Source organism: Ferrimonas sp., assembly GCF_048263965.1.
Classification (GTDB): Bacteria; Pseudomonadota; Gammaproteobacteria; order Enterobacterales; family Shewanellaceae; genus Ferrimonas.
Genome location: NZ_JBLXDO010000001.1, coordinates 113,940 through 171,180, shown reverse-complemented (window position 1 = coordinate 171,180; position 57,241 = coordinate 113,940). Strand labels below are relative to the sequence as shown.

The window sequence follows — 57,241 nt, the reverse complement described above, 5'->3', positions numbered from 1 at the left end:
TGACCCACGCATCCTGCCTCTGCGCAGTGACATCCTGGCCCCGGGCCTGATGCTGGCACTGTTTGGCATGATTGGCGTGTTCATCCTGTTCATCATGGTCAACGGCATCTCCAAGCTGCACCACGGTTATTCCGGCAAGATGGTGTTTCGCTGGTCCAGGCGTGACGTGGCGATCCACTGGCTGGGCGCGGTTCCCTGCCTGCTGCTGATCCTCACCGGACTGATGCTGCTGGCAGGCCGCTTCTTCGTGGAGCCGGTACTGGGCCAGGGCGCCTTCGCCTCCATGATGGCGCTGGTCAAGCCGGTGCATGACGTCATGGCCTTCCCCTTTATGGCGGGCTGGCTGCTGATGACCCTGCTGTGGGCCAAGAACCAGATCCCCGCCAAGTACGACCTGGACTGGTTCCTGGTGGTGGGCGGCTACATCAACTTCGGCCCCTTCAAGGGCAAGCACCCGGACGCTGGCTTCGCCAACGCCGGTGAGAAGCTGTGGTTCTGGACTTTCGCCGCCTTCGGTCTGGTGATCTCCCTGTCCGGCATCGTGCTGCTGTTCCCCCAGTATGTGGAGCCCAGCCGCACCCTGAGCCTGCTGGCGATCATCGCCCACGGCGCCTCCGCCATCATCCTCTGCGCCTTCTCCATCGTCCACATCTTCATGGCGACGGTGATGTCCGAGGGTGGCATGGAGTGCATGGTGTCCGGCTACTGTGATGAGAACTGGGCCAAGCAGCACCACAATGTCTGGTATGACGAGATCAAGGCCGACGGCACTCTGCAGTACAAGTCATAAGGCCTGGCACTGTTGACGCCACTGAGCCTCAATCATGCTAAAACCCCGGCATCTCGCCGGGGTTTTTTCTTGGGGCAGTTGGCCTTTTGCTCGCTGCGACCCGCTATTGGCGCAGCGGCGGGTAGGTCACCCTGGCCATGGGCTGACACACTTGCGCAGGCCAGACCGCCTCGCGGGACTGGCTGAACCTCGGCCAGCCACTGACCTCACCGGCTTCCAGCGGACTCGACTCCATGAGCGGCGCCTGCCCCTGCCAGGCCCAGAGCAGCAGCGCCGCAAAGGTGAGACCGGCGATGCCAGGAAGTAACACACTCTCCCTCGGTGCCCCTTCGCCTTGAGCCGACAGCGGCGTCATCACCCAGCGGTATCCCTGGCTCTGCCAGGTCTCCAGGTACCTGGGCGCCCGGAAGTCGTCGCCGAACCCCTTGCGAATCTCAGTCACCGCCCGGCGCACGGCACACTCGGTGACCACCCGCCCGCCCCAGGCCAGCTTCATCAGGGCGCTGTAACTGAGCAGTTCCCCCGGGTGGGCCAGAAACACCTCCAGCACCTGAGCCGCCTTGGGGCTGAGTTGCTCCCAGCGGCCACTGGGCCCCCTAAGCTTCCTGCCAGAGCTAAAATACAGAAATTCCCCAACAATCCATTGTATCTGTGCCATCCATGGCCTCCCTGCGACGTCAGTGATCCTCCCATAAGGCTAGCTAATGGTGACCTTGAGCCGGATGAAAACTCTGTAGGACCTGGCTTACATCAGCGTAATACTCTGCCCAATGGAGAAAGCGTACAAAAATCGATCCCTGACTGTGGCCACCATCACAGCTTGGGAAGCAAAGTGAAGTGGAATAGATCACAGTTCTGCACTTTTAGACTATTAGGTGTACAAAGTTTCAGTCTTTGCTCACAGACGGCGATTTGGCCCTCTTCTACACTGTGGCCTCATCCAAATGCAGTCCGGGAAGCACACATGTCTCTTGCAGAACGCGCCCTAAACAACGCCGCCATCCGTGAGACGGCCAGAATCACCACCCCTAGCTGGATGCTCAACAGCCTGGAGCGGGTGATGGAATACTACACAGAGCGCCACCTCTGTCTGGACACCCAGGCCTGTGACACCATGCCCGGCCCCCAGCCCGGCAAGAAGTACATGCTCTACGCTCATGTTCCGTTCTGCCACACCCTGTGCAGCTTCTGTACCTTCCACCGCTTCCTGTTCAAAGAGGATAAGGCCCGTGCCTACTTCCAGTCTCTGCGCAAGGAGATGGAGATGGCCAAGGCCCTGGGGTACGACTTCGAAGAGCTCTACATAGGCGGCGGCACCACCACGGTGCTGGTGGATGAACTGGCGAAAACCATTGAGCACGCCCGCACCCTGTTCCCCTCCATCAAACAGGTGTCCTGCGAGTCCGATCCCCTGCACCTGACCTCCATGGAGTTCACCCAACTGCACGGCATGGTGGACAGACTCTCTGTGGGCGTTCAGAGCTTTGACCGGGATATCCTGGCCCGTACCGACCGTCTGGAGAAGTTTGGTGAGCCAGAGGTGATCTACGAGAAGCTGGCCCGGGCGAAAGAGAACTTCCCGATTCTCAGCGTCGACATGATCTTTGGCTTTGCCGGTCAGAACCAGGAGATCCTGCAAAAGGATATGGACACCCTGGTGCGCCTCGGCCCCACTCAGATCACCACCTACCCGCTGATGGTAACCCACCAGACCCGTAAGAGTGCCAAGGGGAACCTGGCCAATCCGACTCAGGACATCGCCCGGGACTACGAGCTGATCCTCAACACCCTGAACGGTCACTACGACCAGATGACTGCCTGGTCCTTCGGCAAACGTGCCGACCAGAGCTTCGACGAATACGTGGTCAACTACGACGATTACCTGGGTGTGGGCTCCGGCAGCTTCAGCTTCCTCCACGATACCCTGTACGTAAACAGCTTCTCCCTGCGCAAGTACCAGGAGAAGATCGAAGCGGGCCGCATGGGTGTGGAATCCTCCAAGTACTACACCCCCAAGGCGGTGATGCAGTATCGCTTCCTGCTCAACCTGTTTGGCGGGCGCCTCTCCAAGTCCTACTTCAAGGACAACTTTGGCAAGAGTCTGTGGGGCGGCCTGACCAAGGAGATGGCCTTCATGAAGATGACCGGCGGCCTGATTGAGGATCCCCAGGATCCCGATAAGCTGCAGGCCACTCCCAACGGTCTGATGATGGGCGTGTTGATGATGAAAAATTTCTACGCTGGCATGGACAATGTCCGGGCCGAACTGCGCCGCCCCCTGAAAGCCGGGGATATGTAACGGCACAGCGACAGAAAGGGGCGGATTACCGCCCCTTTTTTGTATCTTTACCACAATTGTCGGCACCAACTCGGTGCAGTGGCCAACGGGCATTGGTATAGTAATCGCACTGACAAACACCCGAAGCCACACCGTCATGGCCCAAATATCCATCATTGCCAATCTTAACTGTGACCAGATCCTGCGCCTGAGCCGTCCCCTGAGTACCGGCGCCCGCATCCACTACGAAGACCTGGGGCGTCGCATTGGCGGCGGTGCCGCCAATACCGGTACCGCCCTGGCTTGGGCCGGACACAGGGTAACTCTGCTCAGTCAGGTGGGTGACGATCCCCTGGGCGAGTGGTTGCTGGACCAGGCCAAGGGACTGGGACTCGAATGTGGCCAGGTGCACCGCCACCCGGGGCCGACCCAACCCCTGCAGCTGTTGATGGAACCCAACGGCGAGCGCACCATACTGCGACCCAACCGACCGAGGCTGCTGCTGCCCCCCAGCCTCCGCGGCCTCGTGGATGCCCTCTATGTCAATCTCACCGCGGAAGGCCTGCCGCAACTGATGCACCAGGCCCTGGATCTCGGCCTGGTGTTTGCCCAGTTACCCAAGGACCTCAGCCGCCGCCCCTGTCACTACCTGATCACCTCGGTGGACGACCTTGAACCTCATCAGGTCAGCGATCCCTGGAGCTTTGGCAGGGAGATCGCCGGCCCCACCCTGAAGGCCTTTATCGTCACTCAGGGCGAACGCGGCGCCATCGCCTATACTGAGGATGGTTGTTTCTCAGTGGCGGCCTTTCCCACTCAGGTGGTGGACACCACGGGGGCTGGTGACAGCTATGCAGCAGGCTTGATGGATGGCTTGCTGCGGGGCCAGGAGCTGACCAAGGCGATGGAGCAGGGTGCCCGATGGGCCAGCTTTGCCTTGCAGAGCGCTAGCTCAATTCCCTCTGAGAAATTAAGGAGTTATCTAAAACACTCTCAAGGATGAGCCTATGGCAACCCAACCCAGACAAGTGTTGTTCCAGGGCCACCGCCGGTTGGTGCTGGCACTGCTTTTCATCGGTTTGGCGCAAGGAGCAGTACAGACCCTGACCTCCTCAGGTCACTACCTGACATGGCTGGCCCCCTTAGGCATGGGATTGCTCTGGGCCCTGCAGCCGCACCTGCCCCAGCGTCCGCTGGCGAAGCTATTTCCCCTCTACACCCTGGCCGCAGGCTCCCTGGTCACCCTGCATCTGTGGCTTGCCCTCGGCAGCGGCAGTCTCTCTCCACCGCTGCTGATGGCCACCCTTCTGCTGCTGCTGCTAGCAGCCAGTGTGACTCTGTACCCCAGCCGACTCGCCTTCTGGACACTCCATCTCCCCCTGCCGCTTGCTCTGGTGCCGGCCCTGGGACAACTGAATACCACCAGCCTGGCCCAGGGGATGGTGCTGTTGGGCGCCGGCCTGCTGCTGAGCTTCGCCATCCTGACGGTGCTCAACCGTGGCTTCGAGGAGAATCGTAAACAACAGCACCGCTGTGCCCAGTTGCAACACCAGCTGGCGCGCAACAGCCGGGTAGATCGGCTGACCGGCATCGCCAACCGAAGCCAACTGGAGCAGAGACTCAAGGAACTGGTGGCAGAGAATCGACGCACCCATAACCCCCTCACTTTGGTGATGCTGGATATCGACTTCTTCACCGCCTTCAATCGGCACTATGGCGACGAAGCCGGGGATGAAACCCTGGTCTCACTGGCCAAGCTGATGCTCCATTGCAGCCGTCGCCAGACCGATGTGATCGCCCGCTACCGGGGGGGCGAGTTCGCCATCCTGCTGCCCGCTACCGACAAGACCGGCGGCAAGCGTCTGCTGCAACAGGTCCGCAAGGAGCTGGCCGAAGCAAACCTGCCCCACGACCACTCCCCCATCAGTCCCAGGCTGACCCTGAGTGCCGGCGTGGCCCAGTGGAAACCGGGCCAGGACGACCGCTCCCTGCTGCAGGAAGCCAGGGCGGCCCTGAGACAGGCCAAGGCTCAGGGGCGAAACCGTTACGTCCTGGCCTGACAAACAGCGAGGCCCGCAGTCGCGGGCCTCGGCATTCTCAGTCAACATCAGGCACTACATATTGGGGTAGTTGGGTCCTGAGCCCCCTTCTGGCACCACCCAGGTGATGTTCTGGCTGGGATCCTTGATGTCACAGGTCTTGCAGTGGATGCAGTTCTGGCCATTGATGACGAATCGTTTCTGATCCTCCTCCTCCACCACCTCATACACGCCGGCAGGGCAGTAGCGCTGAGCCGGCTCATCGAACTGGCTCAGATTCACCCGGATCGGGATCTCTGCGTCGGTCAGCTTGAGATGACAAGGCTGATCCTCCTCATGGAAGGTGTTGGACAGATACACCGAACTCAAACGGTCAAAACTGAGCTTGCCATCCGGTTTGGGGTAGTCGATCACCTTGGCCTGAGCCGCGGACTCCATCCCCTGATGGTCCACCTTGGTGTCATGCAGAGTCAGGGGCAGCTTTCCGCCGAACCAGTTCTGATCCAGGTAGTTGAATGCACCGCCCATCAGGGAGCCGTACTTGTGCAGGGCCGGACCAAAGTTACGGGAAGCGTGCAGCTCCTCATAGAGCCAGGAAGCCCTGAACTTCTCCCCGTAAGCGATCAGATCCGTACCGCCGGTGTCCCCTGTGGACAAGGCCTCGGCCACGGTCTCCGCCGCCAGCATGCCGGATTTCATGGCGGTATGAGTTCCCTTGATCTTGGAGAAATTCAGGGTGCCGGCGTCGCAGCCTAGCAGCAGCCCCCCGGGGAAATGCTGCCTGGGCAGGGCATTGAGGCCCCCCTTGGTGATGGCCCGGGCGCCGTAGCTGGTGCGCTCGCCCCCTTGCAGGTACTGGGCGATAACCGGGTGGGTCTTGTAGCGCTGGAACTCCTCGAAGGGAGAGAGGTTGGGGTTGGTGTAGTTGAGGTCGATGATCAGGCCGACCCAAACCTCGTTGTTGTCCGCATGGTAGAGGTAGCCGCCTCCGCTGCCCTCCCCATCCAATGGCCAGCCGGCGGTGTGCACCACCTTGCCCGGCTGATGCTGCTCGGCGGGGACCTGCCAGATCTCCTTGAAGCCGATACCATAGTGCTGGGGGTCTACCCCGGCATCGAGCTGATAGCGGGCGATGGCCTGCTTGCCCAGATGGCCTCGGCAGCCTTCACTGAGCAGGGTGTATTTTGCTCTAAGCTCCATCCCGGGCATGTAGCTGTCCTTGGGCTCACCGTCGGCGCCCACCCCCATGTCTCCGGTGACCACCCCCTTGACGGTGCCCTGCTCCTCCAGCAGTTCGGCGGCGGCAAAACCTGGGTAGATCTCCACCCCAAGGGCTTCCGCCTGCTCCGCCAGCCAGCGGCACAGGTTACCCACACTGATGATGTAGTTGCCATGGTTGTGCATGGTCTTGGGCACGAGGGAGCCGGGCAGTTGCCGGGCAGAATCGGCTTTGAGCAGGTAGATGTCGTCCCCGGTGACTTCTGTGGTCAGCGGCGCGCCCTTGTCACGCCAGTCGGGCATCAGCTCTTCCAGGGCCCTGGGTTCAAACACCGCACCGGATAGGATGTGGGCACCCACTTCGGCCCCCTTCTCCACCACGCATACGGCCAGGTCGGCATTGAGCTGCTTTAGGCGGATCGCGCTGGCCAGCCCGGAGGGTCCGGCGCCAACAACGACCACGTCAAATTCCATTGATTCGCGTTCCATCCTGTTAGTCCTTTGTCGTTATCTATCTCCCTAACCCGCCTAGCTTACTGCAAAAGACGGCAAATTAAACGATTGTTTGACTGAAAAACCGCCAACAGCAAATCCTACCAGTTGATGAAAAAGAGAGCGAAAACGGGAAAATCAATTCGAATTGAACACCGAAATGTGATCCGGCCACATTGTTGAATAAGGGAAGCTTGGATTACACTTACAAAAAATTGTGACCGAGCCTGGACGACCTAAGTGACCATATGGTTCCCAGGCCGTGGCAAATCTGCCACCAGGGTAGCTGCGAGAAATCGAGCTACCTCCCGTGTTTGGAAAGGTGACACATGACACAGCTACACGACCGCTTTGGGCGGGAATTTCACTATCTACGTCTGTCCATCACCGACGCTTGTAATTTCAAGTGTCAGTACTGCCTGCCTGACGGCTACCGTCCCGATGGAAAACCCCGCTTCCTAACCCTGGATGAGATCCGCCGGGTTGTGACCGCCTTTGCTCAGGTGGGCACCCGTAAGATCCGCATCACAGGTGGTGAGCCCACCATGCGCAAGGACTTCAGCGAAGTCATCGAGGTGGCGGCCAACACCCCAGGGGTCGATACCGTGGCCACCACCACCAACGGCTACCGACTGGCCGCCAATGCCCAGCACTGGTTCGATCTCGGCCTCAGCCAGATCAACGTATCACTGGACAGCATGGACGAGGGCCTGTTCCGGCAGATCACCGGCGACGGCCGTCAGCAGCTGGTGCTCGATGGCATCGAGGCGGCCCTCGAAGCGGGCTATCGCCGAGTGAAAATCAACGTGGTCCTGCTCAAGGACCTCAATGCTCAGCAACTGCCCCAGTTCCTCGAGTATATTCGACACCGCCGGGTGGACATCCGCTTCATCGAGCTGATGGAGACCGGACTGGGACAGGATTACTTCCAGAAACACCATATCTCCGGCCAGGTGATCAAGCAGCAACTGCTGTCCCAGGGGTGGAGCGAAGATCCCCGGGGCCCGGACGACGGCCCGGCCCTCAACTTCAGCCACCCGGATTACGCCGGCCGTATCGGCCTGATCATGCCCTACGCCAAGGATTTCTGTGCCACCTGCAACCGACTGCGGGTCTCCTCCATCGGCAAGCTGCACCTGTGTCTGTTCACCGAGTGCGGCATCGAACTGAGGGATCTCCTGGGCCACGACGATCACCAGCCCGAACTCATTGCCCGTCTCCATGAGCAACTCAGGCTCAAGGGGGCAACTCATCAACTGCATCAAGGCCTGACCGGGGTAACCCAGCACCTGGCCTCCATCGGCGGTTGATCCGAACACACCAAGGATTGATGCTCAAGGGCCAAGACCCTGATAATTAAGCGAGAGACACCATTATGGGACACCTTTCACAAGCCAATTTCGTACCCCTGAATATTGCGGTTCTGACCCTGTCCGACACCCGCAGCTTCGACACTGACAAGTCCGGGCAATTCCTGGAGGACTCCCTGCTGGCCGCAGGCCACAAGCTGGCAGATCGCCGCATCATCAAGGATGACAAGTACCACATTCGTGCCGTCCTCTCCGAGTGGATCGCTTCCGACAACGTCCAGGTGATCATCACCACCGGCGGCACCGGCTTCACCGAGCGAGACTCCACCCCTGAAGCGGTCTCCCCTCTGTTTGATAAACAGATCGAAGGTTTCGGTGAGCTGTTCCGCCACATCACCTTCACCGAGCTGGGCACCAGCACAGTGCAGTCCCGTGCCATCGGTGGCATGGCCAACCGCACCGCCATCTTCTGCCTGCCCGGCTCCACCGGCGCCTGCCGCACCGGCTGGAACAAGATCCTGGTTGAGCAACTGGACAGCACCCATAAGCCCTGCAACTTCGTCACCCACCTGAAACCCGTTGAGGCTGAGTGATGAGCGAGTTTACCCACATCAATCCCAAGGGCGAAGCCCACATGGTGGACGTGACCGAGAAGAGCGTCACCGAGCGCGAAGCCCGTGCAGAAGCCGTGGTGCGCATGGCTCCAGAGACCCTGGCGATGATCGTCGAGGGCCGTCACCACAAGGGTGACGTGTTCGCCACCGCCCGGGTGGCCGGCATCATGGCCGCCAAGCAGACCTCCAATCTGATTCCCCTGTGTCATCCGCTGATGCTGACCAAGGTGGAGCTGGATATCCTGCCGGAGCCGGAACACGATCTGGTGCGCATCCGCAGCCTGTGCAAGCTGGCCGGCCAGACCGGCGTCGAGATGGAAGCCCTGACCGCGGCCTCCGTGGCGGCCCTGACCATCTACGACATGTGCAAAGCGGTACAGAAAGATATGATCATCGACGGGGTTAAGCTGCTGGAGAAGCGCGGCGGCAAGTCCGGTCACTTTAAGATTGTTGAGGAATAAGATGATTAAGGTTCTGTTTTTCGCGCAGGTTCGCGAAGTGATTGGCGTCGACGAGATTGAGCTTGAGTATCAGCACGCCATGACTACCAACAGTCTGCGCACCTTCCTGGCGGCCCAGGGCGACAAATGGCAGCAGGCTCTGGGATCCGACAACCTGCTGGTGGCGGTCAACCAGACCCTGAGCCAGTGGCAGGTAGAGCTCGAAGATGGCGATGAAGTGGCCTTTTTCCCACCGGTAACCGGAGGCTAGTCATGAATCGGGTACAGACCGAAGACTTCAACGTAGGCGAAGAGTACGCCAAACTGGCTGACAACCCCACCTGTGGCGCCGTGGTCACCTTCGTCGGCAAGGTGCGCGACTTTGGTGACAACCAGGGTGTCACCCGCATGGTACTGGAACACTACCCGGGAATGACGCAAGCGGTGCTGGCCCAGATTGAGCAGGAGGCCCGCGAGCGCTGGCCCCTGGATCAGGTGACCATCATCCATCGGGTGGGGCCTCTGGACCTCACCGACCAGATCGTCTTTATCGGCGTATCCAGCGCCCACCGTAAGGCCGCCTTCGCCGCCTGCGAATACCTGATCGATTTCCTGAAAACCCGGGCTCCCTTCTGGAAGAAGGAGGTGACCGAGGCCGAGGCCCACTGGGTGGACGCCAAGGACTCCGATCAACAGGCCGCTGAGATGTGGCGCGAGGAGCCCTAATGATGACGCGAATCTTGGCGGTAGCCCTGATGATGGCGGCAAGCTTTCATGTTGCCGCCGATGAGCTCAAGGTGGCTGTGGCCGCCAACTTCGCCCATACACTGACCCAGGTGGCGGAACGCTTCGAGGCAGAGACCGGCCACCGGGTACGCATCTCCTCCGGCGCCACCGGCGCCCTATATACCCAGATCCAGCACGGCGCCCCCTTCGACCTGTTCCTGGCCGCCGACAGTCGCCGCCCCCAGTTGCTGGAGAAGGAGCAGAAGATCCTGCCCGGCAGCCGGGTCACCTACGCCATCGGCCAACTGGCCTACTGGCAGCGACAGGGTGATCCCAGCGAGCAGAGCCTGACTCAGTGGCACAAGAAACTGGCCATCGCCAACCCCAGGCTGGCCCCCTACGGTGCCGCGGCACAACAGGTGCTCAGCCGTCTGGACCTGGTGAAGCAATTCAAAGGTAAACTGGTGACCGGCAGCAATATCCTGCAGGCCTACCAGTATGTGGACAGCGGCAATGTGCAGGCGGGCCTGGTGGCCCTGTCACAACTGCGCAGCGCCGGCGTGGACGCCAGCCACTACTGGGTGGTCCCCGAACACTACTACGCTCCCCTGGAACAGCAGGCCGTGGTGCTCAAGCGCACTGCCAACCCTCGGCTGGCCCAGCAGTTGCTGGACTACCTCACTCAGCAGCAGCAACTGCTGACCGAGGCTGGCTATCAGGTAAGCGCCCATGTTGCCAAGCGCTGATCTTGAGGCCCTGTGGGTCACCTTTAAACTGGCGGCGATCACCACCCTCTGCCTGATCCTGGTGTGCCCACCCCTGGCCTGGTGGCTGGCTCACAGCCGTTCCAGGCTGCGCCCCATGGTGGAAGCGGTGGTAGCCCTGCCTCTGGTTCTGCCCCCGACTGTGCTGGGCTTTTACCTGTTGCTGGCCTTCTCTCCTCAGTACGCCATGGGCTCCATGTTCGAAGGACTGTTTGGCCACTCCCTGGCGTTCTCCTTCGCCGGCCTGGTGATAGGCTCGATGATCTACTCCCTGCCCTTCGTGGTTCAGCCACTTCAGTCTGGGTTTGTCACCATGGGGACCGGCGAACTGGAAGCCGCCGCCACCCTGGGGATGGGGCGCTGGAAGCGGTTTCATTACGTGGTGTTCCCCATGACCAAGCGCAGCTTCCTGCTGGCCGCCATGCTGGGCTTTGCCCACACCCTGGGTGAGTTTGGCGTGGTGCTGATGATTGGTGGCAACATTCCGGGGGAGACCCAGGTGATCTCCATCGCCCTGTTTGAACACGTAGAGGCGCTGGCCTATGACCAGGCCCATATGCTGGCCGGAGGCCTGCTGGCCCTGTCCATGGCCCTGCTGGTGTTTATCTATGGCTTCCTGCAACAGAATGAACGCCGTTGGGGGTACTGGTAACCATGCTTCTGAGTTTCGACCTGCACGGCCAACTGGGTCACTTCCAGTTCAACGCCAAATGCGACCTGCAGATGGAGGGGATCACCGGCCTGTTCGGCCCTTCAGGCGTTGGCAAAACCACTCTGCTCAGGGCCATTGCCGGCCTCAACCGGGAGCTTAACGGCCGCATCGAACTGGATGGCCGGGTGCTTCAGGACAGCGACAAAGGGCTGTTCCTGCCCCCGGAGCAGCGCCGCATCGGCATGGTGTTTCAGGACAGTCGTCTGTTTCCGCACCTGACGGTCCGGGGCAATCTGGAGCTGGCCAAAAGCCAGGCCAAGGACAAGGTGATTCCCCTGCAGAAGGTGATCGATGGCTGCGGCATCCGCGATCTGATGGACAAGCCCGCCCCCTCGCTCTCCGCGGGACAAAGGCAGCGGGTGGCCATCGCCCGGGCGCTGATGGCGGCCCCGAAGATCCTGCTGCTGGATGAACCCCTGGCCGCCCTGGATTTTGCCAGCCGCCAGCATCTGATGGGCTTTCTCAACGACAGCGCCACCCCCTTCCCCATGGTCTACATCAGCCACTCGGTGTCGGAAACTCTGAGCCTGTGTGATCCGCTGATCCTGATGGGGTCGGGCTGCATCGACGCCGTCGGCCCCACGGACGAAGTGGGGCAACGCCTGCCCAAGCGCCGTGGCCACGCCGAAGTGGCACACTATGATCCGGACACCCGCCAGGTCACCCTGACCCTGGCCGAGCACGCCCCGGAACTGGAGGCGGGCCAGGTGGTGGGACTGGTGTCTGAACCTCGCTGGCTGCGCAGCGGCTCCGCCAAGTGATCAATCCAGGTGGGTCAGCTCGCCTATGAGGCTGACCCAGGGGTGCATCCTGGCCTCATAGACACTGACCCCGGGGGCGGGAAATTCGCTGTCGGCAAAGGCGCCCACCGGCACCACCACCATGTCGTCCAACCCTTCCAGCCAGAGGGTCACCGTGGACCCACAGCGGGGACAGAAACCACATCGTACTCCATTACCGCTGTCTCCCTGTCGTTCATAGATGGCCACCTCGCCACGCTGAACCACCTGGCTCTCCAGAAACCTGGCCTGAGCCCCAAACACACTGCCGGTGCGACGCTGACAGGCGCGGCAGTGACACACCGACACCCGAACCGGCTCGCCGCTCACCTCCAGACTCAACTGGCCGCAACTGCAGCTGGCTTCTCTAGTCATGACTCTCCTCCACTCTGTCTCCCTGGACGGGTGGGCTGGAGATCACCAGGAACCGTACCGGCTCACAGGAGCGGTTTTCAAATCTGTGGTGCACACCCGGGGGCACCTCCTTCTCGATGACACTCAGCTGGTCACTGCGAACCAGGTGCCAGCCCTGGCAGTCATCGCCCCACACATAGTGCTCCGCACGGTCGCGGCACATCACCTTGCTCATCCCACACATCCTCCGTACACTGCCGTCATTCGCAGTAAACGCCTCCCTGATGATGATTCCAGTACTCTTCCAACATCCACACTTTGTGGTGATCAACAAGCCCGAAGGGGTGCATTTCCACAGCCAGGATGGGCAGCCCGGACTGGTGGTGCAGCTGGAAGCGCAGCTTGGGCTGAAACTCTTTCCGGTCCACAGGCTGGACACCCCCACCTCCGGAGTCTTGCTGCTGGCCTGCTCGTCAGAGGCCGCCGCCGAACTCAGCCGTGCCTTTGCCGAACATAGCATGGAAAAGCGATACCTGGCCCTGTCGGACAGCAAGCCCAAGAAAAAGCAGGGGTGGGTCAAGGGGCATATCGTCAAAGCCAGGCGAGGCGCCTGGAAGCTGGCGCGGGAGGGCGAAGGAAGCCAGGCCAGCACCCAATTTGTCAGTACCGGTCTCGGAGAGGGCTTGCGCCTCTATCTGCTGCGTCCCCTGAGCGGCAAGACCCATCAGATTCGCGTCACCCTCAAGAGCCTGGGCGCACCGATTCTGGGCGACCGACTCTACGGAGGCAGCAGTGCGGATCGCACCTACCTCCACGCCCTGAGCCTGGCGTTCGAGTTTCGCGGAGAGCAGCATCACTTCGTCGGACTGCCCGAGCGGGGAGAGCACTACCTGTCACCCCAGGTACAGGAAGCGGTTCGCCAGTGGCAGGCACACCCTCCGCTGTAAATGGCGTTATACTGAGAATAAGAATAACGCTAAGGAAAACTGATGGATAAAGACAAGCTCCTCCTCAGCCTCATCGCCATTCTGTTGCCGCCGGTGGCCGTGTTTCTGCACAAAGGGATGGGCGGCCCCCTGCTGATCAATATCCTGCTGTGCCTGTTGTTCTACGTTCCCGGCATCATCCACGCCCTGTGGGTGGTCAACCGCGGCTAGTCACCGAAAGGGAGGATCAAAAAGAGGGCCTGCAGGCCCTCTTTGTAACTGGAGTCTTGATTAACCGCAAACGCTGCAGCCGGGCATCTTGGGTACCTTCATCTCCCGGAACTGCATGGTCATGGCATCCACCATCAGCATTCGGCCGTGCAGGGGCTTACCCATGCCGGAGATCTGCTTGATCGCCTCGGTGGCCTGAATGCTGGAGATCAGTCCCACCACGGGGGAGAGAATGCCGCTCTCCACGCAACTGAGCTGCTGGTCACCGAACATGGCGGAGAAGCAGTGGTAACAGGGCTGATCCTCGGCGTAGTTCAGCACGGTCACCAGACCTTCCATGCGGATGGCAGCCCCGGAGACCAGGGGCACCTTGGCCCCATAGCAGACCCGGTTCAGCTGATTGCGGGTATCCAGGTTGTCGGTGCAGTCCAGCACCAGGGTGTGGTCCGCCACCTGAGCCGTCAGTGCCTCATCTTCCAATCGCCGGGTGATCACCACCACCTCGACGTTGGGGTTGAGTTCGGCGATGGCGGCCTTGGCGGACTCCGCCTTGTTCATGCCCACGCGGGCGTCAGTATGCAAAATCTGACGCTGCAGGTTGTGACTCTCCACCTCGTCAAAGTCCACCAGGGTCAGCTGGCCAATGCCGGCGGCGGCCAGATACTGGGCAGCGCCGCAGCCCAGGCCACCGACTCCGATCACCAGGACCCGCGCCTGCTTCAGCGCTTCCTGGCCGTCGATGTCAAACGCCGGGATGACGATCTGGCGGTTGTACCGCATCAGTTCCTTATCGGACAGGATCTCCATTACAGACCTCCCAGGACCTGGTTGAAGGGTTCCACCGTCACCTGGACACCGGGCTCCTGACCACCCGCATCTTTGGGTAGAACAATAAAGCAGTTGGCCCGGCTCATAGAGGTGGTCATGTCTGACCCCTGTGCACCGGTAGTGGCGACCTCGAGTTGTCCCTGGGCATTGTGGCTGAGCACGCCGCGCTGATACTCCTGACGACCCGGCTTCTTACGGATGGCGTTGGTCAGTGTGGCATTCAGCGTCAGAGGCTGGTGACGATGTTCACCGCCCAGGTGTTTGAAGAAGGGCTGCACCAGTTGATAGCAGGTCACCATGGAGGAAACCGGGTTACCGGGCAAGCCGCAGAACCAGGAGTTGGGCAGCTTGCCGAAGGCGAATGGCTTGCCCGGCTTGATCGCCAGCTTCCAGAAGTTGATGCTGCCCATCTCGTCCAGCACCACCTTGATGTAGTCAGCTTCTCCCACGGAAACACCGCCAGAGGTGACCACCACGTCGGCCAGTTCATCGCCGCGACGGAAGGCGTCACGCACCAGTTGCAGATCATCGGGAATCACCCCCAGGTCGATCACCTCGGCGCCCATCTCGGTCAGCATGGTACGCAGGGCGTGACGGTTGGAGTCGTAGATCTGGCCCGCCTTAAGGGGCTGGCCCGGAGGCACCAGCTCGTCACCGGTGGAGAACAGCGCCACGGTGATAGGCTTGTGCACCTTGACCTGGCCATGGCCGGCGGTGGCCAGCACACCAACCTCGGCGGCGCCCACCCGGGTGCCGGCACTCAGGACCTTCTGCCCCTGAGTCAGTTCACTGCCACGGTGACGCACAAAAAAGCCCGGAGACACCTCCACGTTAAAGCTGACGCTGTCGCCCTCGACGTTGGCCTCCTCCTGCATGATGATGGCGTCCATCTGCGGCGGCAGCGGTGCCCCCGTCATGATGCGTACGCAGGCCCCCGCGGGAATCTCGCCTTCGAAGGGGGTGCCGGCAAAGGCTTTGCCGGCAATGGCCAGGGGCTGGCCCTTCACCACCTCAGCGGCGCGAACGGCATAGCCGTCCATGGAGGAGTTATCGAACGCGGGCAGGTCGATCAGGGAGCAGATCTCCTCCGCCAACACCCGGCCTACCGCCTCTTCCAGAGCCACCTCCTCCACCCGGTTCAGGGGAGCGCAGGCGGCGTACATCTTTTCCAGTGCCTCGGCCGGAAGCATCAGCCCCGGCTGGCTGCAACAGTCCTGCTGTGCCATCTTCTTGCCTCTTGAGCCATAGTGGCGACCATTATGCCACCGGGCCCCAGATAAACCTATTGATCCAGTCGGGTATATTCGCCTGCGCTGATGCAAAAATGGGCGGACATCGGCGCGAAAACCCTCAGCCATGGCCTTGTATTTTGTCCCTGCCCAGATATAATCTGCGCCCCCCGGTCCCAGACCGGGCATTTCACAATTTCCCGGGTTCCCTCACCCCGCTTACCAAAAAGGTACACTCGATGTTGCAACTGACCCCTGCGCAGGTTAAACGCGCCCTGATCATTCTGATCAGCTTTCATATTGTGGTGATCACTGCCAGTAACTACCTGGTTCAGCTCCCCTTTCAGATCTTTGATCGACACACGACCTGGGGCGCGTTCAGTTTTCCCTTTGTCTACCTGGCCACGGATCTGACCGTACGCATCTTCGGCGCGGCCCAAGCGCGGCGCATCATCTTTGGGGCGATGATTCCCGCGCTGCTGGCCTCCTATCTGGTGTCGGTGCTGTTCTTCGAGGGCCAGTTCCAGGGCGCCAAAGGGCTGCAGGAGTTCAACACCTTCGTCGGTCGCATCGCCTTCGCCAGCTTTGCCGCCTACCTCTTAGGTCAGCTGATGGACATCAAGGTGTTTGCCCGGCTGCGTCAGATGAAGGCCTGGTGGGTGGCGCCGGCGGCTTCCACCATTTTTGGGAACCTGATCGATACCCTGGTGTTCTTTTCAGTGGCATTCTATGCCAGCTCCAACCCTTATATGGCAGAACACTGGCCGGAGATCGCCAGCGTGGACTATGGCTTCAAGCTGCTGATCAGCCTTGGGCTTTTCCTGCCCGCCTATGGCGTTCTGCTGAAATTCCTGTCGGACCGCATCCTGACGTCGTCCGCCACTACTGAGAGACACTTTGCCTGATGACACCGCGGCATTTCACTGAATCACTGAAACAGCTGGGCCTGGACTGGCTCACCACCCATCAGAGCGATGCCGCTCATGACCTAGACCATATCCTCCGGGTCTACACCACGGCCGGACGCCTGGGCCAGCAGGAGGGTGCCAACCCGGACATCCTGCTGCCTGCGGCCCTGCTGCACGACTGCGTCAGCATCGACAAACGGGATCCCCGCCGCAGCCAGGCCTCGACCCTGAGCGCCGACGCCGCGGTGGCCTGGCTGGCACAGCATGACTACCCCACCGAGCTGCTGGACGCCATCCACCATGCCATCGCCAGCCACAGCTGGAGCGCCGGGCTGGAGACCAACACCCTGGAAGCCCAAGTGCTGCAGGACGCCGACCGGCTGGATGCCCTGGGTGCCATCGGCACTGCCCGCTGCCTGATGCTGGGTGGCCAGTGGCAGAGTACCCTCTATCACGGCGGCGACCCCTTCGCCGAGTCCAGAGAGTATGACGACAAAACCTACTGCCTGGACCACTTCTACGTTAAGCTTCAGCACCTGGCTGGCCAGCTGAAGACCGACGCGGGACGGCAGGAAGGCGAGCGTCGCTGGCGCTGGATGGAAGGTTTTATCCAACAACTGCAATCTGAATTACCTGAGTGAGAGACCCTATGAACTGGCGTGAAGGCACAATTGATGAAGTGATGGCTCTGGTGGAGCAGGTCCCCGAGCTGGATACTCCCTACCCCAGAGAGGAGTACGATCAGCGTCTGGGCAATGTCCCCCACCTGATTCAGATCGCCGAGGTGGAAGGCAAGGCCGCAGGCTTCAAGGTGGGCTATGCCCTGGAAGAGCAGCAGTTCTACTCCTGGCTGGGCGCGGTAGTGCCCCAGTTTCGAGGCCAGGGTGTGGCCAAAACCCTGCTCAGAGCCCAGGAAAGCTGGGCCCGGGAGCAGGGTTATAAACTGATCAAGGTGAAGAGCCGCAACCGTTACCCCGAGATGCTGCGAATGCTGCTGGGTAAGGGTTACCACCTGGTGGATATGCAGAAAGCCAGTGATACCCCGCTGGACTACCGCATCCTCTTGGAAAAAAGTTTATAAAAAGTGTTCAAGACACTTGCAATGCAAATGAGAATAGTTATTATTTAACTGCGTTCCAACTTTAGCCCCCTGATAGTTAGGGTGGTTGTTTTAGCTCACAGCATTGCTCACACGGTATTAGGCCGGCAACTCAGTTGCCGGCCAATTTTTTGCCCGTTGCTATCCACACAGCTCAATCACCCGAGAGACCAGGGCACGAATCCCGGTGGCGGCCTCAGGCAGGCTCTTGGCCAGCATGTAGGCAGGCGTGGTTACGACTTTATGGGTCTCGTCCACATGGATCTCCTCCACCGAGCACTCCCTATGATCACCTCCCATGGCGTTGAACGCGGCTGCGGTGTCATGATCATCCCCAATGGTGCCCTGCACCCCCTCGCCATAGATGCGAGGCAGCATCATCGGCGCGATGCAGAGATAACCGCAGGGCTTGCCCGCCTGGGCAAAGGCCAGAGCCACCGCCATCACATCATCACTGACCTGGCATTCACTGCCCGACAAGGCAAAATCACACAGATTCTTAGCGGCCCCGAAGCCTCCGGGTACCACCAGGGCATCGTAGTCCGCCGCATGGAGATCGCTGAGGGGCAACACCTCCCCCCGAGCAATGCGGGCTGCCTCGACCAGGCAGTTACGGCTCTCCTGTTCCGCCACCTCGCCGGTGAGGTGATTCACCACGTGCAGTTGGGGCCTGTCAGGAGCAAAGCACTGATAAGACGCTCCCTTCTCCTGAATGGCCAGCAACGCCAGGACAGATTCGTGTATCTCGGAGCCATCAAACACACCACAGCCACTAAGCAGTACCGCAATCCTCTTCATGGTTTTCTTCCTTATTACGCATGAGACTAAAAAATTAATTTTATATAGCCAAATATTGCTAAGTTGTTAACGGCGATCTCTATACACGGCGATTTTTTGTGCTAAGTTAATCACCCAGATGTCGGATAGCATTGCCGCTGTTACTTACGCCCTCCAGTGTATCCTCCGCTAAACCTGTTTCGAATAGCAATATCCACAATACGGGTTTTGTGGGATCTTTGGCCAGGATCGCCAAAGATCATTCAGGTAACCATTTGATTTTATTGATCTAGCACCAAGTCTTTGATCTCGATCGAGTTTTGGCGCGATCCCCGCCACTCTGCAGAAATTCACAGAGTTATCCACACCTCTGGGCGCCGCCATATCCTGTGGACAACTCTGTGGAAAATCACCTTCACCCTAGCGAATTCCGGGCACTCGTGGCATGCTTAGCCATCACTTTCAACAGTAAAAAATCCACATGGCCCAGCTTCCCGAAAATCCCCTGATCCTCGTCGACGGCTCCTCCTACCTATACCGCGCCTACCATGCGCCACCGCACCTGACCAACTCCAAGGGGGAGCCCACCGGAGCGGTCTACGGCGTAATCAACATGCTGCGCAGCCTGATTCGTCAGTTCAACCCCAGCCATATGGTGGTGGTGTTCGATGCAAAGGGTAAAACCTTCAGGGATGATCTCTACCCTGAATATAAGGCGCACCGCCCCCCCATGCCCGATGACCTGCGCGGTCAGATTCAGCCTGTGCACGACATCATCCGCGCCATGGGACTGCCGCTTCTGGTCGTGGAAGGGGTGGAAGCTGACGACGTGATCGGCACCCTGGCCAAGCAGGCTGAGGAGGCGGGTCACAAAGTGGTGATCAGCACCGGCGACAAGGATATGGCCCAGCTGGTGACCGACAACATCACCCTGATCAACACCATGACCGACACAGTGATGGACCCGGAAGGGGTGATGAACAAGTTTGGTGTGGGGCCTGAGCTGATCATCGACCTGCTGGCGATGATGGGGGATAAGGTCGACAACATTCCGGGACTGCCCGGCGTGGGTGAGAAGACCGCCCTGGCAATGCTGCAAGGGATCGGTGGCCTGGATGCCATCTATGGCGATCCGGATGCGGTGGCGACACTGGGCTTCCGGGGCGCCAAGACCATGCCCAAGAAGCTTCGCGACAATGAAAAGGAAGCTTTCCTCAGCTATCAGTTGGCGACCATTAAACTGGACGTTCCCCTGAACCAGGCAATGACCGACCTCAAGGTGATCGCCCCGGACCGTGATGCCCTGGTGAAGCTCTATGGCGAGATGGAGTTCCGACGCTGGCTGGGGGAGGTGCTGGAAGGGGACAAAGCTGATGCTTCCGAAGAGGCCGGGGGCAACACCGCCAAAGCCAGCGAGTTCGAACACGAAACCATTCTGACCCAGGGGCAGCTGGATCAGTGGCTGGACAAGCTGCACAAGGCGGAGCTGTTCGCCCTGGATACCGAGACCACCTCCCTCAACTACATGAAGGCGGAGCTGGTGGGTCTGAGCTTTGCCGTGGACACCAAGCTGGGCGCCTACCTGCCGCTGGGGCACGACTACGAGGGTGCCCCGCAACAGCTGGACAGAGATGACGTTCTGGCCAAGTTCAAGCCGCTTCTGGAGGACGCTTCCCGTAAGAAGGTGGGCCAGAACCTCAAGTACGACATGTCTGTGCTGGCTCGTTACGGCATCAAGCTGGAGGGAGTGGAGTTTGACACCATGCTGGAGTCCTACTGCTTCAACTCCACCGCAGGCAAGCACAATATGGACGACCTGGCCCTCAAGTATCTGAGCCACAAAACGGTTCACTTCGAGGATATCGCAGGAAAAGGGGCCAAGCAGAAAACCTTCAACCAGATCCCCCTGGAAGAGGCGGCCCCCTACGCCGCCGAGGACGCGGTGATTACCCTGCAACTGCACCAGCACCTGCTGCCCCGACTCCAGGAGCTGGAGGGCTGCCACAAGGTGTTCCGCGACATCGAGATGCCCCTGGTCCCTATCCTCTCCAGCATCGAACGCCAGGGCGTGCTGCTGGACACGGATCTGCTGCATCAGCAATCCACCGAAATCGCCAATGTGCTCGACGCCCTGGAACAGCAGGCCCACGACCTGGCAGGTGAGAGTTTCAACCTCTCCTCCACCAAGCAGTTGCAACATATTCTGTTCGAGAAGCTGGGCTACCCGGTGCTGAAGAAGACGCCTAAGGGTGCCCCCTCCACCGCCGAAGAGGTACTGCAGGACCTGGCCCTGGACTACGAGCTGCCCAAACTGATTCTGGAGCACCGCAGCCTGGCCAAACTGAAGAGCACCTATACCGACAAGCTGCCTTTGCTGGTGCAGCCCAATGGCCGGGTACACACCTCCTATCATCAGGCGGTGACCGCTACCGGACGCCTCTCCAGCTCGGATCCCAACTTGCAGAACATCCCCATCCGCAGCGAACAGGGACGGCGCATTCGCCAGGCCTTCATTGCTCCCGAAGGCTACAAGCTGCTGGCCATCGACTACTCCCAGATCGAGCTGCGGATCATGGCTCACCTCTCTCAGGACAAGGGGCTGCTGGAGGCCTTCGCCCAGGGTAAGGATGTTCACCGGGCAACCGCCGCCGAGGTGTTTGGGGTAACCTTCGATGAGGTCACCACCGAGCAGCGCCGCCGGGCCAAGGCGGTCAACTTCGGCCTGATCTACGGCATGTCCGCCTTCGGGCTGGCCAAGCAACTGCACATCCCCAGAGGGGAAGCCCAGCAGTACATCGACATCTACTTCGAGCGTTACCCTGGGGTGAAGCGCTACATGGAGGACACCCGCAAGCAGGCCCATGACGATCAGTATGTGGAAACCCTGTTTGGCCGTCGTCTGCATCTGCCGGACATCAATGCCCGCAACAAGATGCGCCAGCAGGCCGCGGAGCGCACTGCCATCAACGCCCCCATGCAGGGCAGTGCCGCCGACATCATCAAGCGGGCGATGATCAGTGTGGCCGAGTACCTGTCCAAACAGGACAAGGATGAGATCCGCATGCTGATGCAGGTACACGATGAACTGGTGTTTGAAGTGAAGCAGGCGCACGCCGAGGCCCACAGCCAAGCGCTGTGTGACCTGATGGCCGACGCCGCTCAGCTCGATGTGCCGTTGATTGCCGAAGCCGGCATCGGCGACAACTGGGACCAGGCCCACTAGGGCGCAGTAATCCTGGCTGGATGGTTTTAACCAGGGCGCCATGACCGCATCAGGGGAGCATTGAGCTCCCCTTTTTTTTGCCCATAGGTTGTAAGTGGACTTTCATCAGGGCAGACCGGCCGAACTGCAAAAAATGCCGCCGTAAGATCTGAAGGATCCCTTCCCAGGATCGACGAGTGGATCGCAGATCACATTTTGACGGCTTATTGCGGTAAGGAACCGAACAGGTAAACAGATGGATAATGAGACTTTATGTAGTTATTGGATCAAAAAGCGTGAAATGTGGAGTAATTTATCGATCAAGATCACAAAATTTCTCTTCTGGGACTGAATTCGCTTTTATAAAGCAACCTGGTTGGCTATGCTTTCGTCTGTAGGGTACAGAGGTAAGATGTTCTATCTTAACAAACCTTATTCGATCGCTCTCAGCGATCAGCCAATATTTATGGCGCCCCGGTGACACTTGTCACCGGGGTTTTTTCTTTTCTATGTCTGAAAACTTTCACCAAGTTACGGAATTCACTGTACGCTTCTCGCACATCCGGATTAGAGCAAATGCTTTAGTTTTTGTTGCAGAGAGGTTATGATGGGCTCATAGGGTCGTCCCCCGGAATCCGAGTCCGGGCGACTCTCGTCTTGTTATCGTTGAAAAAGCTTCTCCCCAATTAAGCTTTTTACACGCCGGTGATGATCATTCGTCGCCGGCTTTTCTTTTTTGGCGCCCGCACAAAAAAGACGCCCCTTGGGCGCCTTCAGTGCAAGTGGTCTGCCTTTACTCGGCCACCACCTCATCCTGAGGATCCAGCCAACGACCAATATGGGCGATAGCTTCACCCCGGCCGGTTCCCTTCAATGAGGAGAACAGCTGCACCTTTATCTCACCACCGAACTCTTCCAGGGCGGACTTTACGTCTCTCAGGGTTTTCTGCTTGGCCGCCTGCTTCAGCTTGTCCGCCTTGGTCAGCAGGACCAGAACCGGCAGTTCGGCCGCCACGGACCAACGGATCATGTTGGCGTCCAGATCCTTCAGAGGATGACGACAATCCATCATCACCACCACCCCGCGCAGACAGCGGCGCTTCTCAAGGTACTCAGCCAGAGCCTTCTGCCACTTCTTCTTCATCTCCAGGGGAACCTGGGCGAAGCCGTAGCCGGGCAGGTCGACGAGACGACGATCGTCCCCCACCTCGAACAGGTTGATCATCTGAGTACGACCCGGGGTCTTGGAGGTCTTAGCCAAGCCTTTCTGGTCGGTCATCGTGTTGAGAGCAGAGGATTTTCCCGCATTAGAGCGGCCTGCAAACGCAACCTCGATCCCGGTATCTGGCGGCAGAAAACTGATGTCAGGGGCGCTGAGCATGTACTTGGCGCGGCGAAAATCGATGGCGGTATCGCTCACTTAGGATCTCCATTGATGTTTTACAGGGTTGCTCTGGGTCACATTACGCCAATTTTTTAGATCTAACGACAAATTAGTGTAAAATGCGTTCTGCGAGCCTCCCCAATAGTCTATCACGGGGCGAGGCTGGACAGGGAAAGAACGAGCCACGCAAATAAAAGTTGGAACACCATGAAAAAATTAGCACTAACACTTTCTGTGCTCGCCGCTTTCAGCGGTACTGTTCAGGCCCAGGGAGATGAAGCCAAAGGGCAGCAAGTTGCCACCACCACCTGTCTCGCCTGCCACGGCATGGACGGGAACAGCATGGTCCCCATGTACCCCAAACTGGCTGGCCAGCATCAGGGCTACCTGCTTAAGCAACTGAAAGAGTTCAAGCAGGGCACCATGAGCGGCGGCAAAGAGGGTCGAAACGATCCCATTATGGCCGGTATGGTCATGACCCTGAATGAAGAGCAGATGGCGGATGTCTCCGCTTTCTATGCCTCCCAAACCATCTCCGCCGGCGCTCAGGTGGATGCAGCCACCCAGTCCAAGGGCGAAAAGCTGTATATGGGTGGTGACGCTCAGCGTCAGATTACCGCCTGTGCAGCCTGCCACGGTCCTAAAGGGCAAGGAATGAACCTGGCCGGCTACCCCAGCCTGGCGGGACAGCATCCGGACTACATTAAGGCCCAGTTGGAGAAGTTCCGCAGCGGTGCCCGCGCCAACGACCTCAACGGCATGATGACCGGCGTAACCAAGAACCTGCGCGACGAGGACATCAGCCTGCTGAGCCAGTACATCTCCAGCCTGAAATAGGCCGGAATAGCGCAATCAGGGTAAAGGGCGAGCCGGTGGCTCGCCTTTTTAACATCTGCGGCTCATTGACCTGGATCACAGAAGGCGCATCCCCCTCCACGATTCCTCTTGTAAGACATTTGCCATTGCGACATTGAGAGATTTAAGTCTTTTTCACTACCGAATCCCCCTCAAAGCTAATACCATCAAGCAATTGCACTGTTAACAATCGCGAGCGACGGTAACAAAACCGCAAAAAAAGTTGCGATCCAGCTCAAATTAAGTAGAGTATGGGGCATCCAAAGGAGAGGAACTCGGCGGCCGGAGTGTCACCGAAAAAAAAGGGACAACACCCAAGGAGATGGGTGATGGAACGGAAACTCTTCAGGAGGAAACGAGCCGGAGAGCTCGAGCAGAAGGACCAGCATCTAAGTTCAACATGGATGGTTGTATTACGTCAGGAAGATGCTTGTCATCAGGACGATGACATTAGCCTTGTTAAGGAAAACCTTCAGGAAGAAGAATAAAGCGCCAGGATAGGCCGAAAACGAAAAAAGCCGCACGGAAGCAGTAAAAAGAAGACGGATCTAGACCGGGAAAGTCACATCGCAGGTAAGGATTGCCTGAATACCCGAATGAGTGAGTGTCATCAGACACCCCATTGCCTGGCAGCAGAGGAGACTCTGCTGCCTTTTTTATTTCCCGCACCGTCAGGTTCCCAGCAACAAGCGTTCCTCTTATAATGGGCCAGTGAACTTTTGCGAGGCGTTGTCCGCAAGGGTCCGCCATAAAAAATCAACACGCCCCAGCGGCTCCTTCGAGGTTTCGGGACCCCTATGCACTGCCCCCTCTGTCAGCACCACCAGACTCAGCACTATCATCAGGACAAGAAACGTCACTACTTCCAATGCGCCAGGTGTGAGCTGGTGTTTGCCGACCCCAACGCCCTGCTGCCCCCCTCGGCAGAGAAGCATCAGTACGATCAGCATCAGAATGGTCCGGCAGACCAGGGATACCGCCGCTTCCTCTCCCGATTGGCACAGCCGCTGATGCAGAGGCTGACACCAGGTAGCCAGGGGCTGGACTTTGGTTGTGGCCCGGGGCCGACCCTGTCACTGATGCTGGAGGAGGCGGGGCACTCCATGGCCATCTATGACCCCTATTTCCACCCAGACAGGGCGCCGCTGAGAAACCGCTATGACTTTGTCACCTGCACCGAAGCCATTGAGCACTTCTACCGACCCGGGCGGGAATGGCAGTTACTGCTGGAGCTGGTGCGTCCCGGCGGCACCCTGGCGCTGATGACCAAGCTGGTCAAGGACAAACAGGCCTTTGCCAACTGGCACTACAAGAACGACCCCACCCATGTCAGCTTTTTCAGCCGGACCACCTTCGAGTTCCTGGCCCAGAGGGACAGCCTGACAGTAGAATTTATTGGTAATGACGTCGTACTGCTGCAAAAAGCGGCATAATCTGGTATAACCTGCCGCCCACTCTGGAGGCAAACGATGACGAGACAGAAGAAATCCCGCAAGATTAATGTTCACGGACCCCGGCAGCAGACCCGCACCGAAAAAGGAGCCGGTCACGAAGGCAAGCGCCGGAGCGCCAAGGGCAAGGCCGCTGGCTCTCGCCAGAATGAAGGCTCTGCCAAGTCCAGACAGCGGGCAGATCGGCCTCAGGACCCCATGGATCCACGCCTGGGCAGCAAGAAGCCCATCTCCCTGGTCGCCCCTCAGAAGGAGGCACCGGTGGCCAAGCCCCTCTCTCCCGAGCAGGAGTTGGAGAAACTGGAGAACCTGCCACGGCTCAACGCCCTGCTGGACCGCCTGGACCAGGATGAGGTGCTCAGTGCCGAGGATCAGCAGTGGCTGGACGGCAAGCTGGACAGAATCGAACAGTTGATGACCCAGTTGGGCATCGAACTGGAGGAAGCCCCTGAAGAGCAGGCCGCTCCCCAGCCGGAAACGGATCTGATGAGTCGCTTCGAGTCCGGCAGCGATCTGCTGGACGACTACAAAGAGTAATCCCCTGGGGCCCGGCGAACGCCGGGCCCTTTTGTCTAGCCGACACTGTCGCCACACTCCAGCCTGGCCTACCCTAACTCTGTGGTCCAGTTCACGTTCCTGAACTCAGGCCGGGAACCAATGGCTCGCGCCGTTGTTTATAAAGCATCACGCCCAACACAGCCTTATAGGCCAGACCAGCCCCCCGGGGTGAATTTGGGTCACGGATCAAAGGCAAGGCGCTTAAAAGTGTGCATAATGCACATTAAATAATGCTCCCGTTGAGTCACTGGAACGCAACCAGACCTCGGGATGCCGCAATATCATCGGCTCACTCATGCCGCAGGAGAGAATGCAGTGCAGGATAAGATTAGCTGGAACCAGGCCCTGATCGAGAAGTATAACTACAGCGGCCCCCGTTACACCTCATACCCCACCGCTGTGGAGTTCCATAAGGACTACACCGACCAGCACCTGCGGGAAGCGATTCAGGATTCGGACAAACGCAACCTGTCCCTCTATATCCATGTCCCCTTCTGCCATAAGCTCTGCTACTACTGCGGCTGCAACAAGATCATCACCCGTCACGCCCACAAGGCGGATCAGTACCTGGACTACCTGGAGCGTGAGATCAACGCCCGTGCCCCCCTGTTCAAAGAGTACAGCGTTACCCAGATGCATTGGGGCGGCGGTACGCCCACCTTCCTCAACCATGAGCAGATCCGTCGTCTGGTCAAGCTGCTGAAAGAGAAGTTCAACTTCGCCGACGAGGGTGAGTTCGCCATCGAGGTGGATCCCCGAGAAATTGAACTGGACACTCTGGAAGTACTGAAGGAGGTGGGCTTCAACCGCATCTCCGTGGGTGTGCAGGACTTCAACAAAGAGGTGCAGGTCGCGGTCAACCGCGAACAGGATGAGCAGTTCATCTTCGACCTCATCGAGCACGCCCGTAAACTGGGCTTTACCTCCACCAACATCGACCTGATCTACGGCCTGCCTCATCAGACTCCCGAGAGCTTTGCCAAGACTCTGGAGCGGGTGAAGGATCTGGATCCGGATCGCCTGAGTGTCTTCAACTACGCCCACCTGCCTCACCGCTTCGCCGCCCAGCGAAAGCTGAAAGAAGAGGATATGCCGACGCCGCACCAGAAGCTGAAGCTCCTGGAAAACACCATCAATACCCTGATGGGCTATGGCTACCAGTTCATCGGCATGGACCACTTCGCCAAGCCTGAAGATGAGTTGGCCCGCCTGCAGAATGCCGGCCAGCTGCACCGTAACTTCCAGGGCTACACCACCCAGCCCGACGCCGACCTGCTGGGTCTGGGCGCGTCCGCCATCTCCAACATAGGTAAGGCCTACGCCCAGAACGCCGTGGACCTGAAGGACTACTACGAGGCGATGGACGCCAACGAACACGCCATGATCAAAGGCTGCGGTCTGGAAACCGATGACTTTATCCGCCGCGAAGTGATCAAGCAGCTGATCTGCCACTTCCAGCTGGATAAGGGCGCCATCGAGAAGCAGTGGAACATCGACTTCAACCAGTACTTCGAAGAGGACCAGAAGCTGCTCAAGCCCTTCATCGAAGACGACCTGGTGCGCATGAGCGAAGATCGCATCGAAGTGACCGGTCAGGGCCGCCTGCTGATCCGCAACATCTGCATGTGCTTTGACCGCTACCTGCGCGACAAAGCCCGCCAGCAGCAGTTCTCCCGGGTGATCTGATCATCCACAGATGAAAAAGGGTCGCCTCGGCGACCCTTTTTTGTGGCTGTCTGTCAGCGGCCTTGCTTCTTCTGCAGCAGCGCCCGGCGATCACTGTCGGAGATAAAGGCCAGCTCGGCGCCATTTTGCTGAATGGTGCGCAACTGGGCCTCACTCAGGCCAATGCGCTCTCTGGCCATCTGGTACTCGAAGGGGATGGAGTTGGCGGATACCCCGGGGTCATCGGTATTCAGGCACACCTTCAGCCCCTGCTCCACAAAGGTGCGGATGGGGTGCACCTGGTAATCGGCCACCGAGTTGGCGTGGACATTGGAGGTGGGGCAGGACTCGATGCCGATCCCCTTCTCCTTGAGAAACGCCAGCAGGCGAGGGTCCTGTGGCGCCGTGGTGGCATGGCCCAGCCGGGTGGCGCCCAGCTCGGTCACCGCCTGCCAGATGGAGGCCGGCGGGCCGGGTTCACCGGCGTGAATGGTGACATTGAGGTAGGCATCGCGCACCCGCCTGAAGTGGTCCACGAACAGGTCCCCGGGGAACCCCTCCTCGTCACCCGCCAAGTCACAGGCGACGAACTGCTCTTTCTGGCTGAGGATGGCATCCAGCTCACGGTGACAGGCTTGTTGGCCGTCGCCGCGGCAGAGGATGCCGATAAGGTTGATCATGATGCCGCTGTCCCGGGCACCGCGCGCCACCCCATCGATCACCGCTTCCACCACCCCTTCCTGGGACAAGCCGTGGGGACCGGCCATGTAGGCGGGAGAGAACCTCAGCTCGCCGTAATCCACCCCATTGGCGGCCAGATCCAGGGCATTCTCATAGGCCACCCGGTTCACCGCATCCAGATCCCCCAGCACCGCCACCTGATAATCCAGCTTGGCCAGCAAGGCCTCCACCGAGGGGCAGCGGTCGATCACCTGTAGGTAGGGTTGCAGCGCGTCCATCTCATAGGCGGGCAGGGTCACATTGAACTGACGGGCCAGATCCAGCACGGTTTCGGGACGCACCGAGCCATCGAGGTGACGATGCAGGTCGGTCAGGAGTATGCCTTGATCAATCATGGGTCTCTCTTTTTGGTAAAGGGATGTTATTTGCCAACAACAAACCCCGGGAATCTGTATAAAATTGGGGCGCCGTTTATGACGGTTTAAGAATAATTAAAAATTAGAGTTCAACATAGGGACAGGATCATGAAAAACTGGCTTATCGGTGCCCTGCTGGTGCTGACCGGCTGCGCCGCCACCCAGCCCCCCGGTGCCGACGACAGAGTCATCGACCTGATGGATCAGGCCTGGCAACAGCAGCTGGCGCGCTCTCCGCAGATGGCCGCTCACTTTGGCAATGCCGATGCCCTGGCCAGGCTGGACGATCACAGCCCCCAGGCGCTGAAAAGCGCCTATGACGCCAACCAGGCCCTGCTGACTCAGGCCCGAAGCATCGACGCCGACGCCCTTGGCGATGAGGGCCGGGTCAACCTGTCTATCCTGATGGGGATTCTGGAGAACCGCAGCGACAGCTATCGCTTCCGCGAATACCTGATGCCCCTGACCGCCGAAGGCGGCTTTCACAATGAGGTGGCCGGCATCGCCGCCGGCCTGACCTTGAGCACCCCGCAACAGGCCCAGGCCTATCTGTCCCGGCTGGCCGCCCTGCCTGAACTCTTCCAGCAGCAGATCCACTGGATGCGCGAAGGGGTGCGGCTCGGTTACACCCAGCCCCAGGTGGTGCTCAAGGGGTTTGAAAGCTCCATCCAAGCCTACCTGCCCGATGACGCCAAAGAGAGCCTCTACTACCAGCCCTTCACCACTTTGCCCGCGAATCTGGCAGATGCAGAGACCCTCAAGCACGCTGGCCTCAAAGCGGTCAGGGAGCAGGTGCTGCCTGCCTACCGTGATTACCTGACCTTCTTTGTTGAGGAGTACCGGCCTGCCGCTCGCGCCAGCATCGCCGCCGACGAGCTGCCGGAGGGCGGCGCCTACTACGCCAACCGGGTGAATCACTTCATCACCCTGCCCATGACCCCGGACGAGGTCCATCAGCTGGGGCTGAAAGAGGTGGCCCGCATTCGCGCCGAGATGGAGGCGATCATTGAGTCGCTGGCGTTCGAGGGGGACTTTGCCGACTTCCTGGCCTTCCTGCGCACAGACCCGCGCTTCTATGCCGACACCCCGGAGCAACTGCTGCGGGAAGCGGCCTGGCTGGCCAAGAGGGCAGACGCCATGCTGCCGAAGTTCTTTGGCAAGCTGCCGCGCACCCCCTACGGGGTAATGGCGGTACCGGCAGAGATCGCCCCCAAGTACACCACGGGGCGCTACTCCGGCCCCAGTGGCGACCATCAGCCGGGCTACTACTGGGTCAACACCTACGCCCTGGACAAACGCCCCCTCTATGCCCTGCCCGCCCTCACCCTGCATGAAGCGGTGCCTGGCCACCATCTGCAGATCTCTCTGACCCGGGAGCTGGGCGAGGTGCATCCCCTGCGCCGCTACCACTACATCAGCGCCTTCGGCGAAGGCTGGGGCCTGTACTCGGAGAAACTGGGGGTGGAAGCGGGTTACTATGAGGACGCCTACGCCGATTTTGGCCGCCTCAGCTACGAGATGTGGCGCGCCTGCCGCCTGGTGGTGGACACCGGCATTCACGCCAAGGGCTGGAGCCGCCAGCAGGCCATCGATTTTATGGCCGGCAATACCGCCCTCTCCCTGCACAACGTCACCACTGAGGTGGACAGATACATCTCCTGGCCGGGACAGGCCCTCTCCTACAAGATGGGTGAGCTGACCCTGTGGCGTCTGCGTCACGAGGCACAGCAGGTTCTGGGGGACAGATTCGACATCCGCAGTTTCCACGACGCCGTGCTGGCCAACGGCTCCGTGCCCCTGGCAGAGCTGGAACGCATAGTGCGCCAGTGGATCACCAGTCAGCAAGGCTAAAACAGCAAGAGGTGCCCTGGGCACCTCTTGAGTTTCGCTCTCTCTACCTCAGCGTATCCAGCCACTGATGTATGGCGGTCGCCACCGCCTGCGGTCGCTCCATGGGCAGCAGGTGACCACACTCCGGCAGCTCGACGCGGCTGGCCTCGGGGCAGAGACGGCCGATGCGCGCCCAGCTCCCCGGGGTCACGGTGTCACTGTTGGCGCCGCGGATGATCAAGGTCGGCACCTTGAGCCTGCCGAGCCTGGGCCATATCCAGGGCGCGGTCTGGTAGATGTGCGCCTCCCACTCACGGCTGTATCTGAGTGCCACCCCCTGGTCATTGGGCTCAAACGCCGCATGGATGTAATCGGTGAGCGCCTCATCGTCCATGCCGGCGAACACCCGCTTGCCCCGGTGAAACTGAAAGGCACCCTGGTGGTCACCGAACTGATGGGGGCGACGCAGGGTCTTGGCCACCAGAGGCTGCTTCACCTTGAAGCGTTTGGGCATCAGCCGCATTGGGGCCACCCAGCGGGTTGGCAGAAACACAGGATCCAACATGATCAGCCCCGCCACCTTGTGCGGACATCGCATCGCCGCCAGGCAGCTGACCACCGCCCCCATGGAGTGGCCCGCCAGCAACCTGGGTTCGGACTGGCTCTCCAGCCAGTGCGCCAGCTCTTCGGCCATGTGCCACCATATGTCACTGGCCGCCTCGTCCACCGAACTGGTCAGAGGCTTGAGCAGGGGCGCCTCCACCGCCGCCCCCCAGGCCTGAAACAGCTGACGGTAGGTGGCCGGGGGAAAGCCATTGGCATGGCTGAAGACCAGGGCGGGGTTCCCCTGGCCAAAGTGTTCAAACTTCAAGAGATCTCTCCGTGAGATACCCATGTGATGGGCGGTCCTACCAGAGTATCAACATGCCCTGTTGGATACTATAGTGACTCAGATGGGGGTACACTGGCGTTTCCCCCACAAGGAGATGCAAGAGATTATGGATAAACACACCCAGACCGAGATTGAAGCCGCCACCTTCCGCCGCCTGCTCAGCCACCTGGACAACCACAAGGAGGTGCAGAACATCGAGCTGATGATCCTGGCGGATTTCTGCCGCAACTGCCTGGCCAAATGGTACATGGCAGAAGCCAAGGAGCGCGGAGAAGAGGTGGATTACGATCAGGCCAGAGAGGTGGTCTATGGCGAGTCCTACGACAGCTGGAAGACCAAGTATCAGAAACCCGCCACTGCCGAGCAGATGGCCGCCTTTGAAGCCCGGCAGAAGGCCAAGGCTTCCCAATAACCGTTGATCTCACTATGCTACGCAGCCTTCTGTTTCTTTTGGGACTCGTTATGACTCAAGCCGCTGTGGCCATCCCCTCTCTCTGGCAACAGGCAGTTCAAGGGGAGTTTACCGGTGTCGATGGGGTAACCCTGAGGTATGCCCATCTGCCCAACCCGTTCGCTCGTGGCACCGTGGTGATCGCCAGCGGGCGATCAGAAGGCTATTTGAAATACGATGGCTTGGCCGAAGACTTGCACAAAAGTGGGCTCGAGGTCTTTATCTGGGATCACCGCGGCCAGGGGCTGTCCGATCGACTCAGCAGCAATCGTTTCCTCGGTCATGTTCAGCGCTTTGAACACTATGTGGAAGATATGCACACCTTTGTGACTCAGGTGGTGCAGCCCAGCAACCCGAAGAAGCTCTACCTGGTGGGCCACTCCATGGGCGGCGCCATTGGCACCCTCTATATCCTGGCACACCCAGGAGTCTTTGACGCTGCGGTGTTCTCTGCCCCCATGTACGGCATCCAGCTCCCCGGGCCCAGGTGGGCCCTACAGCCGGTATTGTCGATGCTGGCGAGCTGGAACCGGTGGCAGGGCAGGCCCGACTACATTCCCGGAGGGACGGACTACCAGCCCATCCCGTTCGAAGAGAATGCGCTGACTCAGGACCCTGAGCGATACCAGGCTTTCCAGGCACTCTACCAACAGGTCCCTCAGCTGCAGTTGGGTTCCCCCTCCAACCACTGGATGGTGGAGTCTTTCGCCGCCATGGACAGGATCAAGCAGCAGGCGCACATGCTGATCACCCCCACCTTGGTGATGCAAGCGGGTCAGGATGCCATCGTCGACAATCAGGCGATGGAGCAAGTGGTGGCTCTGGGCCAGAATATGCAGCTGATCTCCCTGAGTGACGCTCGACATGAGCTGTTGGTGGAGATCCCCAGCATCCGCGAACAGGTGCTGACTGCCATCACTCAGTGGCTCGACCAACACTGATCAAAAAAAGGCGCCGATGGCGCCTTTTGTTTTTCTCTCCCTGAGCCTAGCTCAGCACCTCTTCCAGGGCGCCCAGGCACAGGGTGACGTTCTCTTCCCGGGCGGCGTAGCCCATCAGGCCGATGCGCCACGCCTTGCCGGCAAGATCCCCCAGGCCGGCACCAATCTCCAGGTTGAATCGGTTGAGCAACTGGCTGCGCACCTCGGCATCGTTCACCCCTTGCGGAATGTAGACGGCGTTCAGCTGAGGCAGGCGGTGGGCCTCCTCCACCACAAAGCTCAGGCCCAGCTTCTCCAGTCCTGCCTTGAGTTTCTGGTGCATGCTGGCATGGCGGGCCCAGGCGTTCTCCAGCCCCTCTTCGTGAAGCAGGCGCAGGGATTCATGCAGGGCGTAGAGGCTGTTCACCGGGGCGGTGTGGTGGTAGCTGCGCTTACCGGTGCCGCTCCAATACCCCATCACCAGGGTCTGGTCCAGGAACCAGCTGGGCACCGGAGTCTTGCGGGCCTCCAGCTTGGCCACCGCCCTGGGAGAGAAGGAGACCGGTGAGATGCCGGGGACACAGGAGAGGCACTTCTGGCTGCCTGAGTAGATGGCGTCGATGCCCCACTCGTCCACTCGCAGTTCAACCCCACCCAGGGAGGTCACCGCATCAACGATGGAGAGGCAGTCGTGCGCCCGGGCCAGGGCACACAGCGCCTTGGCGTCGGACAGGGCGCCGGTGGAGGTCTCCGCATGGACGAAGGCGAGGAACTTGGCGTCGGGGTGAGCCTTGAGGGCCGCCTCCACCTTGTCGACGCTCACCGGGGTTCCCCAGGCATCATCCACCACCACGGCTTCACCGCCCAGACGCTCAACGTTCTGACGCATCCGCTCACCAAATACCCCGTTGCGGCAGACGATCACCTTTTCACCGGGCTCCATCAGGTTGACGAAGCAGGTCTCCATGCCGGCACTACCTGGCGCCGATACCGCGATGGTGAAGGGATTCTCGGTCTGAAAGGCGTACTGCAGCAGCGCCTTCACCTCGTCCATCATGGCGATGAAGCTGGGATCCAGGTGGCCCACGGTGGGCTTACCCAGGGCCTGCAGCACCTGAGGATGAACATCGGAGGGGCCCGGGCCCATCAGGGTCCGGGATGGCGGATTAAACGGCTTGAACGACATGGCGACCTTCCTGCAAATTGGCCTGAGTGACAAAGAATATCCCAAGTTAGCACGGTTTAACTCGGGCTGGGTATAGGACGAAAGTAATTGACCGTTTTAAACGCGTATCCATAAAAAAGGCTGCCCGGAGGCAGCCAGTGGCGTCAGGAGATCGGTTCTCTTAGAAACTGTAGGTGGCGTTGATCCCCACATGGGTGCCAGGCTGGGTGTATCTGTCCATGTAACTGCGACCATCCTCGATGCCAGCGACATCATCCCAGCGGGTGTACTTCTTATCCAGCAGGTTGAATACCCCGCCACGAACCACAAAGGCCTCGGAGACGTTGTAGTAGGCGGTCAGGTCCAGCACCCCATAACCGGCGGTGGTGTAGGGGGTGACCGGGTTACCGGTACGATCCGTCGGCGCGTCGATGTCGGACTCATCCTTACCCTGAACCAGGGTCCAGTCCAGGGTGCCGCCCCAGACACCATCCACATCGTCATAGGCCAGGCCTATCACTCCATTGAGAGGGCTGATGCCGTTCAGCGGAACTCCCTTGGTGTCGTTTTCCCCCTCGGCGTAGGCCACCGACAGGGTCAGGCTCATGCCTTCCGGCGCCCCCATCAGCACATCCAGCCACAACTGGCTCTTAAACTCGATCCCCTTGATGGTGGCTTCCGAGACATTGTTGTACTGCATCTGACCATAGGGGTAAGCGGGATTGGAGTAGTCCACCGTCTGTTCGATGAAGTTGTCGTACTGGTTGTAGAACACCACCAGTTCAGCAGCCCCGAAGCTGCCGGCACCACGCAGTCCCAGCTCGAAGGCATCGCTCTCCTCCGGCTTCAGATCCGGGTTGGCCAGCAGGGCATAACCCCGACCACTGTCCTCGGCGTAGTACATCTCCTTCAGATCCGGAGAACGGAATCCCTGGGCGTAGTTGAAGAACCCGGTAAGGTGGTCGGTAAACTCATACAAGGTACCCAGGCGCCAGGTGAGCTTGTCGCTCTTGTGATCCTTGAAATCGTCTCCGCCGTGGTAATACTCATCGATCTCCGGCTTCATCTCGGTGTTGTCGTACCTCAGGCCGGGGATCAGCGTCAGTGCCCCGATGCTGATCTCATCCTGCAGGTAGAGACCATAGGTGGTGGCCTCGGCCTTAGGGGCGTAACGGGCGATGTCGGTGGGACGGTCACTGTCATAGGTGGTGACGTTCAGGTTCTCCAGGTCTTCCCGGTTGAAGTCGGCGCCATAGCTGATCTCATGCTTAACCGAGCCACTATCCAGGGACTTGGCCAGATCCAGGGAAAACTGCCAGCTGCTCTCCTGATACTGACGGGACATGGCCCGGTTGGTCTGGTAGAAGGAGTACCAGTTGCGGGTCACCTGATCGGACTCACTGTCCTGGTAGTCCAGTTTCCAGCTCAGGGTATCGAAGGCGGCCAGGTTGGCCTGCCAATCGTGGAACAGGCCAAAACGGCTACGGGTGCTGGCGTCATCCGCCTGCATATTGGCGTAGGTCACCCCGGGGGCGCCGGGGTCACCATCGTTTTCGGAGAGCAGATCCCCCTGTGTGGTGGAATCGTAGTACTCGGCCACTACGCCGGCCCGGTGATCGCCCTGGCCCGCGTAGATCAGCTTGGCCAACACATTGTTGCTGGTGACATCCATGGGATTGGCCTTGGTACGGTCGTCGCCAATGCCACCCACGCTGCCCTGGGTCTCGGTCTCATGGCCGTCGCGACGGGTGTAGAGCAACAGGGACTCCCAGTCACCGCTGCGGTTGGCCAGGGTCAGGGTTTCGGAGAAGGTCTGACTGTCGCCCCGGTAACCCGCCTTGATGGACAGGGCGGTATCGTCCCCCGCTTGCAGATAATCCGCCGGATCCTTGGTGGTGAAGGCGACCACTCCACCGATGGCATCGCTGCCATAGAGGCTGGAGGCGGGACTCTTGGTCACCTCCACCTGCTTGAGGCTGTCGATGTCGACGAAGTTGCGGCTGGAGCGCATAAACTGGGTGCCGGAGTCGTAGCCGTTGATTTGGTCCACCCCATCGATCATGATCTTCACCCGATTGCCGCCAATGCCACGGATGGTGACATCCTGCAGGCCGAAACGGCCGCTGCCACTGACCTCGACCCCGGGCTCATACTTCACCAGATCGGCGATGTTGTTCATCTGGCGGTCATCGATCTGCTGGGCGTCTACCACCACCATCGCCGCGGGCACCTCCTCCGCCTTCTGGGCGGAGGTTCGGCTGGCGGAGACCACCACGTCATCGAACAGAGTGGCCTTGGCCTCTTCGGCCAGGGTGTGTGGGGCAGCGAGGGTGGCCAGGATGGCCAGTGCTGTGGGTGAAGGCTTGAACATGGTATCCGGTCCCTAAAAATTGAGATCACTCATTTATTTGAATGCGGATGATAATAATTATTATTTAGATTTGATCAAGTCTTCTGCAGATTTTTTTGGCGCTCTTTACAAAAAAAGGCCACCCCGAAGGGTGGCCCGGACTCGTCAAAGTCAGGTTCGTTTCGTTGTGGAACCCAGGGCTTAGGCTCGGGTCTCCTGGAGCATCGCCTGCTCCTCCTCCACACTGATGGTCTTGGCCAGCAGGGTGTACATCACCGGCACCACAAACAGGGTGAACAGGGTGCCCACGGACAGGCCCACGGTGATCACCAGACCGATGTTGTATCGGGAAACCGCACCGGCACCGGACGCCAGCACCAGAGGCATCACCCCCAGCACCATGGCGGCGGTGGTCATCAGGATGGGGCGAAGACGCAGGGCCGCCGCCTCAATCACCGCTTCCGCCTTGGCCTTACCGGTGCGCTGCAACTGGTTGGCAAACTCCACGATCAGGATGCCGTGCTTGGAAATCAGTCCCACCAGGGTGATCAGACCCACCTGGGTGTAGATGTTCAGGGTGGCCGCCCCCAGGAACAGGGGAATCATCGCCCCGAAGATGGACAACGGCACGGTCACCAGCACCACCACAGGATCCCGCCAGCTTTCAAACTGGGCCGCCAGCACCAGGAAGATCACCACCAGCGCCAGGGCAAAGGTGACGTACAGGGCGCCACCCTCGGTCTCAAACTGCCGGCTCTGACCACCGAAGTCATAGGCATAGCCCTTGGGGGCGATCTCCTGCAGCTTGGCTTTGAGGAAGGTATGAGCATCGGCGATGGTGGCCGCACCGGGCATGGGCATCGCCTCCAGGGTGGCCGAGTTCAGCTGCTGGAACTGGGTCAGGGCATTGGGGATCACCTCCTCCTTCACCGTCACCACGGTGGAGAGAGGAATGGAGGCCCCGGTGTCACTGCTGACATAGAGGTCGGCGATGCGGTCCGCGGTGGAACGGAACGGCGCATCCGCCTGAGGGATCACCTCATAGCTGCGTCCCTGAATGTCGAAGTAGTTGGTGCGGAAGTCACCCAGCTGGGTGGAGAGCACGCTGCCGATGGTCTGCATGGAGATCCCCAGCTGACCCGCCTTCTCCCGATCGATCTCGATGTGAACCTGGGGCTTGTTCATCTTCAGGGTGCTGTTCACCACCATAAACAGGCCGCTCTGCAGCGCCTCACGCTTGAGCTTGGTCATCACCTCGTTGAGGGTGGCGTGATCCGCGGTGGTGGTCACCACGAAGTTCACCGGCAGGCCCGAGGCCACCCCGGGCAGGGCCGGTGGGTTCACACTGAAGATCTCCAGGCCGGCAATCCCTTTGGCATCGCGCTGCACCTGAGGCTGAATCTCCATCTGACTGCGCTCCCGCTGGCTCCAGGGCTTAAGGCCCAGCACCGAGAAGAAGCCGCTCTCACTGGGGTAACCGGCAAACACCAGGGCCATGTTGTACTCGGGGTACTGGGAGGCCATGTTGATGAACTCATGGCCATAGGCCACGGCGTAGTTCACGTTGGCGTTGTCCGGCCCGCTGGCGATGTTGAACAGGTAGCCCTGGTCCTCATCCGGAGCCAGCTCAGACTGGGTCATCATAAACATGGCACCGATGGCGGCAAACAGCAGCACAGCCGCGGTCACCATGGCCGCCTTGTAGTAGCCGACCACCTGCTCCAGGATCCGCTGGTAGCCATCCTTCACCCGGTCAAACAGGCGATCCAGGAACTGGGGAAAAGGCTTGTGCAAGTCTTCCTTGTTCAGCAGTTTACTGGCCATCATCGGCGACAGGGTCAGGGCGATAAAGCCGGAGATCAGTACCGCGCCGGCCAGGGTAAAGGCGAACTCGGTAAACAGGGAGCCGGTCAGGCCCCCCATAAAGCCGATGGGCGCGTATACCGCAGCCAGGGTGATGGTCATGGCGATCACCGGCATGGCGATCTCACGGGCGCCGACGACGGCCGCCCGCACCGGGGAGAGCCCCTCCTCAATGTGACGGTGAACGTTCTCCACCACTACGATGGCGTCATCCACCACCAGGGAGATGGCCATAACCAGCGCCAGCAAAGTCAGCAGATTAATGGAGAAGTCCAGGCCCAGCATCACCAGACCCACACCCACCAGGGAGAGGGGTACGGTGACGATGGGGATCATCACACTGCGGAGGGAGCCCAGGAACAGGAACACCACGATCACCACGATCACCACGGCTTCACCCAGGGTGGTCAGCACCTCGTCGATGGACTCCTGGATAAACTCGGTGGAATCGTGGTTCATCACCTGGTTCAGACCGTCGGGCAGGTTACGCTCGATCTCGGGCAGCACCTTGTACACCCCCTTGGCCACATCCAGTGGGTTGGCTTCCGGGGTGGTGGTGATGCCCACAAAGATGGCGGGCGTGCCTTTGAACAGGCCCTGCACCTTCTCCGACTTGGCCGCCAGCTCGATGCGGGCCACATCACGCAGGCGCACCACGGCGTTGCCGTCGCTCTTCACGGTGATGTTGCCAAACGACGCCTCATCCTGCAGGGAGGTGGAAGCCCGCACCGAGGTCACGGTGTAGCTGTCACGCACCTCACCGGCGGCGGACTGGAAGTTGTTCTGGGTCAGTACCTGATTGATCTGATCGGCGGTCACCCCATTGGCCTGCATCCGCACCGGATCCAGCCAGATGCGCATGGAGAACTCCTTCTCACCGTAGAGCTGGGCTTCCGCCACCCCCTCCACCTCGGTGAACTTGGGCTGCACCACCCGTTTCAGGTAATCGGTGATCTCCACGCCACTCATGGTGTCACTGAAGTAAGCCAGGTACATGATGGCGCCGCCACCGGCCACGCTCTTGGCGATCACCGGATCGTCGATACTCTGGGGCAAACGGCCCTGAACCTCATTGAGCTTGGTCAGCATCTCCGCCATGGCGGTGTTGGCGTCGTAGCCCAGGTTGAGGAACACGGAGATGGTGGACACACCGGCCTTGGAACTGGCGGTCACATAGTCGATCCCCTCGGCGGAGGAGATCGCTTCCTGGATGGGCTGGGTCACGAAGCCCTGCACCAGCTCGGCGTTGGCGCCGGGATAGACGGTAGTCACGTCGATCTGGCCAATCTCCATATCCGGATACTGGCGCACCTGCATGTCCATCAGGGCCCGGGCACCGAACACCAGCAGCAGCAGGTTCAGAACGATGGCCAGGACCGGACGACGAATAAAGATATCGGTAAACTTCATGGGTACCCCTTAGAGTTCCACGGCGTTGGAGATGGTCACCGGAGTGCCGTTCTCCAGCTTGGAGGTACCCGCATTGACCACCTGCATCCCGGGCTCCAGGCCACTGAGGATGGAGACCAGATCGCCCCGCTGCTCGCCCACCTGGACATAGATACGACGAGCCACCTGCTGGCCTTTGTCGTCTTTCTCCACCACGAACACCGCATCACCGAAGGGGCTGTAGGCCACGGCGGTGCTGGGGACCACGATGGGAGTCAGGGTGTCGCGCATCAGCAGTCGGATGTCGGCGTACATGCCCGGGTGCAGCTCGCCGGTCTGGTTAGGCACCTTGGCACGGATGGCGATGTTACGGGTGTTCTCGTCCACCTTGGCTTCCACGGCGATCACCTGACCACGGAACTCCTTCTCAGGGGCGGAGCTGACGTGGAACACCACCTCCTGACCTGTGTACAGGCTGGGCAGGTACTGCTCGGGCACGGAGAAGTCGGCGTAGAGAGAGCGGATATCCTGCAGAGTCACCAGGGCGTCACCATTCTTGATGTACTCACCCATGGAGAACTTGCGAATACCCAGTACCCCGGTAAAGGGCGCACGGATGTTCTTCTTGGCAATGGTGGCCCGGGTCTGCTCGACGTTGGCGTTGGCCACCTTAAGGTCGGCGCTGGACTGGTCGAAATCGGTCTCGGAGATGTTGTTCTTGCGGAACAGGCCTTCGTTGCGCTTGAACTTGATGGCCGCCAGCTCCGCCTGGGCCTGGTAGCTCAGCAGGTTGGCCTGCTCCACATCGTCGTTCAGGGTGATCAGCAACTGACCGGCTTCCACCTGCTGGCCACTCTTGAACAGGATGCCATCGACGATGCCGGACACCTCCGCCGCCAGCTCGATCCCCTCGATGGCGTTCAGGGTCCCCACGCTGGCCACCTGGGGACGCCAGCTTTCGGTTCGGGCTTCCACCACAGAGATGGTCTCAGGTGGCGGTGTGTACGCCGCGAACCGAGCCATGCCCTCTTGAATCTGTTTGAACTTGATGCCGCCGATGATTGCCAGAATCACCAGCAGACCACCCACAACCAAGGCAAAGCGCTTGAACATTACCGGACTCCTTGTGGCCGGGAATTTAATCCGGCCGACCATACTGAGAGGGATTCAGGGATCGGATCCCACTGCCCCAAATTTGATTGAGCGCAGTTTACAGACATGCACGTATGTATGTCCAAAGTGCGAATGTAACCAAGTGTATAAACCGTGACACAGATCACAAGAGTTACATCAGTATGGGGCGGCTTCCATGAAAAGGGTATGTGAGATCACACAGGCCCCATGAGTATGGGGCCTGTTGATGAACAGAGTATGGACAATCTGCTTGGCAGGTCAGCGCAGGAAGTAGCGGTAGGCGGCGGACTCGGTCACTTCACGACACTCCAGAGGCAGGGTCGCCAGGAAACCGCTGAGCTCCTCATCCCCCTTTTCACCGCACTCCAGCCCCATCAGCACCCGACCGTAGGCGGCACCGTGATTGCGATAGTGGAACAGAGAGATGTTCCAGCGCTGGCCCAGGCGAAGCAGAAACTGCAGCAGGGCTCCAGGATGTTCCGGGAAGGTCACATGGAACAGGCGCTCGCGCACCGGCTCTGGGGGCTGTCCGCCCACCATGTAGCGCACGTGCAGTTTGGCAGTCTCATCCTGTGACAAGTCCTCATGAGGGTAGCCCTCCCGGGACAGCTTCTGCCGGATTCTGGCCAACTCCTCGGCATCGGCGATGCGAAGGCCGACGAAGATGTTGGCACTGTCCCGCCCCGCCAGCCGATAGTTGAATTCGGTGATGGATCGCTGACCCAGCAGTTGGCAAAAGCGCAGGAAGCTGCCCTTCTTCTCCGGAATGGTCACCGCCAGTACCGCCTCTTTGCCCTCACCCAGTTCACAACGCTCGGAGACGTAGCGCAGGCTGTGGAAATTGACGTTGGCCCCGGACAAAATGGCGGCCAGCCTCTCATCGCCTTGACGCCCTTCGCGATAACGCTTCAGCCCCGCCAGGGCCAGGGCTCCGGCGGGCTCGGCGATGGCCCGGGTGTCTTCGAAGATGTCCTTCACCGCCGCACAGATCTCATCGGTGCTGACGGTGATCACCTGATCCACGCACTGCTGAGCCACCCTGAAGGGTTCCTCACCGATGCGCTTCACCGCCACCCCGTCGGCAAACAGCCCCACCCTGTCCAGGGTCACCGGGTAGCCAGCCTCCAGGGCGGCCTTGAGACAAGCGGCGTCTTCCGGCTCCACCCCAATCACCTTGATGTGGGGTGCCAGGGCCTTAATGTAGGCGGCTACGCCCGCCACCAGACCACCACCGCCCACGGGCACAAACACCGCATCCAGCTGACGCTGTTGTTGCAGCAGCTCCTGACCTATGGTGCCCTGACCGGCGATCACCGCCGGGTCGTCGAAGGGAGGGATCAGGGTCAGCCCCTGGTTCTCGGCCAACTCACGGGCGTGACCATAGGCGGCATCGAAGTTGTCACCGAACAGCACCACCTCACCGCCGTGGCCGCGAACCGCATCCACCTTGATGTCCGGCGTAGTCGCCGGCATCACGATCACCGCCCGGATCCCCAGGCGGCTGGCAGAGAGGGCCACTCCCTGAGCGTGGTTACCGGCGGAGGCCGCCACCACGCCACAGGCGCGTTTCGGCTCCGACAACTGATGGATGCAGTTGTAGGCGCCGCGAAGCTTGAAGGAGTGCACCGGCTGCTGATCTTCCCGCTTCAGCCACACCTGCGCCCCCAATCGGGCGCTGAGTTTGGCCATGGGGTCCAGGCTGGTGAATCTGGCCACGTCATACACCGGCGCCATCAGGATACGGCGCAGGTACTCCTGAGCCAGATCCTGAGTCTGTGGCTTAGGCAGGGCGGCCATCAGTCACTCTCCAGCTTGGTCAGATCCCGCACCGCGCCCATGTCGGCGCTGGTGGCCAGCATGGCATAGGCCTTCAGCGCCGGACTCACCTGGCGCTGACGGTTGTGCGGCTTGAAACTGCAGTTGGCGGCACGCTCTGCCAGTGTCTGTTCATCCACCTCAAGGACTATGGTGCGCTGAGGAATATGGATACTGATGGTATCGCCATTCTCCACCAGGGCGATCACCCCGCCGCTGGCCGCCTCGGGAGAAACGTGACCGATGGAGAGCCCCGAGGTACCGCCGGAGAAGCGGCCGTCGGTGATCAGGGCGCACTTCTGCCCCAATCCCATGGATTTCAGATAACTGGTGGGATAGAGCATCTCCTGCATGCCCGGCCCCCCTTTGGGCCCCTCGTAACGGATCACCACCACTTCACCGGCCTGGACCTCACCGTCGAGGATGCCGGCCACCGCCGCCTCCTGGCTTTCATAGACCCGGGCAGGCCCGGAGAAGGTCAGACAGTCGTCCGGCACCCCGGCGGTTTTCACTATGCTGCCATTGGGCGCCAGGTTACCGGAGAGCACCGCCAGTCCCCCTTCGGAGGAGTAGGCGTGCTCGACGCTGCGGATGCAGCCGTTCTCACGATCGTCGTCCAGCTCCTGCCAGCGGCAGGACTGGGAAAAGGCCTGGGTGGTGCGCACTCCGGCGGGGCCGGCGCGATAAAACTCCAGCACACTCTCCTCTGTGGTGCCCTTGATGTCGTAACGCTCCAGCACCTGCCCCAGGGTACCGCCGGCCACATGGGGCACACTGGTGTCCAGCAGGCCGCCACGGGCCAGCTCCGCCAGCAGGCCGATGACGCCACCGGCACGGTGCACATCTTCCATGTGGTAATCCGGGGTGGAGGGGGCCACCTTGCACAGCTGGGGCACCTGGCGGGACAGGGCATCCATATCCTCCATGGTGAAGGCCACCTCCGCCTCCTGGGCGGCGGCCAGCAGGTGCAGCACCGTATTGGTGGAACCGCCCATGGCGATGTCCAGCGCCATGGCGTTGCCGAAGGCGGCGCGGGTGGCGATGCCCCGAGGCAGGGCGGTCTCGTCCTCCTCCTGATACCAGCGGCGGCACAGGTCGACGATGCGCTTACCCGCTTCCAGGAACAGCTGCTGACGATCGCTGTGGGTGGCCAGCATGGAGCCGTTGCCCGGCAGGGACAGGCCCAGGGCTTCGGTCAGGCAGTTCATGGAGTTGGCGGTAAACATGCCGGAGCAGGAGCCGCAGGTGGGGCAGGCACTGCGCTCCACCTGTTCCGCCTGCTCATCGGAGACATTGGGATCGGCGGCCTGGACCATGGCATCCACCAGGTCCAGCTTGATCAGCTGCTCAGAGAGTCGGGTCTTGCCCGCCTCCATGGGGCCACCGGAGACGAAGATCACCGGGATGTTGAGACGCAAAGACGCCATCAGCATACCTGGGGTGATCTTGTCACAGTTGGAGATGCACACCAGGGCGTCGGCGCAGTGGGCGTTGACCATATACTCTACCGAGTCAGCAATCAGTTCCCTGCTGGGCAGGGAGTAGAGCATACCGCCATGGCCCATGGCGATGCCGTCATCCACGGCGATGGTGTTGAACTCCTTGGCGACCCCGCCGGCTTCCTCAATGGCACCGGCCACCAGCTGGCCCATATCCTTGAGATGCACATGGCCGGGGACAAACTGGGTAAAGGAGTTGGCCACCGCAATAATGGGTTTGCCGAAGTCCTGATCCGTCATACCTGTGGCACGCCAGAGGGCTCGGGCCCCCGCCATATTCCGACCCGATGTGGAGGTCGCTGATCTCAGTTTCGGCATTATTCTACCCTTTTATTACAACACTTTTGCCGTGGTACAGGCGGCAAACTCCTGCTTGTTTTCCTGCTCTTCGCTGACGTAGTCCAGCCAGCCCCACTTGTCTTCGGTGACACCACTGAACAGGCCAAAGAAGGCCGCCTGCATGTCGGCGGTGATGGGACCGCGTTCGCCTTCGCCAACCTGGATGCCATCCACCGAACGGACAGGCACGATCTCGGCGGCGGTGCCGGTCATGAAGATCTCGTCGGCCAGGTAGAGCGCTTCGCGGGCCAACGCCTCCTCCTTCACCTGATACCCCGCATCACGGGCCAGGGTGATGATGGTGTCCCGGGTGATACCGGGCAGAATGGCGGCGGTCACCGGCGGGGTGATCAGTACGCCGTTCTTCACCAGGAACAGGTTCTCACCTGCGCCTTCGGAGATCTGGCCATTGGTGTCCAGGGCGATCCCCTCGGCATAACCGTGGCGCTTGGCCTCACCGGAGATCAGCTGGGAGGAGAGGTAGTTGCCCCCGGCCTTGGCGCCGGTGGGCATGGTATTGGCCGCCAGGCGATTCCAGGAGGAGACGCACACATCCACCCCCTGCTTGGTGCTCTCTTCACCCAGATAAGAGTGCCAGGGGAAGGAGGCCACGATCACTTCTGCCTGACTGCCCGGAGGCACGTTCAATCCCAGGCCGACGTTACCGAAGAACGCCAGTGGACGGATATAGGCACTGTCCAGGCCGTTGTCGACAATGGTGTCACGGCATGCCTGCTCCAGCTCCGCCGGGGCATAGGGGATGGGCATCCGGTAGATCTTGGCGGAGTCGTACAGGCGCTGAATGTGCTCCTGCAAGCGGAATACCGCCGGTCCCCTGGGAGTATGGTAAGCACGGATCCCCTCGAACACCGAGGAACCGTAATGCAGGGCATGGCTAAGAACATGTACCTGGGCATCCTGCCAGGGCATCATCTTGCCGTTAAACCAGATAAAGTCCGCTTGGCTCACAATGTGCTCCTTAATTAGCCGTTGGCGATGCGCGCCTGGGAGATCTCCAGGCGACAATTCTTTACGTCGTACAGCTTGTCCAGCTGACGGGTCAGATGCTCAATGGGGCGCTCGCTGGCAACGGTCACCGCAATGTTGGCCTTCCGATCCATGCTGCTCATATGCATATGGCACACGGTAAAGCCACGGTGGCGGGTCACCCGCAGTACACGCTCCAAAACCTCTGGCGCCGGGTTCATCTCGATATACAAAGTGTGCTGACTCATGACTGCTTCTCCATCATATCGCTATTGGATGCCCCGGGTGGTACCAGAGGCCAGACGTTTTCTTTCTCGGAGATGGACACGTGTAACAGGAAAGGTCCATCGCTGTTTATCAGTTGTTCCAGAGCCTCTTCCACCTGGTCTTCACGCCAGATGTGCGCTCCGGGGATGTCGAAGGCCGCCGCCATGGCAACGAACTCCGGATTATCAGACAGGTTGGTTTCGCTGTAGCGCTCTTCGAAGAACAGCTCCTGCCACTGCTTCACCATGCCCAGGCGCTGGTTGTCCAGCAGCAGAATCTTCACCGGCAGCTTGGCCCGCTTGATGGTGGTCAGCTCCTGGCAGTTCATCATGAAGGAACCGTCTCCGGAGACCACCAGCACCGGCTTATCCGGATGGGCAAACTGAGCGCCGATGCCCACTGGCAAGCCGAAGCCCATGGTGCCCAGGCCAGCACTGGAGAGGTGAGTCTCCGGGCCATCGAACTCCATATGCTGAGCCACCCACATCTGATGCTGGCCCACATCACAGGCCACGGTGCTGCCCTTGGGCAGGCGATCGGAGATGGTCTTGAGCAGCCTGGGGGCAAAGATCCCCTCGAAGGGAGCGTCGTAGCTGAAGGCCCAGTCTCGGGAGCGCTGGTCACAGAGTTCACGCCACGGACCACACTCCAGCGCCATCGCCATGGCCGGCAGCACCTGCTTGAGGTCGGCGCTGTGGCTCAGGTGGGCTGCCTTTCTCTTGGAGAACTCCGCCGGGTCGATGTCCAGGTGAATCACCTGGGCGTCCGGGGCGAAGGTATCCAAGCGGCCGGTTACCCGGTCGTCGAAGCGGGCGCCGACGGCGATCAGCAGGTCACACTCCTGAACCGCCATGTTGGCCGCCTTGGTGCCGTGCATGCCCAGCATCCCCATGTAGCCTGGGGTGCCAGGAGCCACGGCGCCGATCCCCTTGAGGGTGGCCACCGAAGGCATGCCCGTGATGGCGATAAACTGGCGGAGCTCAGCAACGGCGTCCGCCATACCAACACCACCGCCCACATAGAGCACAGGGCGTTTGGCCGCTTTCAGCATCTGGTGAGCCTGCTCCAGAGGAAAGTCACCGATGCCGGCGGTGCCATTGGTGTGGGCCGTCAGGGGCGGGTGATACTCCACCATCCCCTGCTGAATGTCCTTGGGAATGTCCACCAGTACCGGGCCAGGCCGCCCCTCTGCCGCCAGGGCAAACGCCTGCTGCAGGGTGTCACACAGCTCATCGGCATGACGCACCAGGAAGCTGTGCTTGGTGCAGGCCAGAGACAGGCCCAACACATCAATCTCCTGAAAGGCATCGGTGCCTATGGCCGCATTGGGTACCTGGCCGGTGATGGCGACCAGCGGAATGGAGTCCATGTACGCGTCCGCCAGGGCAGTCAACAGATTGGTGGCGCCCGGACCTGAGGTGGCAATGCACACCCCGGTCTTGCCAGAGGCACGGGCGTAACCAATGGCGGCGAAAGCCGCCCCCTGCTCATGGCGAGTCAGGGTGTGGTTGACGGACGAGTCGAGCATGGCATCGTAAACGGGCATGATGGCACCGCCGGGATAGCCAAACACGGTATCCACCCCGAATCCTTCCAATGTACGAATTACTGCTTCCGCTCCGCTGATCATCGGCTTACTCCCCTCGGTTCAACCAGCTCATGCGGCTGCGCAATTCGGCACCAACCTTCTCGATTGGGTGCTCACACTCCGCCTTCTGGGCGGCTCGGTAGTTGGTGCTGCCAGCCTTGTACTCTTCCACCCACTGACGGGTGAACTCGCCGGACTGAATCTCAGCCAACACCTGCTTCATGGTCTCCTTGGCGCGGTCATCGACGATGCGGTCACCACGGGTCAGGGCGCCGTAAGCCGCCGTGTCGGAAACGAACTCATGCATGCGGGAGATGCCGCCCTCGTACAGCAGGTCAACAATCAGCTTCAGCTCGTGCAGACACTCGAAGTACGCCAGCTCAGGCTGGTAACCCGCCTCAACCAGGGTCTCCCAACCCTTGCGTACCATGGCCACCGCGCCACCACACAGAACCGCCTGCTCACCGAAGAGATCGGTCTCGGTCTCCTCCTTGAAGTTGGTGGTCAGTACACCGCCACGGGTGCCGCCGATGGCATCGGCGTAAGCCAGAGCCTTGGCGTGGGCGTAGCCGGTCGCATCCTGGTGAACTGCCATCAGGCAGGGAACACCGGCGCCCTTCTCATACTCGGTACGAACCAGGTAACCCGGTCCCTTGGGGGCCACCATGGTCACGTCGATGTTGGCGGCGGGCTCGATCATGCCGTAGTGAACGTTCAGGCCGTGGCTGAACATCAGCATGGCGCCCTCTTTGATGTTGGGCTCGATGTGCTCCTTGTAGCAGTCCGCCTGGGCCATATCGGGGATCAGCACCATAACAACGTCGGCGTCGCGTACCGCTTCGGCGAAGGGAACAGGCTGCCAGCCCTCCTCTTCCGCCTGCTTCCAGCTGGCGCCGCCAGGGCGCAGGCCGATGACTACATTCACTCCGCTGTCGCGCAGGTTCAGGGACTGGCCGCGGCCCTGGCTGCCATAGCCGAGGACAGCGACGGTCTTGCCTTGCAATAAACTCGGGTTGGCGTCAGCTTGGTGATACATCTGGGTCATGGTTGCTTCTCTCCGTGGACTACAGGGTAAAAAAAACCCCCCGGACCTTTCGGTGCGGGGGGTGGCTGTTTGGTTGACGTCTAGGCTGATTGTGCCTGAACCAAACGCGTTCCCCCGCCGGTGATAATAATCACCACGGTCAGGACCACGACTAGGACTAGGTTCAGGGTTACAGGCATCATCGGTTCGATTCCTACGTCTTTTTCTCTTCTTGGTGACCCCCGCAAAGGCGTTTTGCGGACAGGTCGAAATTTAAGCTTATTTAGAATTAGCACACCCAAATTAACGATGCAAAGAAAATTTTCCATTTGTGAGAAAAAGAGAAATGTAACCAAATATTACAAACACAGTGTTCTCTGAGAAGGCGCTAAAATGGAGGGTAACCACGCAGTTGCAAGGAGGCAATTTATGGCGTTGGCTCAAGTTTTTACCCGTGCCGAGCTGGGGATGGACGCCCCGCTGATCCGGGTGGAGGTTCACATCAGTGGCGGCCTGCCCAGCGTCACTCTGGTGGGGTTACCGGAAGCGTCGGTGAGGGAATCCAGAGAGCGGGTTCGCGCTGCTCTCAACAGTTGCGGCTTTCAGTTTCCTGCCCGCCGGGTCACCGTCAACCTGGCCCCGGCAGAGCTGCCCAAACAGGGGGGACGCTTCGATCTGGCCATCGCCCTGGGGATTCTGTGCGCCACAGACCAACTTCCGGAATCATGCATCAAAAATCGGGAATTTTTCGGAGAGCTGTCCCTATCTGGCGAGATAAGACCCTGCTCCGGATTACTGCCCGCCGCCCTGGCTGCCAAGGCACAGGGGCGGCAGATGGTGGTCCCCACCCAAGGCAGCGCCGAACTGTCCCTGGTCCCTGAGCTGGATGCCCTGAAGGCCCCCAGCCTGCCTCAGTTGGTGGCCGCCTTGACCGGCCAGGCACCGCTGGACTCCATACAACCGGACCCATTTCGACCAGACACGCTACCTCAATGTAAAGATCTCAGTGAAGTGATCGGCCAGCAGCAGGGGAAACTGGCACTGATGATCGCCGCCAGCGGCGGACATAATCTGCTGCTGATGGGCCCTCCCGGCACCGGCAAGACCATGCTGGCCAGCCGCCTGTGCGATCTCCTTCCCCCTCTGCCGGTGGAACCCGCCCTGGAAGTGGCGGCCATCCACTCTGTGGCCGGCCTGCCTCGGACTCCGGCCCAACTGCTGCAGAGGCCGTTTCGCGCCCCCCACCACTCCAGTTCGGCGGCCTCTCTGGTGGGGGGAGGCAGCCTGCCCAAGCCCGGAGAGATCTCCCTGGCGCACCATGGGGTATTGTTTCTCGATGAGCTGCCCGAATTTCCCCGCACAGTGTTGGACAGCCTGCGGGAACCCTTGGAGTCTGGCGAGGTGGTGATCTCCCGCGCCGCCGCCAAGCTGCGTTACCCGGCCCAGTTTCAGCTGGTGGCGGCGATGAACCCCAGCCCCTGTGGCGAAACCGGCCCTCAAAGCCGCTCCACCCCGGAACAGATCCGCCGCTACCTGGGAAGACTCTCCGGCCCCTTTCTGGACCGATTCGACCTGACGGTGGAGGTGGCCAGGTTGCCGCCAGGAGAGTTAACCCGTCAGCATCAACCTCAGGGGCTGACCACAACCCAGGCCAGAGATCAGGTCCTGGCCGCCCGAGAGCGGGCACTAAGCCGACAAGGGATCCTCAATGCCCGGCTCTCCCCATCGGCATTAGGCACCGAGGCCAAGATAGAGCAGGATGCCGCCGCCTTCGCCGAACAGGGGCTCAATCGGCTTGGGCTCTCGGTTCGGGCCTTCCATCGCATTTTGCGGGTCAGCCGCACCCTGGCGGATCTTCAGCAGCAGGAGAGAGTCACCCGATCCCACGTGGCCAAGGCCTTTGGCTTCAGGGCCATGGACAAGCTGATGGCACAACTGAGGCTGGAGTAGTACAGAAACAAAGGCAGATCCGCCTTGAGACACTGGTCAGAGCTGTTTAACATATCCCCAAGTTTAGCCTGCGTCACGGATGGATCTGTTGAACACTTTACGCGGATTGCTGGCCTTCTCCGGCTATATCATCAACACCCTGGTCTGGTTTCCCGTGGTCTTTGGCCTTGGGCTGCTGAAACTTCTGCCCATCGCCCCGCTGAAACGCAGCTGCAGTTGGGCCGCCGATCAGTGCGCCACCGCCTGGATCAGCATCAATAACCTGAATCAAGCGGTGCTCAGCGGCAGTCGCATGGTGGTGGACTCTCTGCCGGAGCTCTCCTCCATGCAGTGGTATATGGTGGTCTCCAACCATCAGTCCTGGGTGGACATCCTGGTGCTGCAGCGTCTGTTCAACCGCCGCATCCCCTTCATCAAGTTCTTCCTCAAGTGGGAGTTGATCTTCGTGCCGGTCATCGGTCTGTGCTGGTGGGCACTGGATTTTCCCTTTATGCGCCGCTTCTCCTCCCAGTACCTGAAGAAGAACCCGCATATGAAGGGAAAAGACATTGAAACAACGAAAAAAGCCTGTGAAAAGTACAAGACCTCTCCGGTCACCATCATGAATTTCGTAGAGGGTACCCGCTTTACAGAGGCCAAACGGGACAGGCAAAATTCCCCCTTCCCGCAACTGCTCAGACCAAAGGCAGGGGGTTTAGCCTTTACCCTAGACGCCATGGGACCGAGATTACAGCGGATGCTGGATGTCACCATCTACTACCCGGATGGCGCCCCCAGTTTCTGGGACTACCTCTGTGGCCGGGTACCGGAGATCCGGGTCAGCGTGGACCAACGCTCTCTGGAGGAGCTCCACGCCATCGGTTACGACTCCCCGGAACAGAGGGCCGAGTTCCAACAGTGGCTCAACGGCCTGTGGCATGAGAAGCAGCGGCAACTGGCTGACTGCAGCAATGATGAACACCGATAGACTATGTTGAATTTTCTTCCCAGCCCCGTGCTGTTTTTGCTAAACGCCACCCTGGCGGCGTTGAACATAGCGCTTTGGAGCACCCTGATCCTGATGCTGGCCCTGCTCAAGCTGGTGCTGCCCATCAGGGCGGCGCGACTCAAGCTGTCGGCCATGGCCAATGGCTGCATGAGATACTGGGTGGTGCTCAACCACGCCATCTTCGGCCTGACCACCCGCACCCGCTGGAACATCACCGGCCTGGATGACCGGCTCAGCCCCCAAGGGTGGTACCTGGTGCTCTCCAACCACATGAGCTGGGCCGACATCTTTGTGGTCTCTATCGTGCTGCGGGACAAGATCCCCATGCTGAAGTTCTTCCTCAAGCATCAGCTGATCTACATTCCGCTGATGGGCATGGCCTGCTGGGCCCTGGATATGCCCTTTATGCGCCGCTACTCCAAGTCCCAGGTGGCCAAAAACCCCAAACTCAAGGGTAAGGACATCGAAACCACCCGCAAGGCGTGCGCCAAGTTCCGGGATATCCCCACCTCGGTGATCAACTTCATTGAGGGCTCCCGGCTCACCCCGGAAAAGCATAAGCGGCAACGCAGCCCCTACCGGTATCTGCTGAAACCCAAGGCGGGCGGCATCGCCTTTGCCATGTCCACCCTGGGCGACCAGTTCCGCCATGTGGTCGACCTGACCATCGTCTACCCCGGCGCCCGGGATAAGATCATGGCCTCCCTGCTTGGCGGCGAGCTGGACACCATCGCCGTCGACGTCCGGGTCATCCCCATGTCCGAAGTCCCCCAGGGGGACTACGACCAGGATAAGGAGTACCGGGTTGAATTTCAGCGCTGGCTGAACGAGCTGTGGCAGGAGAAGGACCTCAAGATTGAACAGCTGCTGCAGGAACATGCCTCCGCCCCAGGCTTCTATCGAGCACTGGCGTCAAAATAACTCTAAACCCAAAAGAAAAAGGCTCCTCAGGGAGCCTTTTTTGATCCTGGTCCATTGTCGACAACGCCACAGGTTGTTGACAATAAAACACAGATAAATATTTCTCACCTTGATTTTCATCCCGATTCAAAAATAATAATTAGCAAATAAAGACAACAACTTAGCGCAAAAAGCGCCGCTGAACATCACTCAGGTTACACTAACGTCTAAGTTAACACATTGTTGACAATCGATCGAAATGCGCCCAAGCTGTGACCCACGTCTCACTTGGTGCTTTTTTGATCATGAGCAATTCCCAACGTCAACTGACCCTGGCAGACCAACTGGCTCATAAGCTGCAAGTGGCCATTGTCCAGGGCGAGATCTCGGCCGGCAGCAAGATCAATGAACAGGAGTTGGCCGCTCGCTACGGCGTCAGCCGGGGTCCACTGCGGGAAGCCCTGCAGAAGCTGGAGCGACGCCGCCTGGTGGTTAAAGCCCCTCACATCGGTGCCCGGGTCGCCCAACTGACTCCGGAAGAGCTGGGAGACCTCTATCAGGTTCGGGCCGAACTTGAGGCGATGGCCTGTCGCCTGGCCGCCAGCCGCATCAGCGCCAGCCAATTGGCCCAGCTACAGCTGCTGCTCAAACGTCAGGAGAAGGTGTTCACCGACCAGAGCGGCGACTACGCCCTGTTTGACGACATCGATTTTCACCTGGGCATCATTCACGCCAGTGGTAACCAGACCCTGATTCACACCCTGACCGACGATCTCTATCACCTGCTGCAGATGTACCGTAACCAGTGCAGCAGCGGTCGCCGCCCCATGGAAGCCCTGGCCCAACACCGACGAATTCTGGACGCCATCGCCGACGGCGATGGTGAGCTTGCCGCCCTGCTGATGCGCCGCCACATCGAATCTGGCCGCGCCAACACAGAGCGGGTACTGAGAAACCAAATGGAGGAGATTTCAGGATGACCATCCCAACCCCGGGCCAGCGCTTTCGCGACGCCGTAGCCAACGCCAAGCCGCTGCAGATCGTTGGCACCATCAACGCCTACATGGCCCTGATGGCCGAACAGAGCGGCCACCAGGCCCTATACCTCTCCGGTGCGGGGGTGGCCAACGCCTCCTTCGGCCTGCCGGATCTGGGTATGACCTCCATGAACGACGTGGTCATCGACGCCAGCCGCATCACCGCCGCCACCGACCTCCCTCTGCTGGTGGACATCGACACCGGTTGGGGTGGCGCCTTCAACATCGCCCGCACCATCCGTGAATTCGAACGTGCCGACGTGGCCGCAGTGCACATGGAAGATCAGGTGGCTCAGAAGCGTTGTGGCCACCGCCCCAACAAGGCAGTGGTGAGCGTGGAGGAGATGTGCGACCGCATCAAAGCGGCAGTGGATGCCCGTCGCGACGACAGTTTCGTCATCATGGCCCGCACCGACGCGGTGGCGGTCGAAGGACTGGAGAGCGGCATCGAGCGGGCTCAGGCCTATCTGGAGGCGGGAGCCGACATGATCTTCGCCGAAGCCCTGACCGAGCTGGATCACTACCGTCAGTTCAAGGCCCAGGTAAAGGCGCCCATCCTGGCCAACATGACCGAGTTCGGTAAGACCGAACTGTTCGGCAAAGAGGAGCTGTTTGAGGCTGGCGCCGACATGGTGCTCTACCCTCTGTCCGCCTTCCGCGCCGCCAACGCCGCCGCCCTCAACGTCTATGAGGCCCTTAAGACCGATGGCCATCAGCGCAGTCAGGTTGAGAATATGCAGACCCGCATGGACCTGTACAAATTCCTCGGCTATCACGACTACGAACAGAAACTGGATCAGCTGTTCGCCGACAGCAAGGCGTAACCCATCCAGTCCAAAGAGCAACTTCAGGAGAGAAGGAAAGAATCATGGTAGATAAAGCACTTGGAGGCGCCGGCCTCCGCGGCCAAAGCGCCGGTGAAACCGCCCTCTGTACCGTTGGCAAGTCCGGCACCGGACTCACCTACCGCGGCTACGACATCGCCGAACTGGCGGACAAGGTCAGCTTCGAAGAGGTGGCTCACCTGCTGCTCAAGGGGCACCTGCCCAACGCAGAGGAGTTAACCGCCTACCGCCAGAAGCTGAAGAATCTGCGCGGCCTGCCTCAGCCCCTGAAAACCGTACTGGAACAGATCCCCGCGAGCGCCCACCCCATGGACGTGATGCGTACCGGCTGCTCCATGCTGGGCAACCTGGAGACCGAGGAAAGCTTCGACCAGCAGGGTGAGATGGCCGATCGTCTGCTGGCGGCCTTCCCTTCCATCATCTGCTACTGGTACCGCTACAGCCACGACGGCGTTCGCATCGTCACCGAAACCGAGGATGAGCAGATCGGTGCCCACTTCCTGCGCTTGCTGCACGGCAAGGCCCCCAGCGAGCTGCACGCCAAGGTGATGGACGTCTCCCTGATCCTCTACGCGGAGCACGAGTTTAACGCCTCTACCTTCACCGCCCGGGTGTGTGCCTCCACCCTGTCCGACATGCACTCCTGTGTTACCGGTGCCATCGGCTCCCTGCGTGGCCCCCTGCATGGCGGTGCCAACGAGGCGGCCATGGAGCTTATCGAGGATATGAAGGATGAGCAGGACGCCATCAATATCCTCAAACAGAAGCTGGTCAACAAAGAGAAGATCATGGGCTTCGGCCACGCCATCTACCGCGAGTCCGACCCCAGGAACGCCATCATCAAGGGCTGGTCTGCCAAGCTGGCGGAAGAGTACGGCGACGACCGCCTCTACCGGGTGTCTGTGGCCTGTGAAGATCTGATGTGGCAGGAGAAGAAGCTGTTCTGTAACGCCGACTTCTTCCACGCCTCCGCCTATCACTTCATGGGGATCCCCACCAAGCTGTTCACCCCCATCTTCGTCTGCTCCCGCCTGACCGGCTGGGCCGCCCACGTGATGGAGCAGCGAGCCAACAACCGCATCATCCGCCCGAGCGCGGACTACACAGGCGAAGAGCCTCGCAGTGTACCCGAGCTGAGCCAGCGCTAAGCCGCACCCAGCCCAGTGGGCCGCCGTCCGGCGGCCCGGATTTCACTCTTTGGGTAGAGACTATGAACACAGAATTCCGTAAACCCCTGCCCGGCACCGGCCTCGATTACTTCGATACCAAAGCCGCGGTAGAGGCCATCGTCCCGGGCAGCTACGCCACCCTGCCCTACACCTCCAGGGTACTGGCCGAGCAGCTGGTGCGCCGCTGCGATCCGGCCACACTCGGCGACGCCCTGGGCCAGATCATTCACCGAAAGCGCGACCTGGACTTCCCCTGGTACCCGGCCCGGGTGGTGTGCCACGACATCCTGGGCCAGACCGCCCTGGTGGATCTGGCCGGCCTGCGTGACGCCATTGCCGATCAGGGCGGCGACCCCGCCAAGGTCAATCCTGTGGTGCCCACCCAGCTGATCGTCGACCACTCACTGGCGGTGGAGCACGCCGGCTTCGATCCGGACGCGTTTGAGAAGAACCGCGCCATCGAGGATCGCCGCAACGAGGACCGATTCCACTTTATCGAGTGGACCAAGACCGCCTTCAAGAACGTTGACGTGATCCCCGCCGGCAACGGCATCATGCATCAGATCAACCTGGAAAAGATGTCCCCGGTAATTCAGTCCAGGGACGGCGTCGCCTTCCCCGACACCTGTGTCGGCACCGACAGCCACACCCCCCATGTGGATGCCCTCGGGGTGATCGCCATCGGCGTGGGTGGCCTGGAAGCGGAAAACGTGATGCTGGGGCGCGCCTCCATGATGCGCCTGCCGGAGATCGTCGGCGTGCGCCTGACCGGCAAGCGTCAGCCTGGGATTACCGCCACCGACATCGTGCTGGCGATCACCGAGTTCCTGCGCCAGCAGCGGGTGGTCTCCGCCTACCTGGAGTTCTTCGGTGATGGCGCCGCGGATCTCACCATCGGCGACCGCGCCACCATCTCCAACATGACCCCGGAATTTGGCGCCACCGCCGGCATGTTCTACATCGACCAGCAGACCCTGGACTACCTGACCCTCACCGGCCGGGATCCTGAGCAGGTGAAACTGGTGGAGCAGTACGCCAAAACCAGCGGGCTGTGGGCCGAGGACCTGACAGAGGCCGACTATGAGCGGGTGCTGGAGTTCGATCTGTCCAGCGTCTGCCGCAACATGGCTGGCCCCTCCAACCCCCATCGCCGCCTGCCCACCTCCGATCTGGCCGCTCGCGGCATCGCCACCGATCTGGCTGCGGCCCAGGCCCAGGAGGCCGAGGGCAAGATGCCCGACGGCGCGGTGATCATCGCCGCCATCACCAGCTGCACCAACACCTCCAACCCCAGGAACGTGGTGGCCGCCGGTCTGCTGGCCAAGAAGGCCAACGAACTGGGGCTGGTGCGCAAACCCTGGGTGAAATCCTCCTTCGCCCCAGGCTCCAAAGTGGCTCAGCTTTACCTGGAGGAAGCAGAACTGCTGCCTGAACTGGAGAAGCTGGGCTTTGGCATCGTCGCCTTTGCCTGCACCACCTGTAACGGCATGAGTGGAGCCCTGGATCCGGTGATTCAGCAGGAGATCATCGACCGCGACCTGTACGCCACCGCCGTGCTGTCCGGCAACCGCAACTTCGATGGCCGCATCCACCCCTACGCCAAGCAGGCATTCCTGGCCTCGCCGCCTCTGGTGGTGGCCTACGCCATCGCCGGCACCGTGCGTTTCGACATCGAACAGGATGTGCTGGGCCATGACCCACAGGGCAATCCGGTAACCCTCAAGGATCTCTGGCCCACGGACGAGGAGATCGACGCCATCGTCGGTCAGCATGTGAAGCCGGAGCAGTTCCGCCAGGTGTACGAACCCATGTTCGATTTGAGTGTCGACTATGGCGAGGACAACGATCCCCTGTACGACTGGCGCCCCATGAGCACCTACATCCGCCGGCCCCCCTACTGGGAGGGTGCCCTGGCCGGAGAGCGCAGCCTGACAGGGATGCGCCCCCTGGCGGTGCTGGGTGACAACATCACCACAGATCACCTCTCACCCTCCAACGCCATCCTGGCCAGCTCCGCCGCCGGCGAGTATCTGGCGAAGATGGGTCTGCCTGAGGAGGACTTTAACTCCTACGCCACCCACAGGGGCGATCACCTCACCGCCCAGCGGGCCAC

The 57,241-nt window shown here is 60.4% G+C and carries 53 protein-coding genes and 1 riboswitch (2 of these 54 only partly in view); of the genes, 33 read left to right on the top strand and 20 right to left on the bottom strand.

What is annotated here, in order from left to right:
- Nucleotides 1–790 carry the 3' portion of a formate dehydrogenase subunit gamma gene (locus ACN0RV_RS00805; protein ID WP_417344697.1) on the top strand. It extends 191 nt beyond the left edge of the window, so the window shows 790 of its 981 coding nt (coding positions 192–981); its start codon lies beyond the left edge, outside the window; it ends in the stop codon at nt 788–790.
- Nucleotides 791–893: 103 nt separating this feature from the next.
- Here the strand turns inward: ACN0RV_RS00805 and ACN0RV_RS00800 are convergent, their stop codons facing one another.
- A complete protein-coding gene (locus tag ACN0RV_RS00800; protein WP_417344696.1) occupies nt 894–1,448 on the bottom strand; it encodes a winged helix-turn-helix domain-containing protein in 555 nt (184 codons plus the stop codon).
- 306 nt (nt 1,449–1,754) lie between these two features.
- Here ACN0RV_RS00800 and ACN0RV_RS00795 point away from each other — a divergent pair, with 306 nt between their 5' ends.
- The 3 genes from ACN0RV_RS00795 to ACN0RV_RS00785 all read left to right on the top strand — a co-directional run bounded on the left by ACN0RV_RS00795 (nt 1,755) and on the right by ACN0RV_RS00785 (nt 5,128).
- Nucleotides 1,755–3,089, top strand: coding sequence for a coproporphyrinogen III oxidase family protein (locus ACN0RV_RS00795; protein WP_417344694.1), 1,335 nt, complete (start codon nt 1,755–1,757; stop codon nt 3,087–3,089).
- Between the two features lie 136 nt (nt 3,090–3,225).
- Complete coding sequence (locus ACN0RV_RS00790) at nt 3,226–4,071, top strand: PfkB family carbohydrate kinase (RefSeq protein WP_417344692.1); 846 nt, start codon at nt 3,226–3,228, stop codon at nt 4,069–4,071.
- A gap of 4 nt (nt 4,072–4,075) precedes the next feature.
- Entirely contained in the window at nt 4,076–5,128 is a 1,053-nt protein-coding gene (locus tag ACN0RV_RS00785) for a GGDEF domain-containing protein (protein ID WP_417344690.1), read from the top strand.
- Between the two features lie 54 nt (nt 5,129–5,182).
- Here the strand turns inward: ACN0RV_RS00785 and ACN0RV_RS00780 are convergent, their stop codons facing one another.
- A complete protein-coding gene (locus ACN0RV_RS00780; RefSeq protein ID WP_417344689.1) occupies nt 5,183–6,814 on the bottom strand; it encodes an electron transfer flavoprotein-ubiquinone oxidoreductase in 1,632 nt (543 codons plus the stop codon).
- 210 nt (nt 6,815–7,024) lie between these two features.
- A riboswitch (molybdenum cofactor riboswitch) is annotated at nt 7,025–7,158 on the top strand.
- Here ACN0RV_RS00780 and moaA point away from each other — a divergent pair.
- The 8 genes from moaA (at nt 7,147) to ACN0RV_RS00740 (ending at nt 12,144) form a co-directional block, all read left to right on the top strand.
- Nucleotides 7,147–8,127 (top strand): GTP 3',8-cyclase MoaA, encoded by a 981-nt coding sequence (moaA, locus tag ACN0RV_RS00775; RefSeq protein WP_417344688.1) that lies wholly within the window; start codon nt 7,147–7,149, stop codon nt 8,125–8,127. (Overlaps the previous riboswitch by 12 nt.)
- 65 nt (nt 8,128–8,192) lie before the next feature.
- Entirely contained in the window at nt 8,193–8,720 is a 528-nt protein-coding gene (moaB, locus tag ACN0RV_RS00770) for a molybdenum cofactor biosynthesis protein B (protein ID WP_028107927.1), read from the top strand.
- Entirely contained in the window at nt 8,717–9,202 is a 486-nt protein-coding gene (gene moaC / locus ACN0RV_RS00765) for a cyclic pyranopterin monophosphate synthase MoaC (protein WP_417344686.1), read from the top strand. The genes moaB and moaC overlap by 4 nt, the downstream gene beginning before the upstream one ends.
- Before the next feature lies 1 nt (nt 9,203).
- Entirely contained in the window at nt 9,204–9,452 is a 249-nt protein-coding gene (gene moaD / locus ACN0RV_RS00760) for a molybdopterin synthase sulfur carrier subunit (RefSeq protein ID WP_286340788.1), read from the top strand.
- 2 nt (nt 9,453–9,454) lie between these two features.
- Nucleotides 9,455–9,907: a molybdopterin synthase catalytic subunit MoaE gene (gene moaE / locus ACN0RV_RS00755; protein ID WP_417344684.1), complete on the top strand. Its 453-nt coding sequence runs from the start codon at nt 9,455–9,457 to the stop codon at nt 9,905–9,907.
- Nucleotides 9,908–9,909: 2 nt separating this feature from the next.
- Nucleotides 9,910–10,653 carry a molybdate ABC transporter substrate-binding protein gene (gene modA, locus ACN0RV_RS00750; RefSeq protein WP_417344682.1) on the top strand — a complete coding sequence of 248 codons (744 nt, stop codon included), beginning with the start codon at nt 9,910–9,912 and terminating at the stop codon, nt 10,651–10,653.
- Nucleotides 10,637–11,323 carry a molybdate ABC transporter permease subunit gene (gene modB / locus ACN0RV_RS00745; protein WP_286340791.1) on the top strand — a complete coding sequence of 229 codons (687 nt, stop codon included), beginning with the start codon at nt 10,637–10,639 and terminating at the stop codon, nt 11,321–11,323. The genes modA and modB overlap by 17 nt, the downstream gene beginning before the upstream one ends.
- Before the next feature lie 2 nt (nt 11,324–11,325).
- Nucleotides 11,326–12,144: an ATP-binding cassette domain-containing protein gene (locus ACN0RV_RS00740; protein ID WP_417344680.1), complete on the top strand. Its 819-nt coding sequence runs from the start codon at nt 11,326–11,328 to the stop codon at nt 12,142–12,144.
- On the opposite strand, the gene ACN0RV_RS00735 is transcribed toward ACN0RV_RS00740, so the two are convergent.
- Both ACN0RV_RS00735 and ACN0RV_RS00730 read right to left on the bottom strand, forming a co-directional pair.
- Complete coding sequence (locus ACN0RV_RS00735; protein ID WP_417344678.1) at nt 12,145–12,537, bottom strand: GFA family protein; 393 nt, start codon at nt 12,535–12,537, stop codon at nt 12,145–12,147.
- Nucleotides 12,530–12,751, bottom strand: coding sequence for a hypothetical protein (locus ACN0RV_RS00730; protein ID WP_417344676.1), 222 nt, complete (start codon nt 12,749–12,751; stop codon nt 12,530–12,532). The genes ACN0RV_RS00735 and ACN0RV_RS00730 overlap by 8 nt, the downstream gene beginning before the upstream one ends.
- A 52-nt stretch (nt 12,752–12,803) precedes the next feature.
- On the opposite strand from ACN0RV_RS00730, the gene ACN0RV_RS00725 reads away from it, so the two are divergent.
- Nucleotides 12,804–13,463 carry a TIGR01621 family pseudouridine synthase gene (locus tag ACN0RV_RS00725; RefSeq protein WP_417345376.1) on the top strand — a complete coding sequence of 220 codons (660 nt, stop codon included), beginning with the start codon at nt 12,804–12,806 and terminating at the stop codon, nt 13,461–13,463.
- Between the two features lie 42 nt (nt 13,464–13,505).
- Entirely contained in the window at nt 13,506–13,673 is a 168-nt protein-coding gene (locus tag ACN0RV_RS00720) for a YqaE/Pmp3 family membrane protein (RefSeq protein ID WP_417344674.1), read from the top strand.
- A gap of 60 nt (nt 13,674–13,733) precedes the next feature.
- On the opposite strand, the gene moeB is transcribed toward ACN0RV_RS00720, so the two are convergent.
- Nucleotides 13,734–14,480: a molybdopterin-synthase adenylyltransferase MoeB gene (gene moeB / locus ACN0RV_RS00715; RefSeq protein WP_417344672.1), complete on the bottom strand. Its 747-nt coding sequence runs from the start codon at nt 14,478–14,480 to the stop codon at nt 13,734–13,736.
- Entirely contained in the window at nt 14,480–15,727 is a 1,248-nt protein-coding gene (gene moeA / locus ACN0RV_RS00710) for a molybdopterin molybdotransferase MoeA (RefSeq protein WP_417344670.1), read from the bottom strand. Before moeA ends, moeB begins: the two co-directional genes overlap by 1 nt.
- 242 nt (nt 15,728–15,969) lie before the next feature.
- Between moeA and ACN0RV_RS00705 the strand changes: the two genes are divergently transcribed.
- Genes ACN0RV_RS00705 through ACN0RV_RS00695 form a run of 3 tightly spaced genes read left to right on the top strand, consistent with a single transcriptional unit; the run spans nt 15,970 to nt 17,719 of the window.
- Complete coding sequence (locus tag ACN0RV_RS00705) at nt 15,970–16,635, top strand: 7-cyano-7-deazaguanine/7-aminomethyl-7-deazaguanine transporter (RefSeq protein WP_417344668.1); 666 nt, start codon at nt 15,970–15,972, stop codon at nt 16,633–16,635.
- A complete protein-coding gene (locus ACN0RV_RS00700; protein ID WP_417344666.1) occupies nt 16,635–17,279 on the top strand; it encodes an HD domain-containing protein in 645 nt (214 codons plus the stop codon). The genes ACN0RV_RS00705 and ACN0RV_RS00700 overlap by 1 nt, the downstream gene beginning before the upstream one ends.
- An 8-nt stretch (nt 17,280–17,287) precedes the next feature.
- Nucleotides 17,288–17,719, top strand: a complete 432-nt coding sequence (locus ACN0RV_RS00695; protein WP_417344664.1) for a GNAT family N-acetyltransferase — start codon at nt 17,288–17,290, stop codon at nt 17,717–17,719.
- A 159-nt stretch (nt 17,720–17,878) separates the two neighbouring features.
- On the opposite strand, the gene elbB is transcribed toward ACN0RV_RS00695, so the two are convergent.
- Nucleotides 17,879–18,535 (bottom strand): isoprenoid biosynthesis glyoxalase ElbB, encoded by a 657-nt coding sequence (elbB, locus tag ACN0RV_RS00690; protein WP_417344663.1) that lies wholly within the window; start codon nt 18,533–18,535, stop codon nt 17,879–17,881.
- A gap of 460 nt (nt 18,536–18,995) precedes the next feature.
- Here elbB and polA point away from each other — a divergent pair, with 460 nt between their 5' ends.
- Nucleotides 18,996–21,737, top strand: a complete 2,742-nt coding sequence (gene polA / locus ACN0RV_RS00685) for a DNA polymerase I (protein WP_417344662.1) — start codon at nt 18,996–18,998, stop codon at nt 21,735–21,737.
- A 772-nt stretch (nt 21,738–22,509) separates the two neighbouring features.
- On the opposite strand, the gene yihA is transcribed toward polA, so the two are convergent.
- Nucleotides 22,510–23,136, bottom strand: coding sequence for a ribosome biogenesis GTP-binding protein YihA/YsxC (gene yihA, locus ACN0RV_RS00680; RefSeq protein ID WP_417344660.1), 627 nt, complete (start codon nt 23,134–23,136; stop codon nt 22,510–22,512).
- Between the two features lie 171 nt (nt 23,137–23,307).
- Here yihA and ACN0RV_RS00675 point away from each other — a divergent pair, with 171 nt between their 5' ends.
- From ACN0RV_RS00675 to hemN, 5 genes are all read left to right on the top strand, one after another.
- Complete coding sequence (locus ACN0RV_RS00675; RefSeq protein ID WP_417344658.1) at nt 23,308–23,937, top strand: c-type cytochrome; 630 nt, start codon at nt 23,308–23,310, stop codon at nt 23,935–23,937.
- A gap of 347 nt (nt 23,938–24,284) precedes the next feature.
- Nucleotides 24,285–24,443: a hypothetical protein gene (locus ACN0RV_RS00670; protein WP_417344656.1), complete on the top strand. Its 159-nt coding sequence runs from the start codon at nt 24,285–24,287 to the stop codon at nt 24,441–24,443.
- Between the two features lie 309 nt (nt 24,444–24,752).
- A complete protein-coding gene (locus tag ACN0RV_RS00665) occupies nt 24,753–25,388 on the top strand; it encodes a class I SAM-dependent methyltransferase (RefSeq protein ID WP_417344654.1) in 636 nt (211 codons plus the stop codon).
- Nucleotides 25,389–25,424: 36 nt separating this feature from the next.
- Nucleotides 25,425–25,943, top strand: a complete 519-nt coding sequence (gene yihI / locus ACN0RV_RS00660) for a Der GTPase-activating protein YihI (protein WP_417344652.1) — start codon at nt 25,425–25,427, stop codon at nt 25,941–25,943.
- Between the two features lie 291 nt (nt 25,944–26,234).
- Nucleotides 26,235–27,650, top strand: coding sequence for an oxygen-independent coproporphyrinogen III oxidase (gene hemN / locus ACN0RV_RS00655; RefSeq protein ID WP_417344650.1), 1,416 nt, complete (start codon nt 26,235–26,237; stop codon nt 27,648–27,650).
- A 53-nt stretch (nt 27,651–27,703) separates the two neighbouring features.
- On the opposite strand, the gene add is transcribed toward hemN, so the two are convergent.
- Nucleotides 27,704–28,705: an adenosine deaminase gene (gene add / locus ACN0RV_RS00650; RefSeq protein WP_417344648.1), complete on the bottom strand. Its 1,002-nt coding sequence runs from the start codon at nt 28,703–28,705 to the stop codon at nt 27,704–27,706.
- A 129-nt stretch (nt 28,706–28,834) separates the two neighbouring features.
- Between add and ACN0RV_RS00645 the strand changes: the two genes are divergently transcribed.
- The gene (locus ACN0RV_RS00645) at nt 28,835–30,577 is read left to right on the top strand and encodes a DUF885 domain-containing protein (protein WP_417344646.1); all 1,743 of its coding nucleotides are present in this window, start codon (nt 28,835–28,837) and stop codon (nt 30,575–30,577) included.
- 43 nt (nt 30,578–30,620) lie between these two features.
- On the opposite strand, the gene ACN0RV_RS00640 is transcribed toward ACN0RV_RS00645, so the two are convergent.
- The gene (locus tag ACN0RV_RS00640; RefSeq protein ID WP_417344644.1) at nt 30,621–31,427 is read right to left on the bottom strand and encodes an alpha/beta fold hydrolase; all 807 of its coding nucleotides are present in this window, start codon (nt 31,425–31,427) and stop codon (nt 30,621–30,623) included.
- A gap of 127 nt (nt 31,428–31,554) precedes the next feature.
- Between ACN0RV_RS00640 and ACN0RV_RS00635 the strand changes: the two genes are divergently transcribed.
- Both ACN0RV_RS00635 and ACN0RV_RS00630 read left to right on the top strand, forming a co-directional pair.
- Nucleotides 31,555–31,860 (top strand): DUF1244 domain-containing protein, encoded by a 306-nt coding sequence (locus tag ACN0RV_RS00635; RefSeq protein ID WP_417344643.1) that lies wholly within the window; start codon nt 31,555–31,557, stop codon nt 31,858–31,860.
- Nucleotides 31,861–31,910: 50 nt separating this feature from the next.
- A complete protein-coding gene (locus ACN0RV_RS00630) occupies nt 31,911–32,840 on the top strand; it encodes an alpha/beta fold hydrolase (RefSeq protein WP_417344641.1) in 930 nt (309 codons plus the stop codon).
- Between the two features lie 46 nt (nt 32,841–32,886).
- On the opposite strand, the gene ACN0RV_RS00625 is transcribed toward ACN0RV_RS00630, so the two are convergent.
- From ACN0RV_RS00625 to ilvC, 10 genes are all read right to left on the bottom strand, one after another.
- Complete coding sequence (locus ACN0RV_RS00625; protein ID WP_417344640.1) at nt 32,887–34,005, bottom strand: pyridoxal-phosphate-dependent aminotransferase family protein; 1,119 nt, start codon at nt 34,003–34,005, stop codon at nt 32,887–32,889.
- 160 nt (nt 34,006–34,165) lie between these two features.
- On the bottom strand, nt 34,166–36,355 hold the full coding sequence (locus ACN0RV_RS00620; protein WP_417344638.1) for a TonB-dependent hemoglobin/transferrin/lactoferrin family receptor: 2,190 nt from the start codon (nt 36,353–36,355) through the stop codon (nt 34,166–34,168).
- A 180-nt stretch (nt 36,356–36,535) separates the two neighbouring features.
- Nucleotides 36,536–39,607 carry an efflux RND transporter permease subunit gene (locus tag ACN0RV_RS00615; RefSeq protein ID WP_417344636.1) on the bottom strand — a complete coding sequence of 1,024 codons (3,072 nt, stop codon included), beginning with the start codon at nt 39,605–39,607 and terminating at the stop codon, nt 36,536–36,538.
- 9 nt (nt 39,608–39,616) lie between these two features.
- Nucleotides 39,617–40,699: an efflux RND transporter periplasmic adaptor subunit gene (locus ACN0RV_RS00610; RefSeq protein WP_417344634.1), complete on the bottom strand. Its 1,083-nt coding sequence runs from the start codon at nt 40,697–40,699 to the stop codon at nt 39,617–39,619.
- A 279-nt stretch (nt 40,700–40,978) separates the two neighbouring features.
- A complete protein-coding gene (ilvA, locus tag ACN0RV_RS00605) occupies nt 40,979–42,517 on the bottom strand; it encodes a threonine ammonia-lyase, biosynthetic (protein WP_417344632.1) in 1,539 nt (512 codons plus the stop codon).
- Nucleotides 42,517–44,352: a dihydroxy-acid dehydratase gene (gene ilvD, locus ACN0RV_RS00600; RefSeq protein WP_417344630.1), complete on the bottom strand. Its 1,836-nt coding sequence runs from the start codon at nt 44,350–44,352 to the stop codon at nt 42,517–42,519. The genes ilvA and ilvD overlap by 1 nt, the downstream gene beginning before the upstream one ends.
- A gap of 15 nt (nt 44,353–44,367) precedes the next feature.
- A complete protein-coding gene (locus ACN0RV_RS00595; RefSeq protein WP_417345374.1) occupies nt 44,368–45,345 on the bottom strand; it encodes a branched-chain amino acid transaminase in 978 nt (325 codons plus the stop codon).
- 11 nt (nt 45,346–45,356) lie between these two features.
- On the bottom strand, nt 45,357–45,608 hold the full coding sequence (gene ilvM / locus ACN0RV_RS00590) for an acetolactate synthase 2 small subunit (protein ID WP_028107959.1): 252 nt from the start codon (nt 45,606–45,608) through the stop codon (nt 45,357–45,359).
- Nucleotides 45,605–47,257 (bottom strand): acetolactate synthase 2 catalytic subunit, encoded by a 1,653-nt coding sequence (gene ilvG, locus ACN0RV_RS00585; protein ID WP_417344628.1) that lies wholly within the window; start codon nt 47,255–47,257, stop codon nt 45,605–45,607. Before ilvG ends, ilvM begins: the two co-directional genes overlap by 4 nt.
- 4 nt (nt 47,258–47,261) lie before the next feature.
- The gene (gene ilvC / locus ACN0RV_RS00580; RefSeq protein WP_286340821.1) at nt 47,262–48,260 is read right to left on the bottom strand and encodes a ketol-acid reductoisomerase; all 999 of its coding nucleotides are present in this window, start codon (nt 48,258–48,260) and stop codon (nt 47,262–47,264) included.
- A gap of 408 nt (nt 48,261–48,668) precedes the next feature.
- Between ilvC and ACN0RV_RS00575 the strand changes: the two genes are divergently transcribed.
- The 7 genes from ACN0RV_RS00575 to acnD all read left to right on the top strand — a co-directional run.
- Complete coding sequence (locus tag ACN0RV_RS00575) at nt 48,669–50,189, top strand: YifB family Mg chelatase-like AAA ATPase (protein ID WP_417344626.1); 1,521 nt, start codon at nt 48,669–48,671, stop codon at nt 50,187–50,189.
- Between the two features lie 79 nt (nt 50,190–50,268).
- Entirely contained in the window at nt 50,269–51,156 is an 888-nt protein-coding gene (locus ACN0RV_RS00570) for an acyltransferase (RefSeq protein ID WP_417344625.1), read from the top strand.
- A 3-nt stretch (nt 51,157–51,159) separates the two neighbouring features.
- The gene (locus tag ACN0RV_RS00565) at nt 51,160–52,098 is read left to right on the top strand and encodes an acyltransferase (protein ID WP_417344623.1); all 939 of its coding nucleotides are present in this window, start codon (nt 51,160–51,162) and stop codon (nt 52,096–52,098) included.
- A gap of 284 nt (nt 52,099–52,382) precedes the next feature.
- Nucleotides 52,383–53,057 carry a GntR family transcriptional regulator gene (locus tag ACN0RV_RS00560; protein ID WP_417344621.1) on the top strand — a complete coding sequence of 225 codons (675 nt, stop codon included), beginning with the start codon at nt 52,383–52,385 and terminating at the stop codon, nt 53,055–53,057.
- Nucleotides 53,054–53,938, top strand: coding sequence for a methylisocitrate lyase (gene prpB, locus ACN0RV_RS00555; protein WP_417344619.1), 885 nt, complete (start codon nt 53,054–53,056; stop codon nt 53,936–53,938). The genes ACN0RV_RS00560 and prpB overlap by 4 nt, the downstream gene beginning before the upstream one ends.
- Before the next feature lie 44 nt (nt 53,939–53,982).
- A complete protein-coding gene (gene prpC, locus ACN0RV_RS00550; protein WP_417344618.1) occupies nt 53,983–55,107 on the top strand; it encodes a bifunctional 2-methylcitrate synthase/citrate synthase in 1,125 nt (374 codons plus the stop codon).
- A 62-nt stretch (nt 55,108–55,169) separates the two neighbouring features.
- Nucleotides 55,170–57,241 carry the 5' portion of a Fe/S-dependent 2-methylisocitrate dehydratase AcnD gene (gene acnD / locus ACN0RV_RS00545; RefSeq protein ID WP_417344617.1) on the top strand. 541 nt of this gene lie beyond the right edge of the window, so only the first 2,072 of its 2,613 coding nucleotides appear in the window; it begins with the start codon at nt 55,170–55,172; its stop codon lies beyond the right edge, outside the window.

Coding starts and splice junctions, on each gene's coding strand:
- ACN0RV_RS00800 (WP_417344696.1), bottom strand. CDS start 1,448: ATGGCACAGATACAATGGATTGTTGGGGAATTTCTGTATTTTAGCTCT.
- ACN0RV_RS00795 (WP_417344694.1), top strand. CDS start 1,755: ATGTCTCTTGCAGAACGCGCCCTAAACAACGCCGCCATCCGTGAGACG.
- ACN0RV_RS00790 (WP_417344692.1), top strand. CDS start 3,226: ATGGCCCAAATATCCATCATTGCCAATCTTAACTGTGACCAGATCCTG.
- ACN0RV_RS00785 (WP_417344690.1), top strand. CDS start 4,076: ATGGCAACCCAACCCAGACAAGTGTTGTTCCAGGGCCACCGCCGGTTG.
- ACN0RV_RS00780 (WP_417344689.1), bottom strand. CDS start 6,814: ATGGAACGCGAATCAATGGAATTTGACGTGGTCGTTGTTGGCGCCGGA.
- moaA (WP_417344688.1), top strand. CDS start 7,147: ATGACACAGCTACACGACCGCTTTGGGCGGGAATTTCACTATCTACGT.
- moaB (WP_028107927.1), top strand. CDS start 8,193: ATGGGACACCTTTCACAAGCCAATTTCGTACCCCTGAATATTGCGGTT.
- moaD (WP_286340788.1), top strand. CDS start 9,204: ATGATTAAGGTTCTGTTTTTCGCGCAGGTTCGCGAAGTGATTGGCGTC.
- moaE (WP_417344684.1), top strand. CDS start 9,455: ATGAATCGGGTACAGACCGAAGACTTCAACGTAGGCGAAGAGTACGCC.
- modA (WP_417344682.1), top strand. CDS start 9,910: ATGACGCGAATCTTGGCGGTAGCCCTGATGATGGCGGCAAGCTTTCAT.
- modB (WP_286340791.1), top strand. CDS start 10,637: ATGTTGCCAAGCGCTGATCTTGAGGCCCTGTGGGTCACCTTTAAACTG.
- ACN0RV_RS00740 (WP_417344680.1), top strand. CDS start 11,326: ATGCTTCTGAGTTTCGACCTGCACGGCCAACTGGGTCACTTCCAGTTC.
- ACN0RV_RS00735 (WP_417344678.1), bottom strand. CDS start 12,537: ATGACTAGAGAAGCCAGCTGCAGTTGCGGCCAGTTGAGTCTGGAGGTG.
- ACN0RV_RS00730 (WP_417344676.1), bottom strand. CDS start 12,751: ATGAGCAAGGTGATGTGCCGCGACCGTGCGGAGCACTATGTGTGGGGC.
- ACN0RV_RS00725 (WP_417345376.1), top strand. CDS start 12,804: ATGATTCCAGTACTCTTCCAACATCCACACTTTGTGGTGATCAACAAG.
- ACN0RV_RS00720 (WP_417344674.1), top strand. CDS start 13,506: ATGGATAAAGACAAGCTCCTCCTCAGCCTCATCGCCATTCTGTTGCCG.
- moeB (WP_417344672.1), bottom strand. CDS start 14,480: ATGGAGATCCTGTCCGATAAGGAACTGATGCGGTACAACCGCCAGATC.
- moeA (WP_417344670.1), bottom strand. CDS start 15,727: ATGGCACAGCAGGACTGTTGCAGCCAGCCGGGGCTGATGCTTCCGGCC.
- ACN0RV_RS00705 (WP_417344668.1), top strand. CDS start 15,970: ATGTTGCAACTGACCCCTGCGCAGGTTAAACGCGCCCTGATCATTCTG.
- ACN0RV_RS00700 (WP_417344666.1), top strand. CDS start 16,635: ATGACACCGCGGCATTTCACTGAATCACTGAAACAGCTGGGCCTGGAC.
- ACN0RV_RS00695 (WP_417344664.1), top strand. CDS start 17,288: ATGAACTGGCGTGAAGGCACAATTGATGAAGTGATGGCTCTGGTGGAG.
- elbB (WP_417344663.1), bottom strand. CDS start 18,535: ATGAAGAGGATTGCGGTACTGCTTAGTGGCTGTGGTGTGTTTGATGGC.
- polA (WP_417344662.1), top strand. CDS start 18,996: ATGGCCCAGCTTCCCGAAAATCCCCTGATCCTCGTCGACGGCTCCTCC.
- ACN0RV_RS00675 (WP_417344658.1), top strand. CDS start 23,308: ATGAAAAAATTAGCACTAACACTTTCTGTGCTCGCCGCTTTCAGCGGT.
- ACN0RV_RS00670 (WP_417344656.1), top strand. CDS start 24,285: ATGGAACGGAAACTCTTCAGGAGGAAACGAGCCGGAGAGCTCGAGCAG.
- ACN0RV_RS00665 (WP_417344654.1), top strand. CDS start 24,753: ATGCACTGCCCCCTCTGTCAGCACCACCAGACTCAGCACTATCATCAG.
- yihI (WP_417344652.1), top strand. CDS start 25,425: ATGACGAGACAGAAGAAATCCCGCAAGATTAATGTTCACGGACCCCGG.
- hemN (WP_417344650.1), top strand. CDS start 26,235: ATGCCGCAATATCATCGGCTCACTCATGCCGCAGGAGAGAATGCAGTG.
- add (WP_417344648.1), bottom strand. CDS start 28,705: ATGATTGATCAAGGCATACTCCTGACCGACCTGCATCGTCACCTCGAT.
- ACN0RV_RS00645 (WP_417344646.1), top strand. CDS start 28,835: ATGAAAAACTGGCTTATCGGTGCCCTGCTGGTGCTGACCGGCTGCGCC.
- ACN0RV_RS00635 (WP_417344643.1), top strand. CDS start 31,555: ATGGATAAACACACCCAGACCGAGATTGAAGCCGCCACCTTCCGCCGC.
- ACN0RV_RS00630 (WP_417344641.1), top strand. CDS start 31,911: ATGACTCAAGCCGCTGTGGCCATCCCCTCTCTCTGGCAACAGGCAGTT.
- ACN0RV_RS00625 (WP_417344640.1), bottom strand. CDS start 34,005: ATGTCGTTCAAGCCGTTTAATCCGCCATCCCGGACCCTGATGGGCCCG.
- ACN0RV_RS00620 (WP_417344638.1), bottom strand. CDS start 36,355: ATGTTCAAGCCTTCACCCACAGCACTGGCCATCCTGGCCACCCTCGCT.
- ACN0RV_RS00615 (WP_417344636.1), bottom strand. CDS start 39,607: ATGAAGTTTACCGATATCTTTATTCGTCGTCCGGTCCTGGCCATCGTT.
- ACN0RV_RS00610 (WP_417344634.1), bottom strand. CDS start 40,699: ATGTTCAAGCGCTTTGCCTTGGTTGTGGGTGGTCTGCTGGTGATTCTG.
- ilvA (WP_417344632.1), bottom strand. CDS start 42,517: ATGGCCGCCCTGCCTAAGCCACAGACTCAGGATCTGGCTCAGGAGTAC.
- ilvD (WP_417344630.1), bottom strand. CDS start 44,352: ATGCCGAAACTGAGATCAGCGACCTCCACATCGGGTCGGAATATGGCG.
- ilvM (WP_028107959.1), bottom strand. CDS start 45,608: ATGAGTCAGCACACTTTGTATATCGAGATGAACCCGGCGCCAGAGGTT.
- ilvG (WP_417344628.1), bottom strand. CDS start 47,257: ATGATCAGCGGAGCGGAAGCAGTAATTCGTACATTGGAAGGATTCGGG.
- ilvC (WP_286340821.1), bottom strand. CDS start 48,260: ATGACCCAGATGTATCACCAAGCTGACGCCAACCCGAGTTTATTGCAA.
- ACN0RV_RS00575 (WP_417344626.1), top strand. CDS start 48,669: ATGGCGTTGGCTCAAGTTTTTACCCGTGCCGAGCTGGGGATGGACGCC.
- ACN0RV_RS00570 (WP_417344625.1), top strand. CDS start 50,269: ATGGATCTGTTGAACACTTTACGCGGATTGCTGGCCTTCTCCGGCTAT.
- ACN0RV_RS00565 (WP_417344623.1), top strand. CDS start 51,160: ATGTTGAATTTTCTTCCCAGCCCCGTGCTGTTTTTGCTAAACGCCACC.
- ACN0RV_RS00560 (WP_417344621.1), top strand. CDS start 52,383: ATGAGCAATTCCCAACGTCAACTGACCCTGGCAGACCAACTGGCTCAT.
- prpB (WP_417344619.1), top strand. CDS start 53,054: ATGACCATCCCAACCCCGGGCCAGCGCTTTCGCGACGCCGTAGCCAAC.
- prpC (WP_417344618.1), top strand. CDS start 53,983: ATGGTAGATAAAGCACTTGGAGGCGCCGGCCTCCGCGGCCAAAGCGCC.